Here is a 55,690-nt window from a genome sequence, read left to right as displayed (position 1 = left end):
TTGTGCCAGCTGAAATCGCGGTCAGCCGCGGAGCTTGAGTCCGGCGCGGACCTCTGCGGGCACCGACTGATAGACGGTCGGCGGCCGGATGCCGAGCCGCGCGCGGACGGCGTCCAGCGGCTGTTCGAACAGGGCTTCATAGTCCAGTCCGGGCAGCCAGCGGGCGGCCTTGCCGTTGCGCCAGGCCTGCCAGACGGCGCGCCGCGCCGGCACCGACCGCGCCTCGCGCTGGATCTCCCGCGCCGCGCCCCAGCCGATGAAGGCGAAGCCGAGGTTCCGGGTCTGGCCGTAAGAGAATGACACGACGCAGGCCTCGCCGAGGGCGTCCGTCTCATAGCCGGTGAGGACGTGCCAGATGTCGTGGATGTCGCGCAGGCGGCGCGAGTACCAGACGACCGGGTGCGGGGCGTCGATGAAGGGCACCACCTCGCGCTCGACCTCGGCCAGGCCGTCGGCGGTGAAGCCGCGGGCCTCGCGGAAGGCCCGGTAGTGCGCCCCGACCGTGCCGGGCCCGAACCGCGCCAGCCAGACGGGATCGTCCAGCTTGTGGGCCAGTTCCTCGCGCAGGAAGGCCTGGCGCCCGCCTTCCATGGTGGACAGCATCCGCTGGTAGCCTCGCGAGACCGACCGGCCGCTGAGGGCCTGCATGATGCGGAACACCTGTACGGTGTCCTCCTTGTCGCGGATCAGTCGGCGAAACGCCTTCAGCGCCGCCAGCGGGCGCAGCCGCTCGGAGCGGACCTTGCGGAAATCATCGGTGGCGGCGGCGGTCATGGTCATGGCGGGATCCGGGAGGATGGCGCAGTGTAGCGAAAGCGGCGTCCCGGGGGAACGGGACGACGTAGCTTGGGTGAACGTCGATAATATTGCTTGAAGGCCCCGTAATGCCGTCTCCCCCTTCTGCGGCGCCGACCCCCCGGCTTCAGTCCCTCGCCCTGGCCTGGCCGCCCCATGAACTGCGCCAGGAGGACGTCGCCGCCAACGGGGCCGAGATGTTCGCCACCACCCACGGCGGCTTCGAACGGCTGGCCCCGATCTATCGCAACGCCCGGATCGAGACGCGGCACTCCTGCGTGCCGATCGAGTGGTATCTGAAGCCGCACAGCTTCTCCGAGCGCAACGATCTGTTCCTCGAGAACGCGGTCACGGTGCTGGCCGAGGCCGCGGACAAGGCGCTGGATCAGGCCGGGCTGGAGGCGGGCGACATCGACGCCATCGTCGTGGTCTGCACGACCGGCATCGCGACGCCGGCCCTCGACGCGCGGCTGATGCAGGTGATGCCCTTCCGGCCGGACGTGCGGCGGCTGCCGATCTTCGGACTGGGCTGCGCCGGCGGGGTCGTGGGACTGGCGCGGGCGGCGGATCTGGCGCGGGCGCGGCCTGACGAACGGTTGCTGTTGCTGGTGGTCGAACTCTGCGCCCTCACCTTCCGGGCGCAGGACCGGTCCAAGAGCAATCTGGTCGCCACGGCCCTGTTCGGCGACGGCGCGGCGGCGGCCGTGATCAGCTGCCGCGACGACGCGACGGGACCCGCCCTGGGCGCCAGCCGCGAACACACCTGGCCCGACAGTCTCGACGTCATGGGCTGGGACGTGGCCGACGACGGGCTCAAGGTCGTATTCAGCCGCGACATCCCGGCCCTCGTCCAGAATGACTTCAGGCCCGTGGCGATCGACTTCCTGACGAGCCAGGGCCTGACCACGGCCGACGTGGGCGGCTTCGTCTGCCACCCCGGCGGGGCCAAGGTCATTGACGCCCTGGAGGCGTGTTTCGACCTGCCCGAGGGCGCCCTGACCCACACGCGGGACGTCCTGCGCGACCACGGCAATATGAGCGCGGCCACGGTGCTGTTCGTGCTCAGGGCCATGCTGGACGACGGGACGAAGGGGCCGCTGCTGCTGACGACCCTGGGGCCTGGCTTCACGGCCGGACTGATGCTGGTGCATGCGTGATGTGGCTGTGGCTGGTGCTCGGCCTGGTCGCGGCGCAGCGGCTGTGGGAGCTGTGGCTGGCGGATCGCAATACGAAACGGTTGCTGGCCGAAGGCGCGATCGAGGTCGGCGCGGGCCACTATCCGCTGTTCGTGATCCTGCACGCCAGCTGGCTGGCGGCGATCGCGACCGTCACGCCGTGGTCGACGGTCCCCGATCCCCGCTGGCTGGCGCTGTATGTCGTCCTGCAGGCCGGCCGGCTGTGGGTGATCGCGACGCTCGGGCCGTTCTGGACCACGCGCATCATCACCCTGGCCGGCGCGCCCCTGGAGACCCGCGGCCCCTACCGCTTCCTCCGCCATCCCAACTATGTGGTCGCCTCGCTGGAAATCCTCGTCCTGCCGCTGGCGTTCGGCCAGGTCTGGATCGCACTGGTCTGGAGCCTGGCCAACGCGCTACTGGTCGGCTGGCGCATCCGGGTGGAGGATCGCGCCTTGCAGGACCGCCGCGGCCGATGCTGAAAAAACGCTCCGTCTCCCTGTCCGGCCATGCGACCTCGGTGGCGCTCGAGCCCGCCTTCTGGACCGTGCTGGACGCGATCGCGGCCACCGCGGGCCTGTCGCAGGCCGGCCTGATGAAGCGGATCGACGAGCGGCGGGGACGCACGCCCCTCGCCTCGGCCTGCCGGCTCCTGGCGCTGGCCTGGGCGGGCGGGGATCGGTCTTTCGCCGAACAGGAGTCTCCCGATTGACAGCCGCCGGGGTTGGCGCATCCTTCTTCCCGGAGGCGTCGTCATGGCCAATGAAAAACTGATCCCCGCCGCGGTCATCGGAGGCCTGCTGGCCCTCGGCATGCTGGGCGGCGGCGCCCTCATCGGACAGGGGATCGTCAACGCGCGGGTCGGCGACCGGGCTGTCAGCGTCCGCGGCCTGGCCGAGCGCAATGTGAAGGCGGATCTGGCCGTCCTGCCGCTGCGCTTCACGGCGTCCGGCGACGTGCTGTCCGAGGTGCAGGGCCGCATCGACGGCGATCTGTCGATCGTACGGACCTTCCTGACCGCCCAGGGCTACCCGGCCGACGCCGTGTCGCTGGGCCGGCTTGAGGTCGCGGATACGCGGTCGCGCGAATACGCCAACCAGACCGGCGGGCCGCGCTTCATCCTCGCCCAGACGGTGATCGTGCGGACGACCGACGTGGACCGGGTCCAGGCCACCACCCGCGCCCTCAACGATCTCGTGCGGCAGGGCGTGGTGTTGCAGGACTTCACCGGCCCCACCTATGTCTTCACGAAGCTGAATTCGGTTCGCCCGGCCATGATCGCCGAGGCGACAGCCGCCGCCCGCACCGGCGCCGAGCGGTTCGCCCAGGATTCAGGCGCGCCGCTGGGGCCGATCCGGCAGGCGACCCAGGGGTCGTTCGAAATCCTCGCCCGCGACGAGATCGGCGACGAAAGCCAGTCCCCGGACAAGAAGGTCCGGGTCGTGACAACCATCAGCTACCGTCTGCGCTGACGGATCAGTTTTCCGGCACGCGTTCCGGGCCCGGGACGGTCGGCGGTTCAACCGAGGGCATGTCGGGCAGGTCCGGAACCTTGGGCGCGTCCGGCAGGGTGGGCCGCGGCAGGTCGACATCGATGTCGACGTTGGTGTCCTTCGTTCCGCTGGCGCCGCCTTGCGAGAAGACGACGAAGGCGATGACGAGCACCACAACGACGAGGCCGCCGACCAGCAGGCCGATCCAGCTGCTGCCGCCGCCGCTGCGCGCGGGGGGATTGTTGATGGTGGTGTGATGAACCTCGGTCCGCGGCGTGGGTTCGACGGGCGGCGGAATGTTGGGATCTGTCATCGGTCAGTTCGCGCTCGGCACGGCCGGGGCCGAGACTTCGGGCAGGTTGACGTCGACGTTGACGTCCTTCGTCTCGGGGGCGCCGCCGCGGGCGAAGACGAAATAGGCCACGATGGCGAGGACGACGACGATGCCGCCGACGATGAAGGCCAGGCCGGCGTTGCCGCCGCCGCTTCCGGTGTTGTTGATGTTGTCGGCCATGGAAGACCCCTTCCCTGATTGCTGATGCAGCCGGAACGACGGTCACGCTTGGCGGTTCCGCGACCGGAGGCGCACGCCGACGCTGACATATGGCTCCGTGCCCCTTATGTTCCGCCGATGAGTCTGCCTGACGCCCCCGCCCCCCGCATTTCCGACCTGGCCCGTTCGCGCGGCCCCAATGGCGTGGAGCCGTCGGCGCCCGACTATCTGGCCGGGCTCAATCCCGAACAGCGCGAGGCGGTCGAGACCGTCGACGGCCCGGTGCTGGTGCTGGCCGGGGCCGGCACGGGCAAGACGCGGGTGTTGACCACCCGGCTGGCGCATATCCTGGCCACCGGTCGGGCCCGGCCGTGGGAGCTGCTGGTCGTCACCTTCACCAACAAGGCCGCGCGCGAGATGCGCGAGCGGATCACCCATCTGATCGGCCCCTCGGCCGAGGGACTGCGCTGGCTGGGCACCTTTCACAGCGTCGCGGCCCAGATCCTGCGCCGGCACGCCGAACTGGTCGGGCTCAAGTCGACCTTCACCATCCTGGACACGGACGATCAGGAACGGGTCTGCAAACAGCTGCTGGAGGCCGCCAACCTCGACACCAAGCGCTGGACGCCRCGTTCGCTSAGCGGCCTGATCGACCACTGGAAGAACCGCGGCTGGACGCCGGACAAGCTGCCGCCGTCCGAGGATTTCGCCAACGGCAAGGGCCACAGCCTGTACGCGGCCTATCAGGCGNCTTGGGCGGTCAGGGCGGCGGTGCGGGTGGTCTCGAAGGCACCGACGATCAGGAGCGGGTCTGCAAACAGCTGCTGGAGGCCGCCAACCTCGACACCAAGCGCTGGACGCCACGTTCGCTCAGCGGCCTGATCGACCACTGGAAGAACCGCGGCTGGACGCCCGACAAGCTGCCGCCGTCCGAGGATTTCGCCAACGGCAAGGGCCATGCGTTGTACGCGGCCTATCAGGCGCGTCTGGTCAGCCTGAACGCCTGCGACTTCGGCGATCTGTTGCTGCACAATCTGACCATCCTGTCCCAGCATGCGGATATCGCGGAGGAATATCGCCGTCGGTTCCGCTACATCCTGGTCGACGAATACCAGGACACCAACGTCGCCCAGTATCTGTGGCTGCGGCTGTTGACCTCCTCGACCGGCAACGTCTGCTGCGTCGGGGACGACGATCAGTCGATCTACGGCTGGCGCGGGGCCGAGGTGGACAACATCCTGCGCTTCGAACGCGACTTTCCCGGAGCCAAGGTCGTAAGACTGGAGCGCAACTATCGGTCTACGCAACACATTCTCGGCGCCGCGTCCGGCCTGATCGCCGCCAATCGCGACCGCTTGGGCAAGACCCTGTGGACCGAGGATCTGAGCGGCGACAAGGTCCGGGTGCGCGGCGTGTGGGACGGCGAGGCCGAGGCCCGGCTGATCGCTGACGAGATCGAGACCGCCCGCCGCGCCGGCGTCCCCTACAGGGACATGGCCGTGCTGGTCCGGGCCTCGTTCCAGATGCGCGCGTTCGAGGAGCGGTTCGTGCTTCTTGCCGTGCCCTACACGGTCATCGGCGGGCCGCGCTTCTTCGAACGGGCGGAAATTCGCGACGCCCACGCCTATCTGCGGCTGATCCTGTCCGAGGACGACGACCTGGCCTTCGAGCGGATCGTCAATGTGCCCAAGCGCGGCATCGGCGACACCAGCGTGCAGAAGGTGCTGCAGATCGCCCGGCTGTCGGGCGTGTCGGCCATGGCGGCGGTCCGCGACCTGATCACTTCGGACGAGCTTCAGGCGCGGACGCGGACGGCGCTCAGCAACTTCGTGCGCGACATCGACCGCTGGCGGGCCCTGGCCCAGACCACGACCCACTGGGAGCTGACCGAGGCCGTGCTCGAGGAGAGCGGCTACACCGACATGCAGAAGGCCGATCGCGCCACCGGCCAGACGCGTCTGGACAACCTCAAGGAGCTGACGCAATCCATGCAGCAGTTCGAGACCCTGCCCGCCTATCTGGAGCACGTCTCGCTGGTCATGGACCTCGACCGGGGCGGTTCCGACGACGCGGTGCAGATCATGACCCTGCACGGGGCCAAGGGGCTGGAGTTCCCGCTGGTCTTCCTGCCGGGGTGGGAGGAAGGGGTCTTCCCGAGCCAGCGCAGCATCGACGAGAAGGGCGAAAAGGGTCTCGAGGAGGAACGCCGCCTCGCCTACGTCGGCGTCACCCGGGCCAAGTCGGACGCGCGCATCAGCTTCGCCGCCAACCGGCTGGTCTACGGCCGCTGGACCTCGCAGCTGCCCAGCCGCTTCGTCGACGAACTGCCCATGGCCCATGTCGAGGCCGAGAGCGACACCGGCTATTATGGCGTCACCCCCGGCATGAAGGACGCGAAGAGCCGCTGGGACGACATGCCCACCTTCGGCAGCGGCTATTCCTCGCCGGGCTGGAAGCGGGCGCAGTCGTTCACGGCCGGGCGGGCTCCGGCGGCGAAACCGGCGCGGCATACGCTGATCGAGGGCGACGGGCGGCTGTTGGCCACGGCGGACCCGAAGGCCGGCGGGAATTGGTCGAAGGGCGAACGGGTGTTTCACCAGAAGTTCGGCTACGGCCTGATCACCGGCATCGAGGGCAACAAATTGCTGGTCGCGTTCGAGAAGGCCGGGGAGAAGAAGGTGATCGACAGCTTCGTGGAGAAGGTCTGACCGGTCGACCGGAGTGCGGACCGGCGGCGGGCCTAACCCGCCCCAACCCTTCGTTAAGCCTGACGCCCGACTCTGCACGCGTGCGCGAATCCCGTCCAGACACGGTCCTGATCGAGCCCGCCCCCAGCCTGTGGGAACGGGTGATCTGCATCGGCCTCATCGCCATGCTGACCGGCGCCCTGATCGGGCCCGTGTTCGCGCCGCTGCAGGAAGAGACGCCGGTGCTGCGTCTGGTGTGGCTGCCCGCCTATGCGGCCATCTTCGGCATGGCGGCGTATCGGATCGACCGGATGTGGCGGGCCTGGCCGGCGATGCTGGCCATGCTGTCCGTCGTCGGCCTGGCCTTCGCCTCGAAATACTGGTCGATCGACTATGAGACGACCAGCCGGCGGGTCCTCGCCCTGGCCATCAGCGGCGTGTTCGCCCTGTATCTGGGCGCGGTGTTCCGGGGTCCTCACCTGCCGCGGCTGCTGATGCACGCCGCCCTGGTGATGGCGGTGGGCAGTCTGGCGATGGTCTTCGCCTTCCCCTCGATCGGCGTGCATCAGGCCGATAACGCCGGCCTGTGGCGCGGCCTCTGGTACGAGAAGAACCAGATGGGGGCGGTGATGGTGATCGGGGCGACGGCCGCCGCCGCCTGCCTGGCCTCGCCCGACCCGCGCCGGCTGCTGCCCGCCCTCACCCTCGGCCTGGCCTCGATGCTGGTGCTGGCCACCCAGTCCAAGACCTCGCTCCTGTGCCTGATCGTCGGCCTCGGCCTCGTCGGCGGTTTCTGTTCGCTGAAGCGCGGCGGCGCGGCGTTCAGCGTCGTGGCGATCTGGGTCGCCGTCGTGGTGGCAGGACTGGGCATATGGACGTGGGAAACCCATTCGGTCGCGGTGCTGGAGGCGCTGGGCAAGGACCCGTCGCTGACCGGCCGGACCGAGATCTGGGACAGCCTGATGCGCAAGGTCGCCGACCGGCCATGGACCGGATACGGCTACGGCGCCTTCTGGGGACGCGTGGGGGAATCGGTCCCCGCCGACTGGGTGCGCAAGGAGACCGGCTGGACCGTGCCCAGCGCCCACAACGGCTGGATCGACCTGCTGGTGCAACTCGGCTGGCCCGGGGCGGTGCTGGTCGGCGTGCTGATGGCCGCGACGGCCCTGATCGCCGTTCTGCGCTCCATGGGATCGGGCGTGCGCGAGGGCTGGTGGGGGCTGGGCTTCCTGGCCGCCTTCTTCGTGCTGAGCCTGTCGGAAAGCATCCTGGTGCAACACCAGAGCCTGCCCTGGGTGCTGTTCCTGGCGGTCCTGACCCGCGCCGTCCTGCCCTCGCCCGCCCCGGTCGCCGTTCCGCTTGTGGAGAAGCGGCGCGGGGCCTACCAGACCGGCTCCCGAATCGCCGCACAGTATCCGCATGGGCCAGTCCGATCCCGCACCGTCGTTTCTCGATGACCTCTTTGGAGGGCCGCCTGCCGGCGCGCCCGATCCCGACCCCGCGCCCGCCAATGATCCGGCCTTGACGCCCCAGGCCGCCGCGCCGAAGCCGAACCCCGAGCCGGTCAGCGCCCCCACGCCCGCCCCGTCCGCTCCGCCGGTCGCCGGCAACTATTCGGCCTCCTCCATCGAGGTGCTGGAAGGCCTTGAGCCCGTCCGCAAACGCCCCGGCATGTATATCGGCGGCACCGACGAGCGGGCCCTGCACCACCTGTTCGCCGAGGTCCTCGACAACGCCATGGACGAGGCGGTGGCCCGCCACGCCAGGCTGATCACCGTCGATCTGGACGCCGAGGGCTGGCTGGCCGTTCGGGACGACGGCCGCGGAATTCCCGTCGATCCCCACCCCAAACATCCAGGCAAGTCGGCGCTGGAAGTGGTCATGACCGTCCTCCACTCGGGCGGCAAGTTCTCGGGAAAAGCCTATGAAACCTCAGGCGGTTTGCATGGCGTCGGTGTCAGCGTCGTCAATGCGCTGAGCGAACAGCTGGACGTCACCGTCTGGCGCGACGGCCATGAGTGGAAACAGTCGTTCAGCCGCGGCCTGCCGCTCGGCTCCATCGTTCAGGGTCTGCCCTCGAAGAAGAAGGGCACCCTGATCCGGTTCAAGCCGGACGAGGAAATCTTCGGCGTCGGCGCGGCCTTCAAGCCGGCGCGGCTGTTCCGCATGGCCCGGTCCAAGGCCTATCTGTTCCGCGGCGTCGAGATACGCTGGACCTGCGCCGCCGAACGCATCACCGACCACACCCCGACCGAGGCGGTGTTCCACTTCCCCAACGGCCTGGCCGACGCCCTGGCCGAGCGGATCGGCGATCTGGAGACGGTCACCCCGGCCTTCTCGGGCCGCGTCGAGCGCAAGGGCGAGGCCGGCGCCGTCGAATGGGCCGTGACCTGGTCCCCGATCGGCTTCGGCGAGGCCGACGGCTTCGTCTCCTCCTACTGCAACACCGTCTCGACCCCGGATGGCGGCACGCACGAGGCCGGCTTCCGCGCCGCCCTGGTCAAGGGCCTCAAGGCCTATGGCGAACTGACCAACGAGAAGCGCGCCGGCCTGATCACGGCCGAGGACGTGATCGCCAACGCCGGGGCCATGATCTCGGTCTTCATCCGCAATCCCGAGTTCCAGGGTCAGACCAAGGACCGCCTCTCCTCCCCCGACGGCCAGCGTCTGGTCGAGCAGCTGATGCGAGATCCGCTGGACCACTGGCTGACGGAAAGTCCTAAACAAGCCAACACCTTGCTGGGCTTTGTTATCGAGCGGGCCGAGGATCGGCTGAAGCGGCGCAAGGACAAGGAGGTCCAGCGGGCCCAGGCCACGCGCAAGCTGCGCCTGCCCGGCAAGCTGTCGGACTGCTCGCGCCAGTCGGCCAACGGCACCGAGCTGTTCATCGTCGAGGGCGACTCGGCCGGCGGCTCGGCCAAACAGGCCCGCGACCGCACGACCCAGGCCATCCTGCCCCTGCGCGGCAAGATCCTGAACGTCGCCTCGGCCACGGCCGACAAGCTGCGCGCCAACATCGAACTGTCGGATCTGGCGCTGGCGCTGGCGCTGGGCGTCCAGCCCGGCAGCCGGTTCAACATCGACGACCTGCGCTACGAGCGGATCGTCATCATGACCGACGCCGACGTGGACGGGGCGCACATCGCGGCGCTGCTGATCACCTTCTTCTACCGCTCGATGCCCGAGACGATCCGTCAGGGCCGGCTGTTCATGGCCCTGCCCCCGCTCTACCGGATCAGCGCGGGTCCTCTGAGCGAGTACGCCCGCGACGACGCCCACCGCGACGAGCTGATCGCCACGGTGTTCAAGGGCAAGAAGGTCGAGATCGGCCGGTTCAAGGGCCTGGGCGAGATGATGGCTTCCCAGCTCAAGGAAACCACCATGGACCCGAAGAAGCGCACCCTCGCGCGGGTCACGGTGCCGGAGTCCGAGGACGAGATCGAGGACCTCGTCGAACGCCTGATGGGCCGCAAGCCCGAGGCCCGCTTCCAGTTCATCCAGGAAAACGCGCGGTTCGCGGTGGCCGACCTGGACGTCTAGATCAGGGACAGGTCGTCGGGGCCCCGTAGCGGCTGACCTGACCGTGGGCGGCGTCGCCCATCAGGTGCAGCATGGTCATCCGGTCGTATTCGCATTCCGGCATGTCGGCCGCCTCGGCGAAACCCAGCGCCCGCGCGATCAGGGGCACGGTGTTGCTATGGCCGACAATTAGGACGACGGCGTCCTCCGGCAGGGCGCGGACCCGTTCGGCGATCGCGGCGACGTGAGCGGCCGCGCCGCCCTCCAGGCCGACCGGCTCTACAGTCGCGGAATGGAACGCGGCCGTCGGCGCGGCGGTCAGGCGGGTGCGCTGCAGCGGGCTGGTGAAGATATGGTCCGGATGAGCGCCGGCGAGCGCGGCCGAAAGCGCGGCGGCCCTCGCCTGCCCGGCCTCTGACAGGACGGGATCGGCGCTGGTGTCGGCCTTTTCGGCGTGCCGCACCAGATACACGGTCTGGGCCATGGCCGAGCTGGCCGTGAGCAGCGTCAGGGCGACGGCGAGCAGGATGCGTTGCATGATCTCAAATCCCGATTTCGTTGGAGACTGGCTGCCCGGCGACCGCCTGTCGAGACCGAAGTCGCCGGGCGCCCGGACGGGCTTCAGTGCACTTTCCACTCGCCCGGCTGCGCAAACGCGGGCTCGCCGCTGACTTCGGCGTAGACCGAGCTGAGATCCTCGAAGACCCGGTTCCAGGCGAAGCGTTCGACGGTCCGCACGCGGGCGGCCGCGCCCAGCGCCTCTATGTCGCGGGCGAACAGGGCCTCGATGGCCGCCGCGTAGTGAACGGGATCGGCGCTCTTCGCCAGCTGACCGACGGTGTCGTCGACCGTTTCCTTGACCCCGCCGGCGTTGACCCCGACGACCGGGCGGCCGCAGGCCATGGCCTCCAGCACGATCAGGCCGAACGGCTCCTTGTCATTGGCGTGAACGAAGGCGTCGCAGGAGGCGATGATCCGGGCCACGGCCTTCGGGTTGGCTTCATAAGGCAGGGAGATGACCCGCTCCTCCGCCGGCATGCCCGCGCCGGCGCCGACCAGGATGAGGTGGTAGGGATCGCCCAGCGCCTGGACGGCCTCGATGAGGACGTCGATGTTCTTTTCGCGCGCCGGACGGCCGGCGAAACACAGCAGCCGCGCCGACGCCGGGAGACCCAGCTTCTTCAGCAGCCAGTCGCGGTCGCCGCGGTCGGGACGGAAGGTGTCGATCTCCACGCCCAGCGGCCGGATGACGATGTTGCCGACGCCGGCCTCCTCAAGCCGGCGGGCGATAAAGCGGCTTGGCGAGATGACCTTGTCGAACTGGCCGAACAGCCGGGCCCAGCGCTTTTCCACCGGCTTCTTGGCCCATTCGCCGAAGTGGAGGGCAGCGAGGCCCGCCGGGTCGGAATGGCAGAAGCCGACGACCGGGCAACCGGCCCGCTGGCCCGCTTCGAGGGCCCCCTGTCCCGGCGTATACGGGTCGCCGGCCTCGATAATCGAGGGGTTCAGCGACGCCACCCAGGCCCCCCAGCGCCGCACCGAGGTCGGCCAGCGGTAGCCGTCGCCGAACGGCAGCTTGGTGGCGTGCAGTTGAACAATGCCGTCGTCGCCTGCCTTGTGGTGCGCGCCCGGCACGACCAGCGAATGGGCGACGCCCGGACGGTTGGCCTCGAGCCAGGCCTTCTTGGACAGGAGATAGCGTTTCACCCCGCCCGAACGCGGGGCGTACAGCATGGTCGTATCGACCAGCCGCGGCCGGCCGTCGTCGCCGGCGGCCTTGGTGGCCTTCAGGGTTTCGGAGACTTCCTCGTCCCATCCGGGGATCAGGCGCAGTTCGCCTTCCTGCACTTCCAGCCCGGCCAGGCTCATGAGTTCGCGCTCCGCCTCACTGATACTGGCTGCCCCAACGCGCGCGACCCGCTTCTGGATGCGGCGGGCCTTGCGGACCTTCGACATATGCGACTTGACCATCAGCGGCCCCTAGCGCCGCTCGCGGCCAAGCTCAAGCGTCGTCCGCTTGCGGAGAGTCTTCGGACGGGGTCACCCCCCGCCGATGAAGCGCCTCACGCAGCAGGGTTTCAACCTGGGCGTTGACCGAGCGCAGTTCGGCGGCGGCCAATCGCTCGACCGCCGCCATCACGCCGGGAGAGGCGCGCATAAGAAAGGGCTTCCTCGGGCGCGCCATGCCCTAGCCGTACAGGGTGCCGGTGTTGATCACGGGCTGGGCCTCGCGATCGGCGCACAGGACGACCAGCAGGTTGGACACCATGGCGGCCTTGCGCTCCTCGTCCAGATGGACGACGCCGCGCTCGCTGAGGTCCGTCAGGGCGTTCTCGACCATGGCGACCGCGCCCCGGACGATCAGGCGCCGGGCCGACAGTATGGCCTCGGCCTGCTGGCGACGCAGCATGACGCCGGCGATCTCCGGCGAATAGGCAAGGTGCGCGAGGCGCGCCTCGTCGATCGCGAGGCCCGCGGCGTGCAGCCGGGTGCCCAGTTCGTCACGCAACCGGCCAGCCACATCCTCCGCGTCGGCGCGAAGCGTCAGTTCTGAGTCCTGGCCTTCCTCGCCATGGTCATAGGCGTAGTGCGAGGCGATATCGCGCAGGGCCGTGTCGACCTGGATGGCGACGAAGGCCTGGTAGTCGTCGACGTCGAACAGCGCCTGGGCGGAATCCTCGACGCGCCAGACCACGTTTGCGGCGATCTCGATCGGATTGCCGCGTCTGTCGTTCACCTTGAGCTTGTCGGAGGTGAGGTTGCGGACGCGCAGGCTGATCTTCTTGCGGCTGTACCAGGGCAGGACCCAGCGCAGGCCGGTCCTGCGGTCGGTGCCGCGATAGTCGCCGAAGAGGAGGATCGCCATGCCTTCGTTCGGCTGCAGCGAATAGAGGCCGCAGATCAGCAGCAGGCCGATGACCGCGGCGACGATGCCGGCCACGACCCGCCAGGCGGTGTCGGGGTCCTGGGCGACGCTGACCGGCCCGAGAATCAACAGGACCAGGCCGATCAACAGCATGACGATGCCATTGGCCGTCGCCGCGGGGCGTTCGGTCGATCTGGAATGCGTGGTGGCGGTCATGGGTCCCTCCCTGAAGCAATATGAAAATGATATCACTTTGATGCCACAATGTGCAATAGCTGCGCTTGATCAGCGGCCCTGGCGTCCGGCAACGGCCTTGCATTCGCCTCAAATTCGAGAAACTTGAGGCAGGCTGGCTTGGTCCCTGTTAGAGGATCGCCCGCGTCTCTGGCGTATCGTCCACAGGGGTTTCTACCGAATGCGTATTCTACTCGCGACCGCGGTTGCGATCGCTCCCCTGATGGCGGCTTCCGGCGCGATGGCCGNTGTTAGAGGATCGCCCGCGTCTCTGGCGTATCGTCCACAGGGGTTTCTACCGAATGCGTATTCTACTCGCGACCGCGGTTGCGATCGCTCCCCTGATGGCGGCTTCCGGCGCGATGGCCGAGGTSGTGATYTCGACCGTCCGTACGACGCCGATCGCCACGTCGAACGCGACCGGTACGGGCCCCGACGATATCCGCATCGCCAGCGGCGGCGCCGTCAACGTCGCGTCGGGCGCGGCGGTGACAATCGACGTCAGCGAAAACTTCACCCTCGACTCGGGCGGGGGGATCAACATGACCCCGGCGGCCGACGGAGCGACCGGGCTTCTGGTCAATCCCGGGGTGACGTCCAATGTGACGATCAACGGCTCCATCGCCCTCATCGACACCATCGACACCTATCCGGACACCGACAGCGACGGGGACATCGACGGTCCCTGGGCGACGGGAAGCGGCCGCTATGGCGTCCGGTACGCGGCGGGCGCGCCCGTCACCGGCGATCTGGTCGTCGGCTCGACCGGCGTCATCAGCGTGGACGGGAACAACTCGTACGGGATCTCGATCGAGTCCGGACTGAGCGGAAAACTCCAGACCCAGGGCACGATCCGGGTGTTCGGAGACAATTCGGTCGCCATCCGCACGCAGGGCCCGATCAACGGCCCAGTGACCCTGTTGGGGACGATCAGCGCTCGCGGGGCAAACACCTCCGCCATTTCAATCGGCGGCGACGTGGGCGGCCGTGTGTCCCTCCAGGGCGAGATCAGCGCTTCCGGCTATCGTTATACGACGCTGGGGAACGACACGTTCGAAGGCAAGCTGGACGCCGATGACAAGCTGCAGGGGGGCGCGGCCGTAATCATCGCCGGCAACGTCGCCGGCGGAGTCATCGTTGATCGCGCGCCCGTGGACGCCGATACCGCCAATGCGGACGAGGACGGCGACGGCATTCCCGACGTCAACGAGACCCAAGGCACGATCAACAGCTATGGCGCGGCGCCGGCGATCCAGGTCGGGTCCGTGACCCGGTCGATCACGCTCGGAGCGGTGGGGACGGGCGACAACCAATTCGGCTTCATCAACCGCGGAACGGTCAACGGCCAGGGCGTCTACGCCGGCGTAGACGCCAACGCCATCGTGTTCGGCGGCAACCCCGGCCAGACGGTCACTATCACGGGCGGCGTCCGAAACGAGGGCACGGTGGCGGCTCTCGCCTCCGACGCCAACGCCACCGCGATCCGGCTCGGCACGGGAACCACGGCGCCCCAGATCTTCAACTCCGGCGCAATCACCGGCGGCGTCGCCAGCGAACTGGCGTCCGCGACGGCCACGGCGATCCGGATCGACGCCGGCGCCTCGGTCTCGAGCTTCGTCAACAATGGCTCGATCCTGGCCTCGGCCGGCGGCGGTACGGCGACCGTCACAGGCGTTCTGGACCTGAGCGGCAGCCTCACCTCCATCAACAACACCCGGTCGATCCAGGCGACGCTCAATCCGAATGCGGCCGGCGATCCGCTGACGGGCACGACGACGGCCATCGACGTGAGCGCGAACACGACCGGCGTGACCCTGATCCAGACCGGCGTCGCCGCCACGGCGACCGCGGCGAACCCGGACACCGATGGCGACGGCGTGCCCGATGGCAATGAACCGATCATCGCGGGTGCGATCAAGCTGGGATCGGGAGCGGACACGGTCGACATCAGGAACGGCCTGGTCCTGGGCGACATCGCATTCGGCGCCGGCGCCGACCGTCTGTCGATCTCCGGGGGCGGCGTCGTGCGCGGCGCTCTCGCCGACGCGGGCGGCGATCTCGCCATCGACGTCTCCAACGGCACGCTCGACGCGCGCCAGGTGACGCGGACGAACATCACCAGCCTGAACGTCGGCGCGGACGGCGACCTGATCGTGACCATCGATCCGGCGAACAGCACCGCGGGCGGGTTCAATGTCGCGGGAACGGCCACCCTGGCTAACGGCGCCGGCCTTGGCGTTCGCTTCACCTCGCTTCTGGCGGCGCCCAACCGGTTCACCCTGATCGACGCCGCAACGCTGAATTTCGGTGCGATCGATCTGGATTCGATCGAGTCCAATTCCCCGTATCTCTATGTGGTCGAGGCGGGCGCCAATGTCCCCGCCGGCGAGGTGTTCGTCGATGTCCGTCAGCGGACCGCGGCCGAAGCCGAGCTGATTCCGGTCGAAGCCGCATTCTACGACGCCTTCTATGCCGCGATCGGCGACGCCGATGCGCTGAGCATCCGCAACGCCTTCCTGGCCCAGGCCGGCCGCGAGGAGTTCATCAACCTGTACGAACAGCTGCTGCCCGACCATTCGGGCGGTCCGCTGGTTTCCCTGGCCTCCGGCGTCGACGCCGTGACGCGGGCCCTGACCGGCCGCAACGCCTCGGCCGCGCCGGGCGAGACCAGCGCCTGGGTGCAGGAGATCAATTTCTACGCCGACAAGGACAAGACCGACACCTACGGCTTCCGTTCCGAGGGCTTCGGCGTCGCTGGCGGCATCGAGCGGGGCAGCGGTCTGGGCAATATCGGCATCTCGGCGGCCTTCACCTCGTCGGACCTCGAGGATCCCGAGGCCGAGGCTGAGGAAGTGCTGTCGGCGAACCTGCTGGAACTGGGCCTCTACTGGCGGGCCCAGGGCCAGTACTGGACGACCTGGGCGCGCGCCGCCGCCGGCTATGCGACCTTCAACTCGGAGCGCCGTTTCGTCGGGGCTGGCCTGAACCTGTCAAATGAATCGGACTGGAACGGATTCACCCTCGCCGCGGCCGGCGGCGCTTCCTACGAGCGCTCCTATGGACGCTTCAGCATCCGCCCCGAGATCTATGCCGAGTATTTCTCGCTCAGCGAGGACGGCCACGTCGAAGAGGGCGGGGGCGATGGCTTCGATCTGGAGATCGACGATCGCGAAGGACATCTGTTCTCGGCGACGGCCGCCGTCAATCTCGGCATGGGGATGGGCGAAAACAGCTGGCTGCGGCCGGAGCTGCGCGTCGGCTGGCGTCAGAACATCTCGGTTGATCCGGGCGAGACCATCGCCCGCTTCCGCTCCGGCGGGCCGGACTTCACCCTGGCCGGCGGTTCGATCGAAGGGGGCGGGCCCATCGTCGGCTTCCGCCTGAACGTGGGCAATGAACTGGGCATGCTGTCCATCAGCGCCGACGCCGAGATGATCGAGGACTATGTCCGCTATATGCTGTTCCTGCGGGCCAGCTTCCGGTTCTAGGCCGGCGAAAGGGATCGGGCGGCTAGCTCAGCTGGTCAGAGCACCTCGTTTACACCGAGGGGGTCGGGGGTTCGAACCCCTCGCCGCCCACCATTCCGCCGATATCAGGAGGCCCAGATGACGACCCTGTTCAAACGCTCCGTCGCCCTTGCCCTCGTCGTCGGCGCGTCGGTGGGGCTGCAAGGCTGTCTTGTCGGCGCCGTGGTCGGGACCGGGGCCGCCGTGGTCGGAGCCGGCGCGGCCGTGGTCGGCGCGGGCGTCGACGCCGTCACCACCTCCGACGAGGAGACGAAGGCCAGGCGGGAGCGTGAACAGCGCGAATACGAACGCGAACAGCGCCGCTGCGAGCAGCGCCAGCGGCAGGGCCGCGACTGCTGACCTAGAGGGTCAGCACGCAGCGTTCGTGAATGGTCGGCCGCGCCACCTGGATGCGGCACAAACCCGGCCACTCGGGTTTGAGGCGGCGGGCGAACCACAGGCAAAGGTTCTCCAGGCTCGGCAGCTCCAGGCCCGGCTTCTCGTTCAGCATGCCGTGATCCAGTTCTTCGGCCGCGGCCTTCAGGGCGCGGTCCAGCGCGCCGAGGTCGGCGACCCAGCCATGCTCAGCGTCCAGCACTTCCGAACGGACGGTCGCCTCGACCGTGAAGGAATGGCCGTGGATGCGGCGATAGATGCTGCCCTCCGGCTCGTGCGGGAAATGATGGGCCGCGTCGAAGGTGGCCGTCTTGGTGATCTCGAAAACGCTCATCTTACGCCGATGTATTTGTGGGTCTGGACGCTGAGCCGCCACTTCGGGTGGGTCAGGCAATAGTCGATGGCCGCCGCCGTATTGGCCGCCTGGTCGGGGCCGTCCATGGGCTGCAACCAGAAGCGTTCGAACGGCAGATGCTCGAACCGGTCCGGCATCGCCTTCGGCTGCGGATAGACCAGCTTCAGCTCCTGCCCCGAGGTCTGGACCACGGGCGCGTCGGCCTTGGGGCTGACGCAGATCCAGTCGATCCCGGCCGGCGCGGGAAGCGTGCCGTTGGACTCGATGGCGACCTCGAAGCCGCGGACATGCAGGGCGTCGATCAGGGCCGGGTCCAGCTGCAGCAGGGGCTCGCCGCCTGTGCAGACGACCAGCCGGGGGTCCCCCGCCCTGCCCCGCCACATCGACTGGACATGGTCGGCCAGGGCGTCGGCGCTGGCGAATTTTCCGCCGCCGTCGCCATCCGTTCCGACGAAGTCGGTGTCGCAGAAGGTGCAGACCGCCGTCGCCCGGTCGCGCTCGAGCCCGTTCCACAGATTGCAGCCGGCGAAGCGCAGGAAGACGGCCGGCCGCCCGGCCTGGCCGCCCTCGCCCTGCACCGTCAGAAAGACTTCCTTGGCGGAATAGGTCATGCGGCCGCCCATTCCGCATGGCCCGCCGCCCGCAGTTCGCAGGCCGGGCAGTCGCCGCAGCCATAGCCCCAGGGATGGCGGTGCGCACGATCGCCGCGATAGCAGGTGTGCGACGCCTCGACGATCAGCTCCACGAGCGCCGGGCCGCCGATACGGTCGGCCAGAGCCCAGGTTTCGGCCTTGGTCAGGGTCATCAGCGGCGTGTCGATCACGACCGGCCTGTCGAGCCCCAGACTGAGCGCCGCCGCCATGGCGTCGATCGTGTCGCGGCGGCAGTCAGGATAGCCGGAGAAATCCGTCTCGCACATTCCGCCGACCAGAACCTCGAGGTTCCGCCGGTCCGCCAGGGCGGCCGCGCAGGTCAGGAACACCAGGTTCCGCCCCGGCACGAAGGTGCTGGGCAGGCCCCGTGCGTCCATCTCGATCGCCCGGTCCGTCGTCAGGGCGCTCTCGGATATTCGTCCATAGCCGGTCAGGTCCACGACATGGTCGGGGCCCAGACGGGCGGCCCACCGCGGCAGGACCGCCAGCATGCCTTCGCGCACCTTCAGGCGCGCCTCCATCTCGACCGCGTGGCGCTGGCCGTAGTCGAAACCCACGGTCTCGACGCGCGAAAACCGCTCCAGCGCCCAGGCCAGGCAGGTGGCGCTGTCCTGCCCGCCCGAGAACAGNTCGACGGCATGGCGCTGGCCGTAGTCGAAACCCACGGTCTCGACGCGCGAAAACCGCTCCAGCGCCCAGGCCAGGCAGGTGGCGCTGTCCTGCCCGCCCGAGAACAGGACGAGGGCCGTTTTTTCGCTGGCGGGGCCGGAATCGCTCATGACAAACCTGCGGTCGGCCTGTCGGCCGCGCGCATAAACAAGGGGGATGGGCCGCCATCGTGGCGGGGCGGGCCTTCTACACCAGCCGCGGATACAGAGCAAAGACGGCCCGGAAATGACGGTTTCCGCTCTTAACTCTTCGGCAAAAGCTTGTCGGCCACTGTCTGCCGGTGACAGTGGAGTTGTGGCCGGACATGCCGACCATTGAAGTCTTGACCGAGCGCGCCGAGGCAGTGTCGCCCGAGACGCCCGGCAGCGCTGTCTTCTCGCGCTTCGAGCGTGAACCCGACACCCTGGTGATCGCCGTCGTCGAAGGCGGTCGGCCGGTCGGCCTGATCGAACGCAACGCCTTCCTGCTGAAGATCGCCGCCCCCTTCGGACACGCGCTCTACGCCGGACGGCCGGTGCAGCACCTGATGGACGCCGAGCCCGCCGTGGTCGAGGCGGGCGTCAGCATCGACACCTTCTGCGACATCCTGTTGAAGAGCGGCCCCGGCGCCCTGATGCGCGGCTTCATCGTCACGCGGCAGGGCCGGTATCACGGCGTCGGCACGGCGGTGTCCCTGCTCCGGGCGGTCAATGACCTGCAGCGGAGCCAGAATGCGGAACTGGCCGAACAAACCCGGGTCCTCAGCGACACCCGCAACCAGGCGCTCGCCTCGGCCCGCGCCAAGAGCCAGTTCCTCGCCATCATGAGCCACGAACTGCGCACGCCGATGAACGGCGTGCTGGCCGTGGCCGACCTGTTGCGGCGCCAGCCGCTGAACGCCCAGGCCCAGGCGCACGTCACCACCATCGTGGATTCCTCCGAGACCCTGCTTCGCATCCTGCAGGACGCCCTGGATCTCTCGCGCGCCGAAGCCGGGGAATTGGAGCTGCATCCGGAACCGACGCCCCTGCGCGCCCTGATGGACGACATCCAGGCCCTGTGGACGCCCCGGGCGTCGCAGGACAATGTCACCCTGATGGTGAGCTATGAGGGCGACACCGAGCTGGCCGGCCTTGTTGACGGGGTCCGGCTGAAGCAGGTCTTCAACAATCTGGTCAGCAACGCGCTGAAGTTCGCGCGCAACGGTGTCGTCGAGGCCCGGCTGAAAGCCGTGGCCTCGGGCACCCGCATCCGGCTGGAAGCGCGGGTTCGCGATGACGGTCCCGGCGTGGACGCCGATCGCGTGGACGAGATCTTCGCCCCGTTCGTCCATGGATCCGGCCCCGACGGCGCCGGTCTCGGCCTCGCCATCTGCCGTCAGATCGTCGATCGGATGGGCGGACGCATCTGGGCGGAAAACAATCCCGGCCACGGCGCGACCTTCGCCTTTGACATCGAGGTCGGGCGCAGCGAGGTCGAGGCCGCCGCCCCGTCCAACGTCGAGAGCATCGGCGACGGTGAACTCCTGACCAATCCCCACGTCCTGATCGTGGACGACAACGCCACAAACCGCGTGGTGGCCCAGGCGCTTTGCGAGATGTTCGGCTGCACCTCCGAAACGGCCGAGGACGGCGTCGAGGCCTTGGAGGCCGTGCAGGAACGCCGTTTCGATCTGGTCCTGATGGACATCAAGATGCCCCGCATGGACGGAGTCCAGGCCACCCTGGCGATCCGCGCCCTGGAGGGTCCGGTCAGCGCCCTGCCGATCGTGGCCCTGACGGCCAACGCCGATCCGGACGACGCGCGGAAATATGTGGAAATCGGCATGGCCGCCGTGGTCGAGAAGCCGATCAAGCCGGAACGCCTGCGCATGGCCATGAACCTGGCTCTGGAACAGGCCGCCGCCGCATCCCGGTCCGCCCCCGGACCGGGCGCGGCGAAGCGATCCGCCGCCTAACCGGAATCCGCCGCGCCGGCCTCGTCATCCTCCTCCTCATAGCCAACAAGCCGCAGCGCCCTCGCCGGCTGGTCGTTGAGCTCGCACCAGCGCAACAGGCCTTCCTCGCGGCCATGGGTGATCCACACCTCTTCGGGCTTCAGCTCGGTGAAGGTCGCAACCAGTTCGGGCCAGTCGGCGTGATCCGACAACACCAGCGGCAGCTCCACCCCGCGCTGGCGCGCGCGGGCCCGGACCAGCATCCAGCCCGAGGCGAAGGCCAGGACCGGGTCGGCGAACCGGCGGGCCCACCGGTCCTGGGTCGCCGACGGCGGCGCGATCACCACCTCGCCCCCGAGGGCGTTGGCCTTCAGCCCCGTGGCCGGCAGGATCGGCCCCAGATCGACGCCCTCCCGCTCGTACAGGCGATTCAGGCGCTCCAGCGCGCCGTGAACATGGATCGGCCGCTCCCACCCCGCCTCCCGCAACAGCCGGATGACCCGCTGGGCCTTGCCCAGGGCATAGGCGCCGACCAGATGCGCCCGTTCGGGAAACTGGCCCAGGGACTGGACCAGCCGGCCGATCTCCTCGCCGTCGGGCGGATGGGTGAACACCGGCAGGCCGAAGGTGGCTTCCGAGATGAAGACGTTGCACGGGACCGGCTCGAACGGCGCGCAGGTCGGGTCGCGGCGGCGCTTGTAGTCGCCGGAGACGACCATGGTGATCCCCTTCCAGCGGATCACGGCCTGGGCTGAACCCAGGACGTGACCGGCGGGCGCCATGCCGATCTCGACGCCCCTGTGCGAGGCCGTATCGCCGTAGCCCACGCCCTGCCGATGCGTGGCGAAGGCCTCGCCATACCGTTCAGCCATGATGGCGAGGGTCTGCGGCGTCGCCAGCACCGTTCCGTGCCCCGAACGGGCGTGATCGGCATGGCCATGGGTGATCACGGCGCGATCCACCGGCTGGACCGGATCGACGTAGAAGTCGCCGGGCGGGCAATACAGACCCGCGGGCGTCGGCCGCAGCAGGTCTTCGAACCGGATCATGGAGGGCATATGGCGGTCATGGCGCATCTGACAACGCGCTCGACGGACTTGCGCTCATTCCGTACCCGACCCAGAAGCGGAGCATGACGTCCTCGATCCTCGACATCCTGCCCCAGCTGGCCGGCGGCGCCGCCCACACCCACGCCCTCGGCTTCGTCTACGACGGCGTGGACGGGGACCGCGTCCGCATCCGCGTGCCGTGGCGCGAGGACCTCGTCGGCGATCCCGAAACCGGCGTGCTGTCCGGCGGACTGGTCACCACCCTGCTGGATCATGTGGGAGGCCTGGCGACCTGGGTCGCGCTGGGACGGTTCGAGACCATCGCAACCCTGGACCTGCGGGTCGACTACATGCGCGCGGCCGAGACGCGCCGGGACCTGATCGCCGAGGCGCGCTGCTATCGCCTGACCCGGTCGGTCGCCTTCGTCCGCGCCTGGGCCTTCGAGGACAGGGCCGAGGATCCCGTCGCGGCGGGCCAGAGCGCCTATATGCTGGGTTCGGGCGGCGGCCGGGGCGCGGGCGTCAATCTCCGTCCCGCGGGGGAGGCGCCGCAATGAGCGATCTTCTCGACCGCCTCCCCTATGCGCGGTTTCTCGGCCTGGTCACCGAGGCCGAGGGCGACAGCCTGACCGTCACCATGCCCTTCGCCGAACGGCTGATCGGCAATCCGATCCTGCCGGCGCTTCACGGCGGCGCCACCGCCGCCCTGCTGGAACTGACGGCGGTCGCCCAGGTGGCTGCCCTCTATCCGCGGCTGCGCCTGCCCCGCCCCATCAATGTCAGCGTGGCGTATCTGCGGTCGGGCCGGCCTGTCGACGTCCACGCCAGCGCCCGAATCAGCCGCGCCGGGCGTCGCGTCGCGCACGTGCTGGCCGAGGCCTGGCAGGACGACCGCGCCCAGCCCATCGCCGCCCTGACTGCACACTTCCTACTTGCGGTAGACGACCTGTAGTTGTCTTCTAACGGGCCGCATGTTCGGCTTCCTTCGGTGACGTTTCGGTCACCGGAGGAAGATCATGACCAGACAATCCATCGGCGAAAGCCTGGCCGCCCGGCTGTATGCGGCCGAAACGGCCATCGACCTCGCGCTCATTGAAACGGCGACCCTGGCGGCGATGCTGCCGGCGGCCCGCGCCGACGCCTACCTCTCCGCGGTCACGGGCCAGCGGGCCTTCGACGGCGCCGCCGGGGCCGTCAGCGCCCTGTCGGCCGCTCGCTCCCACATGGTCCAGACCCATACCGCCCTCGCCGCCCTGGCGCGCAAGCTGGGCCTCGACGCCCTCGCCGTTGGGCCCATCGACAAGCCGGGCGACACGCCCCCGGTCGGCGGCGGAGGTGGAGACGGCGGTGGCGTTCAACCCGAAATGGTTAACAATGTGATAGCAGACGTGATGAACAAACCTCTACCGTACATAGCGGAACCATGTTAATAGCTTGTTCACCAGTTTACTCCGTGGGAGAGCTTTCCGTGACCAAGACCGAAGTTATCGCCAGCGTCGCCGGCGATCTTTATGCGACTGAACAAGCCATCGACGCCGCCATCGCGCGGGCCACGACCTTGGTGCAGTCGATGATCGGAGGCCGCACGGCGCTTAACATCTCGCCGGTCGTCGGCGCAGAGTCGCAAGCCCGGGCGCTGGAAGCGATCGCCGCCTTGGGCGTCGCACGCCAGGCCATGATCGCCTGCCATGAGGAACTCGGCAAGGATCACCGGCGCATGGGCTACGGCATCTACGCCGAAGAACCCCAGGACAAGGGTCAGGGCCCGAGGCCAGCGACCATCGGCGAACACCGGCTGCGCGCGGTTTAACTTAACGTAATGTAAGCCGCCGGACATTTCCCCGGCGGCGGGCTTCAGGCATTATCGCCCCCATGCTTTGCGGCATGGGGGCGATTCTGTGTTTGAGACTATTTATTCGCAAGTCCTCACAGGGTTCCTCGTCCTCGTCGTGGGATTTGCGCTGGTCAAGGGCGACGAAACCGAGCGGATAGGCGGCGCGGCCTATGCGCTTGTCATCATCGCCGGCGTCATGACCTCGGACAACAGCAGCTTCAGCCTCTCGCGATGGAGCGCCTTTGCCCTTGACGTGGTGCTGCTGGCCACCTTCCTCGGCCTGGGTTGGCAAAGTCGCCGATCCTGGCCCATGTGGGCCGGCGCTTTTCAGGCCTTGATCGTCACCGGCCACATTATGGTGCTGGCCAATCTCCGCCCCCCGGGCGACGCCTTCGCCGCCGTTAACAACATGGCCAACTACGCACTGCTGATATCCTTGGCCGTGGGGACCTTCTGGGCATGGCAGGAACGACGCGCAGCCGGACTGAAGGCCTGAGCCGCGCGCGTGCGGCCCGTCAGCAAAGGCGAAGCGATTGTTTGACACCCTCTATTCCCAGATCGGGGCGGCGATCTCTGTGGCGGTCGTCGCCTTCGCTTTCCTGAAGGGCGACGAGCCCGAGCGCGTCGGCGCCGGGGCCTATGCGCTGGGCCTGCTCGCCTCGCTGCTGCTGCAGTTTGACGGCGAACTGTCCGGCCCGCAGTGGGGCCTGTTCGCGATAGACGCCGTCATGCTGGGCGTCTATGCGGCCCTCGCCTGGAAAAGCCGGCGGTCATGGCCGGTCTGGGCCAGCGCCCTGCAGGCCCTGATCGTCATGAGCCACCTCCTGATCCTCATCGATCTGCGCCCGCCGCTTGCGGCCTTCTACGCCGTGATCAACCTGGCCAGCTACGGGATTCTGCTGGCGATGGCGGTCGGGACCTTCTGGTCCTGGCGGGACCGGCGCGCCGCCGGACTGGAATAGATTGCCCGCCCCGCGGCCCAGGTAGATATTCCTATCCACCCCTGTAGACTTCATCCGAATCGGCCCCGTCCGGCCCCGGTGAGGCGCCATGCCCCTGTCACATGTCCAGCTGTGGAAGGCGATCGACGGCCTGGCCCGGCGCGAAGGCCTCAGCGCGTCGGGCCTGGCGCTGCGGGCCGGCCTGGATGCGACCAGCCTCAATCCCTCCAAACGGTTTGGCCCCGGGGATCCGCCCCGCCCGCGCTGGCCCTCGACCGAGAGCCTGACGCGCATCCTCCAGGCCACCGGCGTGTCGCTCGGCGATTTCGCGGCGCTGGCCCTGGACGCCCCCGACCGGCCCGCGACCGCCCCCCTGCTCGGCATGGCCCGGGCGGGCGAGGACGGCTTTTTCGACGATGCGGGCCTGCCGACCGGCGATGGCTGGGAAGAGACTGACCTGCCGCGGCCGAAAGACACCCTGTTCAGCCTCCGCATCAACGGGGATTCCATGGCTCCCCTGTACCGCGAGGGCGACCGGGTGCTGGTCGATCGCGACACGACACGGGTGCGCAAGGGCGACCGCGTCGTGGTCCGGACCGCGTCGGGAGAAACCCTGGCCAAGGAGCTGGCGGCGATCACGGCGCGGTCAGTGACCCTGTCGTCGATCAATCCCGCCTATGAGCCCCGCACCCTGCCGCGCGCCGACATCCTCTGGATGGGCCGCGTGCTGTGGGTCAGCCAGTAGGCCGGTCCCCCGCTCGGAACGCCACGACGGAACAAGACCGCGCTCCCGGCCGGCGCCGGCGACGGCGGCTGAACGAAAAAGGCCGCCCCTTTCGGGACGGCCTTCCGCTTCGTTCGTGTCGGATCGCGCCTAGTAGGCGGTGACGTAGTTGGCGTTCACCCACCCGCCGCCGGCGATCTGGACCCATTCGCCCTGCGAGCCGATGGCGGCGAAGGGCTGGCCGGCGCGCAGCGAGCCCGCCTGGCGATAGTTGGTGCCGGGGCCCGAACGGATGCGCAGGTTCGAGGTGGCGCGGTACTGGGCGCCGCTGCTGGCCGTGGATGCAGCCCGGGCGCGCTGCTGGTTGCAGCCGATGTAGGAACCGGCGGCGGCGCCGGCGCCCGCGCCGGCCACGGCGCCGAGGGTGCGTTCATTGGACGAAATCCGGCTGCCGGCGAGGCCGCCGATGACCGCGCCGATCAGGGCGCCGGTGCGCTGACGTCCGCCGGGCGCGTCGCAGTTGGTGATGCCGTTGGCCTGCTGGGCCATCGAAACGGTCGGGACCGCGGTCACCAGCGCAGCCAGGGCGGCGGCGGTAGCCAGGGTGGTGTTCATGAACTTCGACATGGTCTCTCCAATTCATCGAGGTTGGTCGATGACAGGCACAATGCGCCACGCCGGATGAAGGCTCCCGGAGCCTCGCCGTTATATTCGGTTCATTTAGGTTGCCGGCCTTCCCGGGCGACGCGTGGCGGGTCGGCTACGACGCCAGCTCGCCGTTCGCGCCCGCCTCGATCAGCCGGGTCGTCTGCGGCAGGCCGTAGATCGCGGCGAACGAACCGAACCGCGGTCCCTGGGACGCGCCCAGCAGCACCTCGTACAGCGCCCCGAACCACCCACGCAGCGGCTCGAACGCATGCGCCTTGCCCACGGCGTAGACCTCGCCCTGGATCAGTTCGCCGTCGGTCGTGTCGGCCGGCAGGGCCCTCAGCCGCCCCGCCAGGTCGAGCAGCGCCGCCTTCTCCCGGTCGTCCGGCAGGCGGTACGACTTCGTCGGCTTCACGAAGTCCTCGTAATAGTTCAGCGCCCGCTCCATCAGCTGGTCCAGCAGCGGCTCGGTCTGCGGCGTCGCCTCGGGCAGGTATTTGGCGAAATAGGCCCACAGCTGGTCCTTGTCGGACGCATTGGCCACGCCGACCAGGTTCAGCAGCAGGGCGAAGGACACCGGCGAGGTGTGTTCCGGCGGCGCGCCCGAATGGATCGACCAGACGGCGTTGTCGATCCGCTTCGCCGGTTCCTGCGTCTTCCAGGCCTCGATCGCCGCCAGATAGTCGTCGATCGCCCGCGGGATGACGTTGAAGTGCAGGCTCTTGGCCGATTTCGGCGACTGGAACATGTACCAGCTCAGCGACTCCGGCGTGCCGTACCGCAGCCACTGCTCCATCGTCAGGCCGTTGCCCTTGGACTTGGAGATCTTCCGGCCCTCGACGTCGAGGAAGAGCTCGTAGTTGAAGCCCTCGGGCGGCGTGCCGCCCAGGGCGCGGCAGACCTTCGAGCTCTCGCGCACGCTCTCGATCAGGTCCTTGCCCGACATTTCATAGTCGACGTCCATCGCGGTCCAGCGCATCGCCCAGTCAGGCTTCCATTGCAGCTTCACATGGCCGCCCGTGACCGGGACCTCGGTGCGGCCGCCGGCGGGGTCGTCGAATGTGATGGTCCCCTTCTCCACGTCCCGCTCCAGGGTCGGGACCTGCAGGACGTGGCCCGTAAGGGGGCTGACCGGCAGGAAGGGCGAATAGGTCGCGCGGCGCTCCTCGCCCAGGGTCGGCAGCATGATCGCCTGCACCGCCTCGAACCGCTCCAGAAGGGTCAGCAGCGTCGCATCGAACCGGCCGGACCGGTACTGCTCGGTCGAGGACAGGAATTCGTAGTCGAAGCCGAAGCCGTCGAGGAAGGCGCGCAGGCGGGCGTTGTTGTGGGCGCCGAAGCTGTCGTGGGTCCCGAACGGGTCGCGCACCACGGTCAGCGGCTTGTGCAGGTCCTCGGCCAGCATCTCCGGGTTGGGAATGCCCTCCGGCACCTTCCTCAGCCCGTCCATGTCGTCGCTGAACGCGATCAGCCGGGTCTGCCAGTGATCGCCGGTCAGGGCGCGGAAGGCGTTGCGGACCATGGTCGTGCGCGCCACCTCGCCGAAGGTCCCCATGTGCGGCAGGCCCGACGGACCGTAGCCGGTCTCGAAGATCACCGGCTTCTGCAGAGCCTCGAAGGTCGCCAGCGCCTCGTCCGCCTTGCCGGCGTCGATCAGCAGCTTCGCCGTATTGCGCTCGGCGTCCGACAGCCGCTTCTTCAGCACATGGGCCAGAAGATTGCGGGCCTGTTCGAACGGCCAGGACCTGGCTTCGCGCGCGAGGGTTTCGAGGTTCTGCAGCATGGGCGGGGTTTGGCCTGTCAGAGGCCACGGGTCAACGATAGGCTCGATCGCGAAGAAGGCGTCCCGGGGGTGTCCGGAGCCCGAACTGGAGAAAGACTGAGGCGTCTGTTGCAACCGCCTCGGTGTCGGACGGTTGTCTCAGTCCCGGCCCGGAGAGCCCCATGACCGACCAACTGACGTTCAGCCTCGACGAAGCCATCAAGGCCCAGCGCGCCCTGCGTGAGGCGCTCGACCTCGGCGAGGAGCGCTTCGAGGTCTCCGAATTCGTCGAGATGATCAGCGACGAGATCGAGCAGATGCGCGACGCCGGCAAGACCAATGACGACATCGCGGCCATCGTCACGGAGGCCACCGGCCACCGCATGGACCCGTCCGACCTGGATCGCCATTACATCGCACCCGAAGACCGTCACGGCGGCCAGGATCGGTAGGAGCCGACCGGTCGTGGGACTCAGCCCGCGGCGGAGGGCTCCCCGACCAGGGCTTCGCGCCAGCCGCAGCCGCCCCAATAGGCGACCTTTCCCAGCAGTTCCGCCATGTCGACGGGCTTGGCGACCAGATCGTCCATGCCTGCCTCGACATAGGTCTCGACCTGGCCGGCGAGGGTGTTGGCGGTCACGGCGATGATCGGCACCGCGCCCGCCTCGCCGCCGAGGGCGCGGATGTGACGGGCTGCCTCCACCCCGTCCATGACCGGCATCTGGATGTCCATCAACACGACATCCCAGTCACCGGCCGCGGCGGCCGTCAGCCCGAGGGACCCGTTCTCCGCCGTCTCGCAAACCATACCCTGCCCGGACAGCATGGCGGTCAGCAGCATGAGATTGGTCTGGTTGTCGTCGACGCAGAGCACCCGAAGCGGCTTGCCGCCGCCGGGCCCGGCCATCGCTTCGGGATCCGGGGCCGCCGGAAGCTGCACCTCCGTCCCGACAGGCGCGGCGGCCGGATCGCCGTGCTGCTCCGACAGGTCGATCATCTGGTTGACGACCGTCAGCAGCTTCTGGCCCGCCTGATGGATCCGCCGGGCCTGTTCGCCCTGCGCCGGGGCCAGACCGGCGCCGGACAGCAGTTCGGAGAAGCCGATCACCGCGTTCAGCGGCGTCCGCAGCTCATGCGACATGTCGGTGAGGAATTTCTGGCGAGCCTCGGCCATGGCCGTCTTCTGCTCCGCCGTGGCCTGCGCGCCTTCGGCCTCGACGCGGGCGGTGACGTCCTGCTCGTTGAGAAGCACCCCCAGGGCGCCCGTCACCGGATCGGACACCGGGCGGGCATCCACCTCGTGCCAGCGGCGCCCCGCCGTGGTCTCGACCTCGCACAGGCGGCTCGCCACCTTGCCGGTCCGGACCTGGTCCAGGAACCAGCGGCCCCGGTCGGGATCCACGAAGCGCGGCGCCAGCCCGGCGTCGCCGGGGCCGTAGGCGGCGTAGGCCGCCGGGTTGGAGAACAGGATGGCGCCCGCGTCGTCCAGCAGGGTGATCAACGCCGACGTATGCCGCAGGGCCTCGACCGCCCGGGCTTCCTCGGCCTCGACGTCGAGCGGAGCGGCCTCGAACAGCAGGACGGCGCGACCGTCCTCCATCCGGAAGGTCGAGATCGTCGCCTGCACGGTCACGGGCCGACCATTGGGGTAGAAGGTCCAGCGTTCGCTGAGCTCGCTGCCGTCCGCGGTGGCCTCCCTGAGACGGTCGGTGCGGGCCCGGACCGCGGGCGACAGGTTGGAGAAGTCGCGCGCCAGCAGCTCGTCCAGGGTTTCCGCGCCCCACAGCCTCAAGGCCGGGGCGTTGGCGTAGACCCCGCGCGCGCTGACCGGATCGTACATCCAGACCGGACGGCGCAGCCGGTCCCAGCCGCGCACCGCCGATGACAAATCCGAATTGGCCTCAGGGCTCATGCCCGGGTGATAGCGGGATCACCTGAAGCAACGTTTAACCGCCTTGACCCCGCCCCTGCCCCATGGCCTTTGCCCCGCCTGATGAAGACCGCCGATTTCGACTTCGACCTGCCGGACGACCGGATTGCGCTCCGCCCCGCCGAGCCGCGCGATTCCGCCCGCCTGCTGGTGGTGCGGAACGGCGCGCTCGAAGACCGGATCGTCCGCGACCTGCCGGACTTCCTGCGGCCCGGCGACGCCCTGGTGTTCAACGATACGCGGGTGATCCCGGCGCGGTTGTCGGGCGTGCGGGAGCGCATCGGACCCGAGGGCGAGACCCTGACCGTCGCGGTCGAGGCCACCCTGCATCATCGCGACGCCCCCGACGTCTGGTCCGCCTTCATGAAACCCGGCAAGCGCATCAAGGCGGGGGATCGCATCCGCTTCGGCGCCCAGGCCGACGGCGGCTGTCTGCTCGGCCGCCTCGACGCCACCGTGACCGGCAAGGGCGAGGACGGCCTGGTCACCCTGCGCTTCGACCTCGACGGCCCGTTCCTCGACGAGGCCATCCGCGACGTCGGGGTCATGCCCCTGCCCCCCTATATCGCGGCCAAGCGGGCCGAGGACGATCGCGACCGGTCGGACTACCAGACCATGTTCGCCCATTGGGACGGTTCGGTCGCCGCCCCGACGGCGGGACTGCATTTCACGCCGGCGCTGATGGCGGCGGTCGAGGCGAAGGGGGTCTCGACCCATGCCGTCACCCTGCACGTCGGGGCCGGCACCTTCCTGCCGGTCAAGGCCGACGACACGGCGGACCACAGGATGCATTCCGAGTGGGGCGAGGTTTCCGTCGCCACCGCCGCCGCCCTCAACGCCGTACGCGCCGCCGGCGGGCGCATCGTCTGCGTCGGCACCACCTCCCTGCGTTTGCTGGAGAGCGCCACGACGCCCGAGGGCGAGGTCCGGCCCTTCCATGGCGACACGGCCATCTTCATCACCCCCGGCTACCGCTTCCGCGCCGCCGACGTCCTCCTGACCAATTTCCACCTGCCGAAATCGACCCTGTTCATGCTGGTCTCGGCCTTCGCCGGGCTGGAGACCATGAAGGCGGCCTATGCCCATGCGGTGCAGGACGGTTACCGCTTCTATTCCTACGGAGACGGGTCCCTGCTGTTCCGGAACGACGCGTAACTCTATATTCCGCTCATCCCGGCGAAAGCCGGGACCCCGTTCTTCGGGCGATCGGTCCAACCGGTTTCGCCTCCCCGTCAATCCCGACCATCGTGCTCAACGACAGCACTGGGTCCCGGCTTTCGCCGGGATGAGCGGAGCAAGCTTTGCCCTTTCCGTTTCATATCCAGAACACCGAAGGCCGCGCCCGCACCGGCGTGCTGAGGACGCCGCGCGGCGACATCCGCACGCCCGCCTTCATGCCCGTCGGCACCGCCGCCACGGTCAAGGCCATGACCGTCGACCAGGTCGCGCAGACCGGCGCCGACATCATCCTGGGCAACACCTATCACCTGATGCTCCGTCCCGGCCCCGAGCGGATGGAGCGGCTGGGCGGGCTGCACAAATTCATGGGCTGGAACAGGCCGATCCTCACGGACAGCGGCGGCTTCCAGGTCATGTCCCTGGCCGGCATCTCGAAGGTGAAGGAGGACGCCGTCACCTTCGCCAGCCACATCGACGGCTCGAAACACGTGTTGAGCCCCGAACGTTCGATCGAAATCCAGGCCGACCGCATCGGCGCGGACATCTCCATGCAGCTGGACCAGTGCGTCGCCTGGCCCGCCGAGGAGCCTGCCGCCCGCGCCGCCATGGAGCTGTCCGCCCGCTGGGGCGCGCGCTCGAAGGCCGCCTTCGGGACCCGCGAAACCCAGGCCCTGTTCGGCATCCAGCAGGGCTCGACGTTCGAAAACCTGCGTCGCGAATCCTCCGAGCGGCTGCGGGAGACCGGCTTCGACGGCTACGCCATCGGCGGCCTCGCCGTCGGCGAGGGCCATCAGGCGATGTGCGAGGTTCTGGACTACGCGCCCGACATGCTGCCCGCCGACCGGCCCCGCTATCTCATGGGCGTCGGCAAGCCGGTCGATCTGGTCGAGGCCGTGTGGCGCGGCGTCGACATGTTCGATTGCGTCCTGCCCACCCGCGCCGGCCGCCACGGTCAGGCTTGGACGTGGGACGGGCCGATCAACCTCAAGAACGCCCGCTTCGCCGAGGACCAGGACCCGCTGGACCCGGCCCTCGCCTGCCCCGGTTCATCTCAATATTCAAAAGCTTACCTGCATCACCTGATCCGCGCTGACGAGATTCTCGGCAAGGTGCTGCTGAGCTGGCACAACATCGCCTTCTTCCAGGCCCTGATGGCGGCGATGCGGGCGGCGATCGCCGAGGGCCGGTTCGAGGCCTTCCGGCGCGACTTCCACGCCCGGCACACATCGAACGGCTAGCGCTGGCTGCGGCCCCTCGGCCGGAACCAGGCAGGTGCGGCGGGGGGCGGGCAATTGCGCTGCATCCCCGTGCCCTTCAGGAAGGCGCGGCGCATTCGCCCCGCCTGGATCGCTGACTGCACGTGTCGGCTGTGCTGCTCCGCGCCCGACAGCCGGCGGATCCAGCTGCGGCCCGGGATGAAGTCCGTCGTGGCGTCCCGTATGCCGTCCAGCGCCGCCGCCGCCGCCGCATCCGCCGCGCGCTCGCTCAGGAAGGAGCCGTCCGCGGGCGGAGGCTCGTCGGTGTCGGGCCCCAGGGCCTCGTTCAGGCGCGCGATCTCGGCGCCGATGGTCGCGCACTGGTTCAGATTGCGCAGGTCGTAGGGATTGGCCTCGGCCTGCAGAAGGACGGTCGGAATGGCCTGCCGCCTCAGATTCAGATCATCGAGCGGCGCGGTCGCCGCGGCGCCCAGTCCCGCTCCGAACTGGCGCGCGCCGCCCATGGCGGAATTGCCGGCCTGGCACCCGGCGAGGGCGGTCGCAGCGACAAGAATGAGCGAGGTCCGGCGCATGGCCTCTTCAACCACGCCCCACGCGGCGGGGAAAGCCGCCTCATCGCCGATCAGGCTGGCCAGAACAGCGCTTCACCCCGGCGAAAATCCGGCTAGGGTCCGTCCCATGATCGAGTTGCTCAAAACCTGGTTCGCGCAGCAGCGATGCAAGCACGATTTCAAGTACAGCCGCACCAGACCGGGCTCCCTGGTCTGCAAGAAATGCCGTGCCCGCCGGCCAAAGCCCCGCTGACCGCCGCGACGGACCGGCGCGAGCGCTGCGGCCCGGGGTAGCAAAAAAGGGGTGGTACGTCCTCTCGGGCTCGAACCGAGGACCCTCTGATTAAAAGTCAGATGCTCTAACCAACTGAGCTAAGGACGCACACCTGCAGGATCGCGCTCGCGACCCGGCGACGCGCCTTCTCTTGCAATCCGGCGTCCGGGTCAAGCGCCGGGTCGACGGATTGAGGACGTCGGGCTAGGCATCGGTCATGAAACCCTTGTCCGGCCTGCGCATCCTCGAGTTTGACGGCCTGGGTCCCGTGACCTTCGCCGGCATGGTTCTGGCCGACCTGGGCGCCGATGTTCTGCGCCTGACCCGCGGCGCAAGCGCCGGCGCGCCGGTCTTCGCCGACGTGGGCGGCGGAATTCTGCATCGCGGACGGTCGTCCCTGGCCGTCAATCTGAAGGATGCCGGCGACCGGACACGCGTCCTGGACCTGATCGCCGCGGCGGACGGCCTGATCGAGGGTTTCCGGCCGGGCGTCATGGAACGGCTGGGGCTCGGCCCCGAGGACTGCGCCGCGCGCAATCCGCGGCTGGTCTACGGCCGCGTCACCGGCTGGGGGCAGACGGGCCCCAAGGCCGGCGAGGTGGGGCACGACATCAACTATATCGCCCTCAGCGGGACGCTCCACGCGATGGGCGAGCCTGACCGGCCGCCCCGGCCGCCGCTGAACCTGATCGGCGACTACGGCGGCGGCGCCATGATGCTGGTCACGGGGGTCCTCGCGGGCCTGATCGAAGCGCGGCGTACAGGCGCGGGTCGGGTTGTGGACGCGGCCATGACGGACGGCTCGGCCCTGCTGATGAGCCTGTTCCATGCGCTCGGGGCCCGCGGCCTCTGGAGCGACGCGCGCGGGGCGAATCTGCTGGATGGCGGCGCGCCCTTCTATCGCTGTTTCGCCTGCCGCGACGGCCGCTTCGTCGCCGTGGGAGCTCTGGAACCGCAGTTCTACAGCGCCCTGCTGACCGGCCTCGGTCTCGGCGAAGCCGAGGCGCCTCAGTACGACACGGCGAAATGGCCGGCGCTGCACGCGCGACTGGAAGCGGTTTTCGCGACACGGGACCGCGACGACTGGGCCGCCCGGTTCGAAGGAACCGACGCCTGCGTCACGCCCGTGCTGTCGCTCGCGGAGGCCCCAGGCCATCCGCATAACGCGGCCCGGAACACCTTCGTCGGGTCGGGCGGGATCCAGCCCGCCCCGGCCCCGCGATTCGGCGGCTCGGAGCCTCGTCCGGAGCCCGAGGGCGCCGCAATGACGTTCGACGGGGCTCTGGCGCGCTGGCGCTGAGACGCCGTCCATGCGCCGGATCGCAAATTCGTCCCGATCACGCTCTGGCGTGGTGACCATCCGCCCGTTCAGGGTTATGGAACGGGCGAACCGGTCGCGCGTTGGAAGGCCGATCCGGGGGAGACGCCATCCATGAAACGACTGATTGCCTGTCTGGTCCTGTCCAGCGCCCTCGCCGCCGCGGCCTGCGACGATCCGCGCGAGTCGAACGAANCCGCCGCCGAGGACGCGGGCGTCCCCGTCGCAGAGCCCAGCGCCGTAGACACCCCTCCCGCGGACTCGACCACGGTTCCGCCCGAGAAGCGGTCTTCGGAAGAGTCGGTCAAACCCGAGAGCGAAACCCTCTTCTACTGATCTGTCCGTTGATCGGCGGCGGTCGACCGCCCTGACGAAAGTTCCAGTTTGACGCCAAGGCACGCCCTGTTTCTCGTCAGCACGGCGGGTCTCGCTCTTCTCGCGTCCACCGCCCATGCAGACCCGCGCGCACAGATTCGCGGCGAGATGGACGCGGAGCTTCGCGAACAGCTGGTCCGCGCCGTCGGCGAGGTCGATGCGCCGCCTTCCAACCGGTTCGAGGCCCGCCGCCGCGCCCGCGGCGCCATGGAGGCCGCCGAAGCCCTGCTGAGGTCCGAAGGCTACTACCAACCCGTGCTGGAAGATGCGGTCGAGGGCGAGGAAAGCCCGGTCGCCATCGTCAACGTTACGCCCGGGCGGCGGTTCGTGCTGACAGACCCCCGGGTGCAATGGACCGCCCCCGCGCCGGACGCCCTGTCCGAAGCCGCCGCGCTCGACGAGATCAGCGTCAAACCGGACCAGGCCGGACGCGCGAGCGACGTTCTCGCCGCCGAGGGCCGTGTCGTCGCAACCCTGACCCGCCGGGGATATGCCGACGCGGCGGCCGAGCCCCGCCGTGTCGTCGTCGACCATGCGACCTTCACCGTCCAGCCCAACTACCGGATATCGTCCGGCGCCCTTGTGCGTCTGGACGGCGTGCGGCTGGAGACGCGCGGGCCGACCAATCCCGCCTGGGTGACCGGCCTGGCGCCCTGGACCGAAGGCGACGTCTACGATCCGGATGATGTCGCGGAACTGGAGCGCCGGCTGCTCGAGACGGGCGTCTACGACGGCGTGGGCGTGGCCCTCGCGCCGCGCGAGCAGGGTCTGACCAATGGCTACCGGCCGGTCGTCGTCACCCTGACCGACCGGCCACGCCGGATTCTCGAGGCGGGCGCGACCTTCTCGACGGCCGAGGGGTCGGGCCTCGATCTGATCTGGACCTGGCACAACCGTTTCGGACGCGCCGACACCGTGGTCTGGCAGGCCCGCGCGGCCGATGTCGACAGCCGGCTGGGCGTCAACCTCAGCCTGCCGCACTGGCGGCGTCCGGGCGAGACGCTGAGGCTCTCCGCCGCCGTCCTGAACGAGGACACGGACGCCTATCGCCGCACGGCCCTCGCCGTGGCCGCCGACCTTCAGCAGCGCCTCGGCAAGACGTCCTGGATCAGCTACGGCGTCGGCCTGGACGCGGGCAAATACGATGAGAACCGGTTCGATCCGGTCACGCAATTGCCGATCAATTTCGACCGTGACCTGGTCATACTGACCGGACGGGCGAGCGCCTATCTGGACCGGTCGAACGACCCGCTCGATCCGACGACGGGCTGGCGGCTGTCGGCCTGGGCGCAGCCGACCGCGGTGTCGGGCGAGGATACGATCATCTTTCTGCGGAGCGAGGCCCAGGTCACCGCCTATCTGCCGCTTCAGGATGGCGCGAAGACCGTCCTGGCCGGCCGCGCCCGCCTCGGCTCCATTGTCGGCGGCGCGGAACTGACGATACCGTCTGACCGGCTGTTCTATTCGGGCGGCGGCGGTTCGGTGCGCGGCTTCGAATACCAGGGCGTCGGGCCGCGTCTGCCCGACAACACGCCCCGCGGGGGGTTGAGTCTCGTCGAGGCCTCGGTCGAGATCCGCCGCGACGTCTGGCGCAGCTTCCAGGTCGTGGGCTTCGTCGACGCCGGCGCGATCGGGTTCCAGGAGACGCCCGATTTCGGCAACCTGCGGTACGGCGCCGGCTTCGGGGTCCGGTACAAGCTGCCCTTCGGGCCGATCCGGGCCGACATCGCCTTCCCGCTGGATCGCCGGGACGGCGACGCTGATTTCCAGGTCTACGTCAGCATCGGACAGGCGTTTTGACCGGCGCCCCGCCGCCCGTGGAACCGCCCGACACGCCCGCCGAAGCGGCGAAGAAGAAGCGCACCCGGCTGCAGGCCATCGCCTTCTTCGGCGGCATGGCCGCGGCGATTCTCGCCGCCATCCTGCTCGTCGGTCTGGTGGGCGGGCGGATGTATCTCCTGTCCGGCCCGGGACGGGAACTGGTGACCAGTTTCGTCGCCGGCAAGAAACTGGGTCGCTATGGCCGGATCAATGTCGAGGGCGTGCGCGGCGACCTGTTCGACGATTTCACCATCGACCGCGTCACCGTCACCGACGCGAAGGGCGTCTGGCTGGAGGCGCGCAAGGTCCATATCGACTGGGACTGGTGGCCGCTCATGGCCCGCGAGTTCCACGCCACCAACGTCGAGGCCGAGGTCATCCGCCTGATCCGCCGGCCCGAGGTCGAGCCCACGACCACGCCCCCGGGGCCTCAACCCCTTTCGGTGGACATCGACCGCTTCTCCGCCGACGTCGAACTGCTGGAGGGCTTCAGCCGCGAATACGGCCGCTGGCGGCTGTCGGGCGAAGCCGACGCGCCGCGCAAGGGTCCGAAGAAGGCGATCGTGAACGCCGCCAGCAACAGCCGGCCCGGCGACTATCTGCGCGTCAACGCCACGCTCGGGGCGACCATCGCCGATCTGCGCCTTAACCTGCGCGCCGAAGAGGCCCGGGGCGGCCCTCTCGCCGGAGCCTTGGGCTATTCGCCCGACCGCCCGTTCTTCGCGACGGCGATCGTCAACGGCTCGGTCGTCGACGCCCTGGTGCGGACGGGCGACTTCGTGCCGCTGGTGATCAAGGGACGGTACGGGAAGGATCGGACCCGGATCGCCGGCTTCGCCGACTTCTCCGGATCGGACCTGCTGGCGCCGTTCGCGCAGCGGATCGGCCGCACGGCCCGGTTCGGTTTCGCCACCTCGAGCGACAGCGACGACGACGGCCTGCATGGCGTCGGCTGGCGGCTGATCGCGGACAACCTCAACGCCAGCGCCAGCGGGGACGTAAGGCTCAGCGATCGTAGCAGCCCCGACGGGATCGCTGTCGAGGTCTCGACACCGTCCCTGTCGCGGCTCGTCGGCCACAGCGCCGCGGGCCCCTCGGCGTACAAGGGCGTGTTCAGGGGCTCCCCCTCGGACTGGACCCTGACCGGGTCGGCGGACCTGCTCGGGGTCGAGGTTTCAAGCTATCGGGCGCAACGGGTCCGCGGCCCCCTGAATGCGCGCATGCGTGCGGGACGGCTGGATCTGGACGGCGATCTCCGCGCCGCCGGGGGATCGAGCGCCGGGATCGTCGGCGGTCTTCTGGGCGGCCAGCCGCGCATCACGTTTGAAGCCGCCCGGCTGGCGGACGGCGCCATCCTGCTGGAACGGGTGCAGGCGACCGGTCAGGCCCTGACCCTCTCCGGCTCGGGCGGACGCAGCCTGACGGGCGGCCTCGGGTTCCGGGGCCGGGCCGAGATCACCGATGTCTCCCGCCTTCGCAAGGGCGCGCGCGGCGCGTTCGGAGGTCCGATCACGGCCTCGATGACGCGCGCGGGCCAGCCATGGCGAATCACCTTCGATGCCCGCGGCCGCCGGCTGGCGACCGGAATGGCGGAGCTGGACCGCCTCCTCGGGCCCGTCCCGCGGCTCCAGGCGACCGGCGCCCTCAACGGCGGACGGATCGAGGTCGAGCGGGCGCTGCTGACCGGCGCCCAGGGCACCGCCGGCGCGCGCGGCCTCATCGAGGGCGACGGGCGGCTAAGGCTGGCCCTGAACTGGAATGCGCAGGGACCCTTCGGGGTCGGCCCTGTCGCCATTGACGGAGCCATGACGGGCGACGGCGCCCTGACCGGAACCCTGGCCCGACCGCGCGCGGATCTGACGGCCCGGTTCGGCAGGCTGAGCGCGGGGGCGCTGGTTTTGACCGACGCAGACATGGTGCTGAGTTTCCGGCGCGGCGCGGACGCCTCGGACGGACGCATCGCCCTGACCGCCGGATCCAACTACGGGCCGGCGCGGGCCAGCGGAAACTTCTTCCTCGGGGGCGACCGCATCCGGCTGACGGACGTGGATCTGGACGCGGGCGGCGTCACGGCCCAGGGCGCGATCGCCCTGTCCAACAGCTTCCCGTCCAGCGCCGACCTGACGTTCACCGCCCGGCCCGGCGCCTTCCTGGCCTCCGGAACCGCCGACGGCCGGGTTCGCCTGACCGACGGCGCCGGCGCCGAGACGGCGATCCTGGATGTGACCGGCCGCAATGTTCGCCTGACGGGATCGACCTGGACGATCCGGACGCTCGACCTGAACGGCCGCGGGACCCTGTCACGCCTGCCCTTCACACTGAAGACGGACATCGGCGGCGCGACCCCCGTGTCGTTTGATGGAACCGGGGTCTATTCCCGGAACGGGGGCGCACAGTCGGTGGTGCTGGAAGGATCCGGCCGGGTCCGCGAGATCGCCTTCACCACGCGCAATCCCGCTGTCGTCGCCCTGTCTGGCGACGGACGCGTCGTGCGGGTCGATCTCGGCATCGGCGGGGGCGTGCTGCTCGGCGAACTCCGTCAGGACTCCCGGGCGTCCATCATCGAAGCCAATCTGACCAGCGTCGATCTGGGAACCGTGGTCCGCGACATGCGGGGATCCGTGACGGGCCAGCTGTCGTTGCGGGGAGCCGGGGACGACCTGTCGGGCTCGGCCAACCTCGCGCTGCGGGAGATTCGCAGCATCGACGCGCCGCGCGGTCTGGCGGTCGACGGCACGCTGAATGCGATTCTGGTCAACGACAGCCTGCGCGTTCAGGCCCAGGCCAACGACGGCGACGCGGTCCGGGCCACGGCGGACGTCACCCTGCCTGTGGAGGCCTCGGCCGTGCCCCTGCGTCTGGCCATCGTGCGGACGCGGGAAATGTCCGGCGACATCTCCATCCAGGGTCAGATCCAGCCGATCTGGGACCTGCTCGCCGGCGGCGAACGGTCCCTGACCGGGCAGGTGGACGCCCGCGCGAGCCTGGCGGGTTCGCTGGCCGCCCCGCGGATCAACGGACGGCTCGACCTGCAACAGGGGACGTTCCGCGACAGCGCCACCGGCGTGCGGCTGGAAAACGTCACCCTCGCCAGCCGGTTCGACGACACCACGGGCCTGGTCGAAGCCTTCAGCGCCGTGGACGGGGCCGGCGGCTCGGTGACGGGCAACGGCCGCATCGGGCTGCGCCAGGGTTCCGGATCCAGCTTCCAGCTGCTGCTGAACCGGTTCCGCATCATCGACAACGACATCGCCGAAGCCCGGGCGTCCGGCCCCCTGACGGTGACGCGCGGCCAGGACGGCAACATCACCCTGACCGGCGAGATGGACATCGACGAGGCGCGCATCGAGGCCAATCCGCCGGGTTCGAACGGCATCGTCCGCATGGAGGTGATCGAGATCAACAAGCCCGGCGGCGATGTCCCCGAGGAAGAACAGAACCGCCAGCGCGGCCTGCAGTTCGGACTCAACATCGGTCTGCGCTCCCCGGGCGGGGACGTGCGCGTCGTCGGCCGCGGCCTGAACGTGGAGATGAACGTCAACGCCCGCGTCACCGGCACCATCAGCCGGCCGATCCTCAGCGGCACGGCGCGGGTCGTGCGCGGCGACTACGACTTCGCCGGCAAGCGTTTCGTGTTCGACGAGCGCGGAACCGTCAGTCTGTCGACCAACCCCGAACTCATCCGGCTGGACCTGACGGCCACCCGCGACGACCCGGCGCTGACCGCCACGATCCGCGTCACGGGCACCGCCGCCCGGCCCGAGATCGCCCTGACCTCGACCCCCGCCCTGCCGCAGGACGAAATCCTGTCACAGGTGCTGTTCGGACGCTCCGCCTCGCAGCTGTCGGCGTTCGAGGCGGCGCAGCTGGCGGCCGGCGTCGCGGCCCTGGCCGGCGGCGGCGGCTTCGACGTGATCGGCAACCTGCGGGAGCTCGCGGGCCTGGATCGCCTCTCGTTCGGCGGCGAGGCGTCCGGCCTGACCGTCGCCGGCGGCCGCTACATCAATGACAATGTCTATGTGGAGATCATCGGCGGCGGCGAGAACGGCGCGGCCGTGAACGTCGAATGGCAGGTGCGTCGCAACCTGACCATCAGCTCGAAATTCGGGGGACAGGGCGAGGCCAGCCTGTCGATCCGCTGGCGCCGCCAGTCCCGGCAGCCGGGCGCCGGTCGCGAGGACCCGCGCCCGAACCGCTAGGGACTAGTAGGTCTGGGCGGCGGCGAAGCGCAGCTTGTCCAGCTTTTGCGCCCCGCGAATGCCGGCGACGTGCAGGACCATCTGGACGACCAGGATCACCAGTCCGCCCCAGGTCTGCCATGCCGGAGGGGCGACGGCGGCGGAGGTCTCGGGCTGACCCACGCCGAAAGCGGCCATCAAGCCCGTGATCAGGCCGAAGGCCACCAGAATGGCGAAGATGATCGGGATCACGATGTTGGGCTTGAACCACTGCACCAGCCCGATAATCAGCTGGATGACGACCAGGCCGATCGACAGCCCCAGGAGTCCTTGCGCCATCATGGCGGCCATGCCCGCGGTTTCAGGATTCTGGGCGGTGGCCTGGGCGACCGCGGCGTCCATCAGCGCCTGCCCCGCCGTCATCAGATAGACAATCCCGATCACGCCCCAGAGGACGCCGAGAAAAATGGCGATGGCGCTGGCCCTTGCCGCAGCGATCGCTTCGCCCTCGGTCGTGATCGGCGTCGTCGGATTGGATGCCCGGATCCAGTCAGTCATATGGTGTTCCTCCCTCGATGGTGGGGCAGCCTAGCGCGTGCGTCCGGCGGTGGAAACGGGCTAGCGCTCGCCTTCACCTTTGCCGTCCGCCCGGCTAGGGTCCGCCGGCATGCGAATTCACCCCTCCGACCAGCTCGTGCTCGACCATGTCGCGGCGCGCGAAGCCGCCATCGTCGGTCGCGCGATCGACTGGTCCGGCGTCAATTCGGGCAGTCGTAACGCCGAAGGTCTGGCCCGGATGCTGGAGAGGCTGGAGACCGAGGCCCGGCGTCTGCCCGCCGAGGTCCGGCGAATAGCCACGCAGGACTCCGCCTCCGTCGGCGACGACGGCGCGGTGCGGACCGAGGCCCACGCCGACGCCCTGAAGATCACCGCCCGGCCCGATGCGCCGATCCAGGTCGTGCTGACCGGCCACTATGACACCGTCTTCCCCGCCGACAGCGGCTTCCAGACCGTCTCCACCCGGCCGGACGGCGCGCTGAACGGTCCCGGCCTCGCCGACATGAAGGGCGGGATCAGCGTCATGCTGGCCGCCCTGGAAGCCTTCGAGACCCATCCCGACCGCGAACGCGTCGGCTGGACTGTGCTGCTGTCGCCCGACGAGGAGATCGGCTCCCCCGCCTCGGCGCCCCTGCTGGCGGCGCTGGGCGCGCGCGGCCACATCGGCATGACCTATGAGCCCGCCCTCGCCGACGGAACCCTGGCCGGGGCGCGCAAGGGCAGCGGCAACTACCATCTGATCGTCAGCGGCAGGGCCGCCCACGCCGGCCGCGCCTTCCACGAGGGCGCCAACGCCGTCGCCGGGGCGGCCATCCTCGCCGCCCGCCTGCACGCCCTGAACGGCCTTCGCGACGGCGTCACCGTCAATGTCGCGAAGATCTCAGGCGGCGGAGCCCTGAACGTGGTGGCCGACAACGCCGTCGTCCGCTTCAACGTCCGCGTCCCTGACAGGGCGGCCTCGGACTGGATCGAGGCCGCGGTGCGCGAGATCGCCGCCCACGCCCCCTTCCCCGGCCTGACCCTCGACCTGCACGGCGGCATGACCCGCGCGCCCAAGCCGATGGACGCGTCCCAGACGGCCCTGTTCGAGGCGGTGCGCGACACCGGCGCCCTGCTGGGCCAGACCGTGGCGTGGAAGCCCTCCGGCGGCGTCTGCGAGGGCAACAACCTGCACGCCGCCGGCCTGCCCAATGTCGACACCCTCGGCGTCCTCGGCGGCGACATCCATTCGGACCAGGAGTTCGCCTGGCCCGCCAGCTTCGTCGAACGCGCCCGGCTCAGCGCCCTGATCCTGTGCAAGATCGCCTCGGGCGAGATCGATGCGCTGAAACTCAAGTCCCTGCGTCTGGAGACGATGTAACCCCCATGCTCGTCGTCCGACCCGCCGCGCCCGCCGACCTCGACCACCTGCTGGAACTCGCCATCCTCAGCGGCCCCGGCTTCACCAGCCTGCCCGAGGATCCCGACCAGCTGGCCGAACGCCTGGACCTCAGCCGCGACAGCTTCTCGGGCGATCTCGCGCCGCAGGAACGCTGGTACACCCTGATGCTCGAGGAGTCGGAGACCGGCGACGTCGACGGCATCGGCTCGGTCAAGGCCGCCGTCGGCCTCCACCGGCCGTTCTTCTCGTTCCGGGTGGTGACCAACACCCAGTCGTCGCCTTCGCTGGGCGTCCGCCTGGAGCAGAAGACCCTCGTCCTGGTCAACGAATGCACCGGCTGGACCGAGGTCGGCTCCCTCTTCCTCAAGGCCGACCGGCGCAAGGGCGGCGCCGGCCGTCTGCTCAGCCAGTCGCGCTACATGCTGATCGGCGCCCAGCCCGAACTGTTCAACGAAAACGTCCTGGCCGAGCTGCGCGGCGTCTTCACCCCCGACGGCGCCTGCCCCTTCTGGGACCATGTGGCGCACAAATTCTTCCCGATGGATTTCGACGAGGCCGACCGCATGACGGGCTCGACCGACAAGCAGTTCATCGTCGACCTCGCTCCGCGCCACCCGATCTACATCGACCTGCTGCCCGAGCCGGCGCGCGCCGTGATCGGCAAGGTCCATCCGCAGGGCGTGCCCGCCATGGCCCTGCTGGAGAGCGAGGGCTTCCGGCCCAACGGCCTGATCGACATCTTCGACGCCGGCCCCACGGTCGCCTGCGGCCGGGACAACATCCGCACCGTCCGAGACGCCCGCCGCCTGACCGTGGTCGTTGCCGCCGAGGTCGACGCCGAATTGCCGGCGCTGATCTCGACCGACAGCGTCTCCGACTTCCGCGCCGTCCGCCAGCGCGCCCATATCGAGGGCGACGTCGCCACCCTGACCGCCGAAACCGCCGACGCCCTCAGGGTCGGCGCCGGCGACACGGTGCGGGTCAAGGCCTGAGCCCCATGACCATGCCCCCGTTCAAATCCATCGACCCCGCCACCGGCGAAACCGTCTGGGAAGGCCCCGCCGCCTCGCCCGCCGAGGTCCAGGCCGCCGCCGACCGCGCCCGCGCCGCCTTCCCCGACTGGGCCGACCGCCCGCGTCAGGACCGCATCGACGCCGTCAAACGCTATCAGGCCGTGCTCCGGGACCGCGCCCCGCGAATGGCCGAGGCCATCAGCCGCGAAACCGGCAAGGCCCTGTGGGAGACCACGGCCGAGCTCGGCGCCATGGCGGGCAAGGTCGACATCTCGATCCGCGCCTATGACGAACGCACCGGGGAGCGCACGGCGGAGACCGGCTTCGGCCACGCGACGCTGCGCCACCGCCCCCACGGCGTGGCGGCGGTGCTGGGGCCCTTCAACTTCCCCGGCCACCTGCCCAACGGCCATATCGTCCCGGCCCTGCTGGCCGGCGACACCGTGGTGTTCAAGCCGTCTGAGGAGACGCCCCTGATCGGCCAGCTGATGGCCGAGGCCTTTGTCGAGGCGGATCTGCCGACGGGCGTGATCAATGTCGTCCAGGGCGGGCGCGACACGGGCGCCGCCCTGCTGGACAGCGGCATCGACGCCCTGATGTTCACCGGCTCGGGCGCGGCCGGCGCCCATTTCCGGCGCAAATTCGCCGACGATCCGCATGTGATCCTCGCCCTCGAGTTGGGCGGCAACAATCCGCTGGTGGTCTGGGACGCCGCCGACGCCGAGGCCGTGGCCGGCATCGTCGTCCAGTCGGCCTTCGTCACCACCGGCCAGCGCTGCTCCTGCGCCCGTCGCCTGATCGTTCCAGAGGGCCCGCAGGGCGACGCCATCGTCGAGGCCGTCGCCGCCTTCGTCGACCGGCTGATCCTCGCGCCGTGGAATTCGACCCCCGAACCCTACGCCGGCCCCCTGATCTCGCAGAAGGCCGCCGAGGCGGCGCTGCAGGCGCTGCAGGACCGTATCGCCATGGGCGCCAGGGTCATCCGCGCCTCCGGTCCCGTCGACAACCTGCCCGGCGCCTTCGTGAAGCCCGCCATCATCGACGTCACCGGCGTGGCCGTCCCGGACGAGGAGATGTTCGCCCCCTTCCTGTCCGTGACCCGCGTCGGCAGCTTCGACGCCGCCATCGCCGAGGCCAACGCCACCCGCTACGGCCTGTCCGCCGGCCTGGTCAGCGACGACCCCGCCAACTGGGACCGGTTCATCCGCCGCATCCGCGCCGGCGTCGTCAATTTCAACCGCCCGACGACCGGCGCGGCCGGCGACATGCCCTTCGGCGGCCTCGGCGCCAGCGGCAATCACCGGCCCAGCGCCTGGTATGCGGCCGACTACTGCGCCTATCCGGTGGCCAGCTTCGAGGCTGGCGCGGTCAGGAACATCGAAAGCGAGATCAAGGGGCTGCGCCCGTGATCATGCACCGCGCCTCTCCCTCCCCTTCATGGGGAGGGTCGTCGGCGCGAAGCGGCGACGGGGTGGGGTGCGTCGGTCCGCGCTCCGGCGCCTTCGAGCCCCACCCGGATCGCTGCGCGATCGTCCCTCCCCATGAAGGGGAGGGAGAGCCGTGACTTCCGCCGTCGAAGCCAATGCCGACGGCCTGATCGGGCCGACCCACTCCTACGCCGGCCTCTCGCCCGGCAACCTCGCGTCCAGCCTCAACGCCGGCGAGGCCTCCAACCCCCGCGCCGCCGTCCTGCAGGGGCTGGACAAGATGAAGCGGCTGGCCGACCTCGGCCTGCCGCAATACGTCCTGCCGCCGCACGAGCGGCCCGAGATCCCCTTCCTGCGCAGCCTCGGCTTCACCGGCTCCGACGCCGCCGTGCTGGAAGCCGCCTGGAAGACCGCGCCCTCCTTCGCCGCCGCCGCCTGTTCGGCCTCGCCGATGTGGGCCGCCAACGCCGCCACGGTGACGCCGTCCGCCGACGCCGCCGACGGCCGGGTGCATTTCACCCCCGCAAACCTGGTCACCAACCTACACCGCTCGCTGGAGCACCGGCAGACGAAGCGGGCGCTGGACGCCCTCTTCCCCGACCCCGACCGTTTCGCCGTCCATGACGCCCTGACCTCGGTCGCCCACCTCGCCGACGAGGGCGCCGCCAACCACGTCCGCCTGTGCGCCGACCACGGCGAGCCCGGCGTCAACCTGCTGGTCTGGGGCCGCGAAGCGTTCGAGCCCTGGTCCGGCGCCTTCCCGGCCCGCCAGACCCGCGAGGCCTCGGAAGCCGTCGCTCGGCGGCACGGCGCTTCCGGCGTCGTCCTCGCCCGCCAGTCGAGGGCCGCCATCGCCGGCGGCACCTTCCACAATGACGTGGTCTGCGTCGGGGCGCTGGAGACCCTGTTCTTCCACGAGCTGGCCTTCGAGGACACGGAGGCCACCAAAGCGGCCGTCCGCGCCGCCGCCGGCGGCCTGTTCGAGCCGATCTTCGTCGAGGTCGGGACCGCCGACCTGCCCCTGACGGACGCCATCTCCAGCTATCTGTTCAACTCCATGCTGGTGCGGATTCCGGGTGAGGATCGCCTGACCCTGATCTGCCCCACCGAGACGCGCGACAACCCGCGCAGCCACGCCGTCGCCGAGCGGCTGGCCGCCTCCAACGGCCCCATCGGCCGGGTCGAATACGTCGACGTGCGCCAGTCGATGCGCAACGGCGGCGGCCCCGCCTGCCTGCGCCTGCGCGTGGTCCTGACCGAGGCCGAACAGGCGGCCGCCAATCCCGCCATGCGGTTGACCGACGCCCTGCACGCCCGGCTGTCGAGCTGGGGCGAGGCCCACTACCGGGACCGCCTGACCCCGGCCGACCTGGCCGATCCGGCCCTGCTGGACGAGAGCCGGAGGGCGCTGGACGAACTGACCGGCCTGCTCGGCCTCGGGGGCGGCTTCTATCCGTTCCAGCGGGGCTGAGCCGTGGTCGCCTTCACCCATCGGATCGCGACCGAGGCCGACATACCGGCGCTGGTGGCCCTGATGGACCGGTCGATCGCCGGCCCCTTGGCCGCCTTCCTGACGCCTGACCAGATCGCCGCCAGCCGCCAGCTGATGGGGATCGACAGCCAGCTGATCGCCGACCGCACCTATGTCATCGTCGAGGCTGACGGCGTTCCGGCCGGCTGCGGCGGCTGGAGCGGGCGGATCACCGAATACGGCGGCGACCACACCCCCGGCCGAGTCCCCGCGCCCCTGACGCCGGGCGTCGACGCGGCCCGCATCCGCGCCATGTACACCGCGCCCGAGTTCGTCCGGCGCGGCGTCGGTCGCCGGATCCTCGGCCTGAGCGAGGCCGCCGCCCGCGCCGCGGGCTACGACCGCGCCGAATTGGTCGCCACCCTCGGCGGCGAGCCTCTCTACCGCGCCGCCGGCTATGCCGAGATCGAGCGCTTCGAGGACGACCGCGGTGGCGCGCCCGTGCCTCTGGTGCGGATGGGCAAACCGCTCTAGCCCTTCTCCCATGACGCCGAGGGGGATTGGATGACCGAAGCAGCGATGACCCCCGCCCGCCGCCTGCGCAACATCATCGGCGGTTCGGCCGGCAACCTGGTCGAATGGTTCGACTGGTACGCTTATGCCGCCTTCACCCTGTATTTCGCCCCCGTCTTCTTCCCCGAGGGCGACAGCACCGCCCAGCTGCTCAGCGCGGCGGCCGTCTTCGCCGTCGGCTTCCTGATGCGGCCGGTCGGGGCCTGGGTCATGGGGGTCTATTCCGACCGCCGCGGCCGCAAGGCGGGGCTGACCCTGTCCGTGACCCTGATGTGCACCGGCAGCCTGATCATCGCCTGCACCCCGGGCTACGCCGCCATCGGCATCGCCGCCCCGGCCCTGCTGCTGTTCGCCCGCCTGCTGCAGGGGCTCAGCGTCGGCGGCGAATACGGCTCGTCGGCCACCTATCTGTCGGAGATGGCCACGGCGAAGCACCGCGGCTTCTGGTCCAGCTTCCAGTACGTCACCCTGATCTCGGGCCAGCTCCTGGCCCTGCTGCTCCTGATCGTGCTGCAGAAAACGATGAGCGAGGCCGATCTGGCGGCTTGGGGCTGGCGCATCCCCTTCTTCGTCGGCGCGGGGCTGGCGGTGGTCGTCTTCTGGCTGCGGCGACGGCTGGACGAGACCTCGGCCTTCATCGCCTCGGACGCCGGCGAAGCGCCGAAATCCAGCGCCCTGCTGCTGATCCTCAAACATCCCAAGGAGGCGCTGATGGTCCTCGGCCTGACCGCCGGCGGGACCGTCGCCTTCTACACCTACACCACCTATCTGCAGAAATTCCTCGTCAACACGACCGGCTTTTCGAAGACGACCGCGACCGAGGTCAGCGCCGCGGCGCTGTTCGTCTTCATGCTGCTGCAGCCCGCCGTCGGCGCCCTGTCGGACCGGATCGGACGACGCCCCGTGATGATCGCCTTCGGCGTCATGGGCGTGCTGTTCACCGTGCCGATCATGACGGCCCTGTCCGGGGTCGAGAGTCCCTTCGTCGCCTTCCTGCTGGCGATGGCGGCTCTGATCATCGTCAGCGGCTACACCTCGATCAACGCCGTGGTGAAGGCCGAGCTGTTCCCGGCCCATATCCGCGCCCTCGGCGTCGCCCTGCCCTATGCGATCGCCAACGCCCTGTTCGGCGGCACGGCGGAATACGCCGCCCTGTGGTTCAAGGGCGAAGGCATGGAGAGCGCCTTCTTCTGGTACGTCACCGGCCTGATCGGCGTGTCGCTACTGACCTATATCCGGATGCGGGACACCGGCCGCAACAGCCTGATCACCCACGATCAGGCGGCGAACCGCCCGCCCCGCGCCGCATAGGCCTGGGTGCCGCGGGTGAAGACCCGGTCGGTCGGCAGGACGGCCTCGATGGCGATGGCGTCGGCGCCCTTCAGCCGGTCGTAGATCGGGCCGAAATCCTTCAGCGTCTCGGCCTTCAGCTGCTCGATGGAATCGATGACGAAATAGACCTGCTGGAAGTCGTCGATCCGGTACAGGGTCCGCATCACCCGCTCGAGGTCGAAGCCCAGCCGGTTGGGCGACGGGTCCTCCAGCGAGAAGACGCTCTCGGTCGCCGACGACACGATCCCGGCGCCGTAGATGCGCAGGCCGCCCGCGTCCTGCATCAGGCCGAACTCGACCGTGTACCAGTACAGCCGCGCCAGATTCTGCAGCATGCCCAGCGACGCGGCCCGCTGCCCGCCCTTGCCATAGGCCTCCATATAGGCGGCGAAGTCGGGGTCGGTCAGCATCGGCACATGGCCGAAGACGTCGTGGAAGATGTCCGGCTCCTGCAGATAGTCCAGCTGGTCCGGCTTGCGGATGAACTGACCCGAGGGGAAGCGGCGGTTGGCCAGGTGGTCGAAGAACACCTCGTCCGGCACCAGTCCCGGCACGCAGACCACGGTCCAGCCGGTCAGGGCCTGGAGCTTGGGGTTCATGACCGCGAAATCGGGGATGCCGCCGGTGTTCAGGTCCAGCGCGGTCAGCCCCTTGAGGAAGACGTCGGCGGCGCGGCCGGGCAGGATCTTCATCTGCCGGGCGTAGAGGGTGTCCCAGGTCCGGTGCTCGACCTCGGTGTAGGACGCCCATTCCTGCGGAATGGTCCAGTCGGCGGCCGCGCCCTCGGGCGGCTTGTCGAACACATGCTCGAAGTCTGACATGGACGGCTCCTGCGACCTGCGGGCTCTGACTGGCCCTTGCCTGGCAATCTAGGCCTCCGGCGACGCGCGCGCCAGCCGGTCTCAGTGGATGGCGTGGGACAGCGGCGCGTGCCGACCCTGGGCGTCGACGGTGAACCAGCGGCGCTCGGCGTCCTCGGTCAGGGCCGACAGTTCGGGATCGTGCTCCAGCGCGGCCTCTGCGGCATAGGCGATGAAGCCGCCGTCCGGCCCGATGGCGAGGACCTGATAATAGGGCTGGTCCGGCGCCGTCTCGCCCGTTTCGGCGGGATCGCCGGCGTAGCTGGGGTCGATGTCGATCACGACGCCGCGGAAGGCGGCGTCCCGATGGCGGACGATCTGGCCGAGGCCGAATTTCGCGACGGATTGACGGGTCATGGCCGCAGAATGCCCGACCCAACCTGAGCCTTATCGACCCCCTCCCGTTCATTTTCGCGTCACATGGTTGGCGCGGACGGTTCGCCGGTCCTAAGGTGCCGGGGACGGGCGCCGTATCGGACCGCCCACCTTGAAAGTTCGGCCCATGCCGGAGACCGACGGCGCGCCCCGGCGCGACGAGCGGTCCCAGCTCCCGAGGCCCGATCGGCAGCGCGCCCGGAGCGGCGCCGTCGGCGGCCCCGGGGCGTCAGGTCGCGAGGCGCCCGTGTATGGCGCGCTCGATCTGGGGACCAACAACTGCCGGCTGCTGATCGCAAAGCCGGCCCGCGACGGCTTCCGTGTCGTCGATTCCTTCAGCCGCATCGTCCGCCTGGGCGAAGGTCTGTCCCGCACGGGGCGGCTCGACGACGGAGCCATGGACCGGGCCTATGAAGCCCTCGCCTTGTGCGGCGAGCGAATCGCCAGGAAGGGCGTCGACTCCGCCCGGCTGATGGCCGTCGCGACCCAGGCCTGCCGCCAGGCCGACAACGGCGAGGCCTTCATCGAGCGCGTCCGCCTGGGCACCGGACTCAAGCTCCGGATCATCGACCCGGTCGAGGAGGCCCGGCTGGCGGTCGAAGGCTGTCTCAACCTGTTCGACCCGTCGGCCGAGGCCGTCCTGGTCGTCGACGTCGGCGGCGGATCGACCGAGCTCAGCTGGCTGAAACGGCGGAGCCGGGGAGATTTCGGGCTTGAGGGGTGGATGTCGGCGCCCGTCGGTGTGGTGACCCTGGCCGAACGTCACCCCGAGCCCGAGGCGGGGCTGGACCACTGGTACGAAGCCATGGTCGCGGACATGGGCGACGCCCTCGCCGCCGCGCCGGTCAGCCCGGCCCTGCGCGACATCTTCACCGGCGGACGCGGCCACATGATCGGCACCTCGGGCGCCATCACCAGCCTCGCCGGAATCCACCTCGGTTTGCGCCGGTACCAGCGCAACCTCGTCGACGGCCTGTGGATGACCAGCGGCGACTGCGAAAGGGCGGCCGAAAAGCTGATGGCCATGGGGCCGGCGGGTCGGGCCGCGGAATCCTGCATCGGACCGGATCGCGCCGACCTCGTCCTGGCCGGCGCCGCCATCATGGAGGCGGTTCAGCGGGCGTGGCCGTCCGAACGCGTCCGGGTCGCGGACCGGGGCCTGCGCGAAGGCCTGCTGCTGCAACAGATGCGCGCCGCCCGGCCTCCGACCCGACGCCGTCGCCGCGGACGCGGACCGAACGGCGCCGTCCGGAGCGAACCGTCTAGTTGACCACCTGAACCGGCAGGACGACGTCGCAGACCGAGAAGTCCGCGCCCCGCGCCGCCCGGGTCTCCTCGACCAGCGCCCGGAAGCGCGGCGAAGCCGTCGCCAGCACCTGCACCGAGGGTCGTTCAGCCTCGGGGATGTCGGCGGCGATCCGCACGCGGGTCATCCGATCCGGCTGGGCCTGGGTCATCATGCCGTTGTCGCCGTCGCCGACCTGGAGCGATCGCACCACGTCCAGACCCGACACCGTCACGCCCCAGATGGTGTACCGCTTGTCCAGCGCCGGATAGGCCTGGCGCATGAGGAAGAACTGACTGTTGGCCGTGTCATTGCCCTCGTCCCGGGCCATGCCGGCGACGCCGGGGCAGTACAGCCCCCAGGCGTGGACCTTGCCGTCGGCGGTCAGGGCGAAGGCGGAATCGGGCTGGGTCTGGACCGGCAGCGAATGGAAGAAGCCGACCCGCGCCCCGGCCGGCTCGGCCACCGCGGCGAACGGCATCGTCGCCTCGCGGCGGAAGGTGAATTCGGCCTTCAGATCGGGATAGGGGCTCTGGCCCTCGCCATTGCCGAGGGGGTCGCCGGTCTGGGCCATGAACCAGTCGATCACCCGGTGCCACAGGACGCCGTCGTAGAAGCCCCGGCGCGCCAGCAGCCTGATCCGCTCGACGTGCAGCGGCGCCACCTCCGGCGTCAGTTCGACGAGGATGCGGCCCTTGGTCGTGTCGATGACCAGCAGGTTCTCGGCCGGCGCGGTCCGCCACTCGGGCGCCGCGATCGTCGTTTCCGGAGTAGGCGGCGGCGGCGGGGCCGGCGTGCCGCCCGCATCCTGGGCGTTCGCCCCGCCGGCCGTCATCACGGCCAGGGCCACAAAACCGAGAAACTGTCGCATCGCCTTCCCCCTCATTTCAGATCAGCCGCCGGTCACTTCAGCGGGCGGCTGCACGTCGCAGACTGTGAAGCGCGCGCCCAGTTCGGCCCGTTTCTGCTCCACCAGGGCCGCGAACGCCGCACTGCGCGGCGTCATCACGCGTACGGCCGGACGTTGCCCCTCCGGCAGCGCCGACGCCGTGCGGACGCGCGTCATGGCGTCCGGATCGGCGACCTGGCCGTTTTCGGCCTCGCTCCCCGCCTTCAGCGCCTTGACTACGTCCAGCCCCGCCAGGACGCGGCCGAAAGGCGTATAGAGGCCGTTCAGGTTCTCGTTCACGCCGGTCATGAGGAAGAACTGGCTGTTGGCGCTGTTCGGGTCCTGATTGCGGGCCATGCCGGCGACGCCGGGGCAGAACAGGGCCTGGGCCGCGGCCCTGAAGTCGGCGGTGACCATCATCTGGGCGTCCGGCTGGGTGAAGATCGGCATCGAACCGGCCACGCCCATCTGCCCGGTCGGGGCGGCGACCAGATTGACGAACCCCTGGTCCCGTCCGCGCCGGAACTGGAATTCCCCCGGAACGTCCGGCAGCTCGCTGCCGCCGGCGCCGGTGCCCAGGGGGTCGCCGGTCTGGGCCATGAAGCCGGGCAGGACGCGATGGAATTTCAGCCCGTCGTAGAAGCCCTGATCGGCCAGGGTCCGGACCCGTTCCACGGACAGCGGCGCGACCACGGGATCCAGCTCGACCAGGATTCGGCCCCTGGCGGTGTCGATGACCAGAAGGTTTTCCGCCGCCACGGGGCGCCATTCGGCGGCGGAGGCCTGGGCCGCCGCGGGCTGGCCGGCGGCGAACAGGGCCATCGAAAACACGCCGATGGTTGCGATCCTGAAGTTCATWCTATCCCTTGACCTTGTCCCGGACCGCCTTGGCGACGGCSGGGCTGACGAAACTGTCGATCGCGCCGTCCAGACGGGCGATCTCCTTGACCAGCCGCGAGGCGATCGCCTGRTGCCGCGGGTCGGCCATCAGGAAGACCGTCTCGATGTCGGCATTGAGGCGCTGGTTCATCGCCGTCATCTGGAATTCGTATTCGAAGTCGGCSACGGCGCGCAGRCCSCGCACGATGATGCTGGCGTCCAGYTCCTCGGCGAAATGCATCAGCAGGSTGGAAAAGGCCCGCACCTCGACCTTGCCGCCCAGATGGGCGACCTCGGCGCGGACCATCTCGACGCGTTCGTCGGTCGTGAACAGCGGACCCTTGTCGTCGTTGCGGGCCACCCCGATGACCAGCYTGTCGACCAGCTTCACCGCMCGGCCGATGATGTCCATATGCCCGTTGGTCACGGGATCGAACGTGCCCGGATACAGGCCGATGCGCATGCAGTCCTCCCCGCTTTCCAGAGGTTTAGCAGCCGCCGCCGTCACAGCCTAGATCGGTTGCACCGGGTTCGACGCCCACGCCGCCTTAAGCCGGTCGATCATCGCGCCCGGAGTCGCGAAGGCCCGATCGCCGATCGACGCGACGGCGCAGGCCGGGGTGGCGCTGTTGCAGATGAAGGCGCCGTCGAAGCCGGCGAGATCATCCACCTGGACCGGAGTGATCCTGCCCGTCAGGCCGGACTGGCCGAGACCTCTCTGCACCAGCGCCTGTGCGACGCCCGCCAGCATCGGCGCCTGAGGCCAGATCACTTCGTCGTCGCGGATAAAACCTATATTCCAGAGGCTTCCCTCTGAAAGCTGGCCTTCAGTATTCACGAACAACGCGTCATCAAAGCCCGCGACCCGGGCGATCCGGCGCGCGCGGATCAGGCCGAACGTGGCCACATGCTTCAGATGCGGGGCCTCGCGGGCATAGGTTTGCACCTGCAGGCGCACGCTGTCCGCCAGCGGCGGAGGCGGCGGCGACGCTGCGATCATGACCTTTGGCCGGCCGCTCCAGTCCGGCGTCCGCGGCCCGATCTCCGGCGAGAACAGACTGACCCGCAGCCAGCAGGCCTCGCGCCCCGCCACGGCCGTCCGCATCAGGTCGCGCAGGCGCGCCTCGCCGACCGGTTCGCCGAACAGCTCGACCGCCTCGGCCTCGAGCCGCGCCAGATGCAGGTCAAGCCCCCGCGCGCCGCCCTCCTCCACCCGGAACGAGGTGTAGGCGCCATAGTTGACCAGCGCCACATGGGTCAGGTCGTCCGGGGTGGCGGGTTGACCGTCCACCGACAGCTCAGCGAGGGACATCAGATACTCCGCTCATCCCGGCGAAAGCCGGGACCCAGTGCCTTGGGCGATCCGGCGCCGCCGGGTTTCGCTGAGATCGATCCCATGCAGCCTGCCTCGCGAAAGGACCGGGTCCCGGCTTTCGCCGGGATGAGCGGCTTTAAAACTCAGCCTTCGGTTTCTGCGCCGTCCGCCTCATCCTCGACCGCGCCGTCCTCGCCCCCGCCGCTGTCCGGCAGGCGTTCGACCGACACGACCCGCTCGCCCTCGGCGGTGCGGAAGATGGTCACGCCCTGGCTGGAGCGGCCCACGATGCGGACCTGCCCCACCGGGGTGCGGATCATCTGTCCGCCCGAGGTGACCAGCAGCAGTTCGTCGCCGTCCTCGACCGGGAATGAGGCCGCCAGACGCGTGCCCGCGCGGCCGCCCAGGCCGTGGGCCGTCAGCCCCTGCCCGCCCCGGCCCGTGCGCCGGTATTCATAGGCCGAGGATCGCTTGCCGAAGCCGGTGTCGGTGACGGTCAGGATGAACTGCTCGGCGGCGCCCAGTTCGGCGATACGCTCGACGCTCAGGGCCGCGGCGTCGGCGGAACCTTCGCCGCCCTCGTCGTCAGCCTCGACCGTCGGCGCGTCCTCGTCGCCCTCGCCCGTCGCCCGGCGCATGGCCGAGGCGTGTTTGACATAGGCGGCCCGCTCGTCCGGCGTCGCGTCGACGCGGCCCAGCACGGCCATGGAGATGACCTCGTCGCCCTTCTGCAGGCGCACGCCGCGCACGCCGGTCGAATCCCGGCCCTTGAACACGCGCACGTCGTCCGCCTTGAACCGGATGGCCCGGCCCAGGGCGGTCGTCAGCATGACGTCGTCCTCGGCCGTGCACAGGGCCACGCCCACCATGTGGTCGCCGTCCTCCAGCTTCATCGCGATCTTGCCGGCCCGGTTGACGGTGGCGAAGTCGCTCAGCTTGTTGCGGCGCACGTCGCCCGACCGGGTCGCGAACATGATATCGAGGTTGCCCCACTCCGCCTCGTCCTCGGGCAGCGGCAGGACGTTCATGATCGAATCGCCCGGCTCGATCGGCAGCAGGTTGACGAAGGCCTTGCCGCGCGACTGCGGATTGCCCAGCGGCAGCCGCCAGGTCTTCAGCTTGTAGGCCTTGCCGTTGGTGGCGAAGAACAGCACCGGCGTGTGGGTCGAGGCCGAGAACACGCCGACGACGGCGTCGTCCTCCTTCATCGCCACGCCGCTGCGGCCCTTGCCGCCGCGATGCTGGGTCCGATAGGCGTTCAGCGCCACCCGCTTGACGTAGCCGCCGTGGGTGACCGTCACGACCATGTCCTCGCGTGGGATCAGGTCCTCGTCCTCAAGCTCGAAATCGCCCTCGCCTATGATGGTGCGGCGCGGAACGGCGAACTCTTCCCGGACCAGCAGCAGATCCTCGCGGATCACCGCCAGGATGTTGGCGCGGTCGCTCAGCAGGGTCAGATGGCCCTGGATGGTGTCGGCCAGGCCGCGCGCCTCTCCGAAGATGTCGTCGCGGCCCAGGCCGGTCAGGCGGCTCAGGGTCAGGCCSAGGATGGCSCGCGCCTGTTCGTCSGTCAGGTTCAGCTTGTCGCCGTCGACCAGCATGGAGCGCGGRTCGGCGATMAGYTCGATCAGGGCGATCATGTCGCCCACSGGCCAGSYCTTGGCCTGCAGCCGCTCRCGCGCCTCGGCCGGATCGGCCGAGCTGCGGATGATGTGGATGACCTCGTCGATATTGGCCACGGCCACGGCCAGRCCGACCAGCACRTGRCCGCGGTC

At 69.5% G+C, this 55,690-nt stretch carries 53 protein-coding genes, 2 tRNA genes and 2 pseudogenes; 32 read left to right on the top strand and 25 right to left on the bottom strand.

Features of this window, described 5'->3' with window-relative positions:
• Positions 1 to 21 precede the first annotated feature (21 nt).
• On the bottom strand, positions 22 to 780 hold the full coding sequence (locus ASD25_RS04405) for a Coq4 family protein (RefSeq protein ID WP_055830545.1): 759 nt from the start codon (positions 778 to 780) through the stop codon (positions 22 to 24).
• A gap of 104 nt (positions 781 to 884) precedes the next feature.
• Between ASD25_RS04405 and ASD25_RS04400 the strand changes: the two genes are divergently transcribed.
• The 4 genes from ASD25_RS04400 to ASD25_RS04385 are packed head-to-tail and all read left to right on the top strand — an operon-like array spanning position 885 to position 3,442.
• Positions 885 to 1,952, top strand: coding sequence for a type III polyketide synthase (locus ASD25_RS04400; protein WP_055830547.1), 1,068 nt, complete (start codon positions 885 to 887; stop codon positions 1,950 to 1,952).
• Entirely contained in the window at positions 1,952 to 2,452 is a 501-nt protein-coding gene (locus ASD25_RS04395; RefSeq protein WP_055830549.1) for an isoprenylcysteine carboxyl methyltransferase family protein, read from the top strand. The genes ASD25_RS04400 and ASD25_RS04395 overlap by 1 nt, the downstream gene beginning before the upstream one ends.
• Complete coding sequence (locus ASD25_RS04390) at positions 2,446 to 2,682, top strand: ribbon-helix-helix domain-containing protein (protein WP_055830551.1); 237 nt, start codon at positions 2,446 to 2,448, stop codon at positions 2,680 to 2,682. The genes ASD25_RS04395 and ASD25_RS04390 overlap by 7 nt, the downstream gene beginning before the upstream one ends.
• Before the next feature lie 43 nt (positions 2,683 to 2,725).
• Positions 2,726 to 3,442: an SIMPL domain-containing protein gene (locus ASD25_RS04385; RefSeq protein ID WP_055830553.1), complete on the top strand. Its 717-nt coding sequence runs from the start codon at positions 2,726 to 2,728 to the stop codon at positions 3,440 to 3,442.
• Between the two features lie 4 nt (positions 3,443 to 3,446).
• Here the strand turns inward: ASD25_RS04385 and ASD25_RS04380 are convergent, their stop codons facing one another.
• Entirely contained in the window at positions 3,447 to 3,776 is a 330-nt protein-coding gene (locus tag ASD25_RS04380) for a hypothetical protein (protein ID WP_235561757.1), read from the bottom strand.
• A gap of 3 nt (positions 3,777 to 3,779) precedes the next feature.
• Complete coding sequence (locus tag ASD25_RS04375; RefSeq protein WP_055830555.1) at positions 3,780 to 3,977, bottom strand: hypothetical protein; 198 nt, start codon at positions 3,975 to 3,977, stop codon at positions 3,780 to 3,782.
• 117 nt (positions 3,978 to 4,094) lie between these two features.
• Here ASD25_RS04375 and ASD25_RS04370 point away from each other — a divergent pair.
• The 4 genes and pseudogenes from ASD25_RS04370 to ASD25_RS04355 form a co-directional block, all read left to right on the top strand.
• Positions 4,095 to 4,706 (top strand): annotated as a pseudogene (locus tag ASD25_RS04370) (ATP-dependent helicase); the annotation flags it as partial.
• Position 4,707: 1 nt separating this feature from the next.
• The coding region (locus ASD25_RS04365) for an ATP-dependent helicase (RefSeq protein ID WP_156389185.1) at positions 4,708 to 6,664 on the top strand (1,957 nt) is incomplete at its 5' end.
• An 80-nt stretch (positions 6,665 to 6,744) separates the two neighbouring features.
• Positions 6,745 to 8,100: an O-antigen ligase gene (locus ASD25_RS04360; protein WP_055830558.1), complete on the top strand. Its 1,356-nt coding sequence runs from the start codon at positions 6,745 to 6,747 to the stop codon at positions 8,098 to 8,100.
• Entirely contained in the window at positions 8,063 to 10,183 is a 2,121-nt protein-coding gene (locus ASD25_RS04355) for a DNA topoisomerase IV subunit B (protein WP_082572189.1), read from the top strand. Before ASD25_RS04360 ends, ASD25_RS04355 begins: the two co-directional genes overlap by 38 nt.
• Before the next feature lies 1 nt (position 10,184).
• On the opposite strand, the gene ASD25_RS04350 is transcribed toward ASD25_RS04355, so the two are convergent.
• The 4 genes from ASD25_RS04350 to ASD25_RS04335 form a co-directional block, all read right to left on the bottom strand.
• Positions 10,185 to 10,700, bottom strand: a complete 516-nt coding sequence (locus tag ASD25_RS04350) for a histidine phosphatase family protein (protein ID WP_055830562.1) — start codon at positions 10,698 to 10,700, stop codon at positions 10,185 to 10,187.
• Positions 10,701 to 10,783: 83 nt separating this feature from the next.
• Entirely contained in the window at positions 10,784 to 12,031 is a 1,248-nt protein-coding gene (locus tag ASD25_RS04345) for a glycosyltransferase (RefSeq protein WP_082560126.1), read from the bottom strand.
• 133 nt (positions 12,032 to 12,164) lie between these two features.
• Positions 12,165 to 12,320 (bottom strand): hypothetical protein, encoded by a 156-nt coding sequence (locus tag ASD25_RS04340; protein ID WP_235561758.1) that lies wholly within the window; start codon positions 12,318 to 12,320, stop codon positions 12,165 to 12,167.
• 30 nt (positions 12,321 to 12,350) lie between these two features.
• On the bottom strand, positions 12,351 to 13,244 hold the full coding sequence (locus ASD25_RS04335; protein WP_055830566.1) for an SPFH domain-containing protein: 894 nt from the start codon (positions 13,242 to 13,244) through the stop codon (positions 12,351 to 12,353).
• A 320-nt stretch (positions 13,245 to 13,564) separates the two neighbouring features.
• Between ASD25_RS04335 and ASD25_RS04330 the strand changes: the two genes are divergently transcribed.
• The 3 genes from ASD25_RS04330 (at position 13,565) to ASD25_RS04320 (ending at position 17,128) form a co-directional block, all read left to right on the top strand.
• The gene (locus tag ASD25_RS04330) at positions 13,565 to 16,750 is read left to right on the top strand and encodes an autotransporter outer membrane beta-barrel domain-containing protein (protein ID WP_055830569.1); all 3,186 of its coding nucleotides are present in this window, start codon (positions 13,565 to 13,567) and stop codon (positions 16,748 to 16,750) included.
• A 16-nt stretch (positions 16,751 to 16,766) separates the two neighbouring features.
• Positions 16,767 to 16,843: transfer RNA gene (locus tag ASD25_RS04325), tRNA-Val, on the top strand.
• Positions 16,844 to 16,867: 24 nt separating this feature from the next.
• Positions 16,868 to 17,128, top strand: a complete 261-nt coding sequence (locus ASD25_RS04320; RefSeq protein WP_055830571.1) for a hypothetical protein — start codon at positions 16,868 to 16,870, stop codon at positions 17,126 to 17,128.
• 1 nt (position 17,129) lies between these two features.
• On the opposite strand, the gene ASD25_RS04315 is transcribed toward ASD25_RS04320, so the two are convergent.
• The 4 genes and pseudogenes from ASD25_RS04315 to ASD25_RS32795 form a co-directional block, all read right to left on the bottom strand.
• On the bottom strand, positions 17,130 to 17,498 hold the full coding sequence (locus tag ASD25_RS04315; protein ID WP_055830573.1) for a 6-carboxytetrahydropterin synthase: 369 nt from the start codon (positions 17,496 to 17,498) through the stop codon (positions 17,130 to 17,132).
• Entirely contained in the window at positions 17,495 to 18,130 is a 636-nt protein-coding gene (queE, locus tag ASD25_RS04310; RefSeq protein ID WP_055830727.1) for a 7-carboxy-7-deazaguanine synthase, read from the bottom strand. Before queE ends, ASD25_RS04315 begins: the two co-directional genes overlap by 4 nt.
• Positions 18,127 to 18,801 (bottom strand): annotated as a pseudogene (gene queC, locus ASD25_RS04305) (7-cyano-7-deazaguanine synthase QueC); the annotation flags it as partial. The gene queE and the pseudogene queC, both read right to left, overlap by 4 nt.
• Before the next feature lies 1 nt (position 18,802).
• On the bottom strand, positions 18,803 to 18,951 hold a 149-nt coding region (locus tag ASD25_RS32795; protein ID WP_255356140.1), incomplete at its 3' end, for a 7-cyano-7-deazaguanine synthase.
• Positions 18,952 to 19,145: 194 nt separating this feature from the next.
• On the opposite strand from ASD25_RS32795, the gene ASD25_RS04300 reads away from it, so the two are divergent.
• Entirely contained in the window at positions 19,146 to 20,777 is a 1,632-nt protein-coding gene (locus tag ASD25_RS04300; RefSeq protein WP_055830729.1) for a response regulator, read from the top strand.
• Here ASD25_RS04300 and ASD25_RS04295 read toward each other — a convergent pair.
• A complete protein-coding gene (locus tag ASD25_RS04295) occupies positions 20,774 to 21,805 on the bottom strand; it encodes a ligase-associated DNA damage response exonuclease (RefSeq protein WP_055830733.1) in 1,032 nt (343 codons plus the stop codon). The genes ASD25_RS04300 and ASD25_RS04295 overlap by 4 nt on opposite strands.
• 83 nt (positions 21,806 to 21,888) lie before the next feature.
• Here ASD25_RS04295 and ASD25_RS04290 point away from each other — a divergent pair, with 83 nt between their 5' ends.
• The 7 genes from ASD25_RS04290 (at position 21,889) to ASD25_RS04260 (ending at position 25,325) form a co-directional block, all read left to right on the top strand.
• Positions 21,889 to 22,362: a PaaI family thioesterase gene (locus ASD25_RS04290; protein ID WP_055830577.1), complete on the top strand. Its 474-nt coding sequence runs from the start codon at positions 21,889 to 21,891 to the stop codon at positions 22,360 to 22,362.
• Positions 22,359 to 22,757 (top strand): PaaI family thioesterase, encoded by a 399-nt coding sequence (locus tag ASD25_RS04285; protein WP_055830579.1) that lies wholly within the window; start codon positions 22,359 to 22,361, stop codon positions 22,755 to 22,757. Before ASD25_RS04290 ends, ASD25_RS04285 begins: the two co-directional genes overlap by 4 nt.
• Positions 22,758 to 22,821: 64 nt before the next feature.
• Positions 22,822 to 23,235 (top strand): hypothetical protein, encoded by a 414-nt coding sequence (locus ASD25_RS04280; RefSeq protein WP_055830581.1) that lies wholly within the window; start codon positions 22,822 to 22,824, stop codon positions 23,233 to 23,235.
• A 38-nt stretch (positions 23,236 to 23,273) separates the two neighbouring features.
• A complete protein-coding gene (locus tag ASD25_RS04275; RefSeq protein ID WP_055830583.1) occupies positions 23,274 to 23,615 on the top strand; it encodes a hypothetical protein in 342 nt (113 codons plus the stop codon).
• Positions 23,616 to 23,703: 88 nt separating this feature from the next.
• Positions 23,704 to 24,135 (top strand): hypothetical protein, encoded by a 432-nt coding sequence (locus ASD25_RS04270; RefSeq protein WP_156389184.1) that lies wholly within the window; start codon positions 23,704 to 23,706, stop codon positions 24,133 to 24,135.
• A gap of 37 nt (positions 24,136 to 24,172) precedes the next feature.
• Positions 24,173 to 24,601 carry a hypothetical protein gene (locus ASD25_RS04265; protein WP_055830587.1) on the top strand — a complete coding sequence of 143 codons (429 nt, stop codon included), beginning with the start codon at positions 24,173 to 24,175 and terminating at the stop codon, positions 24,599 to 24,601.
• An 88-nt stretch (positions 24,602 to 24,689) separates the two neighbouring features.
• Positions 24,690 to 25,325 (top strand): helix-turn-helix transcriptional regulator, encoded by a 636-nt coding sequence (locus ASD25_RS04260; RefSeq protein WP_055830589.1) that lies wholly within the window; start codon positions 24,690 to 24,692, stop codon positions 25,323 to 25,325.
• Positions 25,326 to 25,454: 129 nt separating this feature from the next.
• Here ASD25_RS04260 and ASD25_RS04255 read toward each other — a convergent pair whose 3' ends face one another.
• Positions 25,455 to 25,931, bottom strand: coding sequence for an SH3 domain-containing protein (locus ASD25_RS04255; RefSeq protein ID WP_055830592.1), 477 nt, complete (start codon positions 25,929 to 25,931; stop codon positions 25,455 to 25,457).
• Between the two features lie 133 nt (positions 25,932 to 26,064).
• Positions 26,065 to 27,735 (bottom strand): lysine--tRNA ligase, encoded by a 1,671-nt coding sequence (locus tag ASD25_RS04250; protein WP_055830593.1) that lies wholly within the window; start codon positions 27,733 to 27,735, stop codon positions 26,065 to 26,067.
• Positions 27,736 to 27,896: 161 nt separating this feature from the next.
• Between ASD25_RS04250 and ASD25_RS04245 the strand changes: the two genes are divergently transcribed.
• Entirely contained in the window at positions 27,897 to 28,166 is a 270-nt protein-coding gene (locus ASD25_RS04245) for a hypothetical protein (protein ID WP_055830595.1), read from the top strand.
• A gap of 20 nt (positions 28,167 to 28,186) precedes the next feature.
• Here the strand turns inward: ASD25_RS04245 and ASD25_RS04240 are convergent, their stop codons facing one another.
• Positions 28,187 to 29,626, bottom strand: coding sequence for a response regulator (locus ASD25_RS04240; RefSeq protein WP_055830597.1), 1,440 nt, complete (start codon positions 29,624 to 29,626; stop codon positions 28,187 to 28,189).
• Between the two features lie 81 nt (positions 29,627 to 29,707).
• On the opposite strand from ASD25_RS04240, the gene queA reads away from it, so the two are divergent.
• Positions 29,708 to 30,799: a tRNA preQ1(34) S-adenosylmethionine ribosyltransferase-isomerase QueA gene (gene queA, locus ASD25_RS04235; RefSeq protein ID WP_055830599.1), complete on the top strand. Its 1,092-nt coding sequence runs from the start codon at positions 29,708 to 29,710 to the stop codon at positions 30,797 to 30,799.
• Positions 30,800 to 30,945: 146 nt separating this feature from the next.
• On the top strand, positions 30,946 to 32,061 hold the full coding sequence (gene tgt / locus ASD25_RS04230; protein WP_055830601.1) for a tRNA guanosine(34) transglycosylase Tgt: 1,116 nt from the start codon (positions 30,946 to 30,948) through the stop codon (positions 32,059 to 32,061).
• Here the strand turns inward: tgt and ASD25_RS04225 are convergent.
• Positions 32,058 to 32,612, bottom strand: a complete 555-nt coding sequence (locus tag ASD25_RS04225) for a hypothetical protein (protein ID WP_055830602.1) — start codon at positions 32,610 to 32,612, stop codon at positions 32,058 to 32,060. The two genes, tgt and ASD25_RS04225, sit on opposite strands and share 4 nt — an antisense overlap.
• A 284-nt stretch (positions 32,613 to 32,896) precedes the next feature.
• Positions 32,897 to 32,973: transfer RNA gene (locus ASD25_RS04220), tRNA-Lys, on the bottom strand.
• 109 nt (positions 32,974 to 33,082) lie between these two features.
• On the opposite strand from ASD25_RS04220, the gene ASD25_RS04215 reads away from it, so the two are divergent.
• The 3 genes from ASD25_RS04215 (at position 33,083) to ASD25_RS04200 (ending at position 40,578) form a co-directional block, all read left to right on the top strand.
• Positions 33,083 to 34,165 (top strand): CaiB/BaiF CoA-transferase family protein, encoded by a 1,083-nt coding sequence (locus ASD25_RS04215; RefSeq protein WP_055830604.1) that lies wholly within the window; start codon positions 33,083 to 33,085, stop codon positions 34,163 to 34,165.
• A 402-nt stretch (positions 34,166 to 34,567) separates the two neighbouring features.
• Positions 34,568 to 36,358: an autotransporter assembly complex family protein gene (locus ASD25_RS04205; protein WP_055830608.1), complete on the top strand. Its 1,791-nt coding sequence runs from the start codon at positions 34,568 to 34,570 to the stop codon at positions 36,356 to 36,358.
• Positions 36,355 to 40,578 carry a translocation/assembly module TamB domain-containing protein gene (locus ASD25_RS04200; protein WP_055830610.1) on the top strand — a complete coding sequence of 1,408 codons (4,224 nt, stop codon included), beginning with the start codon at positions 36,355 to 36,357 and terminating at the stop codon, positions 40,576 to 40,578. Before ASD25_RS04205 ends, ASD25_RS04200 begins: the two co-directional genes overlap by 4 nt.
• Before the next feature lie 3 nt (positions 40,579 to 40,581).
• Here ASD25_RS04200 and ASD25_RS04195 read toward each other — a convergent pair whose 3' ends face one another.
• Positions 40,582 to 41,115, bottom strand: a complete 534-nt coding sequence (locus ASD25_RS04195) for a hypothetical protein (protein WP_055830612.1) — start codon at positions 41,113 to 41,115, stop codon at positions 40,582 to 40,584.
• 109 nt (positions 41,116 to 41,224) lie between these two features.
• On the opposite strand from ASD25_RS04195, the gene ASD25_RS04190 reads away from it, so the two are divergent.
• The 6 genes from ASD25_RS04190 (at position 41,225) to ASD25_RS04165 (ending at position 48,291) form a co-directional block, all read left to right on the top strand.
• Positions 41,225 to 42,475 carry a hydrolase gene (locus ASD25_RS04190; protein ID WP_055830734.1) on the top strand — a complete coding sequence of 417 codons (1,251 nt, stop codon included), beginning with the start codon at positions 41,225 to 41,227 and terminating at the stop codon, positions 42,473 to 42,475.
• A gap of 5 nt (positions 42,476 to 42,480) precedes the next feature.
• Complete coding sequence (locus ASD25_RS04185) at positions 42,481 to 43,488, top strand: arginine N-succinyltransferase (protein WP_055830614.1); 1,008 nt, start codon at positions 42,481 to 42,483, stop codon at positions 43,486 to 43,488.
• 11 nt (positions 43,489 to 43,499) lie between these two features.
• Positions 43,500 to 44,918 (top strand): succinylglutamate-semialdehyde dehydrogenase, encoded by a 1,419-nt coding sequence (gene astD, locus ASD25_RS04180; protein ID WP_055830735.1) that lies wholly within the window; start codon positions 43,500 to 43,502, stop codon positions 44,916 to 44,918.
• A gap of 151 nt (positions 44,919 to 45,069) precedes the next feature.
• Positions 45,070 to 46,407: an N-succinylarginine dihydrolase gene (gene astB, locus ASD25_RS04175; RefSeq protein ID WP_055830617.1), complete on the top strand. Its 1,338-nt coding sequence runs from the start codon at positions 45,070 to 45,072 to the stop codon at positions 46,405 to 46,407.
• 3 nt (positions 46,408 to 46,410) lie between these two features.
• Complete coding sequence (locus ASD25_RS04170; protein WP_055830619.1) at positions 46,411 to 46,941, top strand: GNAT family N-acetyltransferase; 531 nt, start codon at positions 46,411 to 46,413, stop codon at positions 46,939 to 46,941.
• A gap of 30 nt (positions 46,942 to 46,971) precedes the next feature.
• Positions 46,972 to 48,291: an MFS transporter gene (locus ASD25_RS04165; protein WP_055830621.1), complete on the top strand. Its 1,320-nt coding sequence runs from the start codon at positions 46,972 to 46,974 to the stop codon at positions 48,289 to 48,291.
• Here ASD25_RS04165 and phhA read toward each other — a convergent pair.
• A complete protein-coding gene (gene phhA, locus ASD25_RS04160) occupies positions 48,258 to 49,133 on the bottom strand; it encodes a phenylalanine 4-monooxygenase (RefSeq protein ID WP_055830623.1) in 876 nt (291 codons plus the stop codon). The genes ASD25_RS04165 and phhA overlap by 34 nt on opposite strands.
• Positions 49,134 to 49,214: 81 nt before the next feature.
• Positions 49,215 to 49,529, bottom strand: coding sequence for a heat shock protein HspQ (hspQ, locus tag ASD25_RS04155; RefSeq protein ID WP_055830625.1), 315 nt, complete (start codon positions 49,527 to 49,529; stop codon positions 49,215 to 49,217).
• Between the two features lie 145 nt (positions 49,530 to 49,674).
• Here hspQ and ASD25_RS04150 point away from each other — a divergent pair, with 145 nt between their 5' ends.
• Positions 49,675 to 50,817: a Ppx/GppA phosphatase family protein gene (locus tag ASD25_RS04150; RefSeq protein ID WP_055830628.1), complete on the top strand. Its 1,143-nt coding sequence runs from the start codon at positions 49,675 to 49,677 to the stop codon at positions 50,815 to 50,817.
• Here ASD25_RS04150 and ASD25_RS04145 read toward each other — a convergent pair.
• From ASD25_RS04145 to ASD25_RS04125, 5 genes are all read right to left on the bottom strand, one after another.
• Positions 50,810 to 51,703 carry a peptidylprolyl isomerase gene (locus ASD25_RS04145; RefSeq protein WP_055830630.1) on the bottom strand — a complete coding sequence of 298 codons (894 nt, stop codon included), beginning with the start codon at positions 51,701 to 51,703 and terminating at the stop codon, positions 50,810 to 50,812. The two genes, ASD25_RS04150 and ASD25_RS04145, sit on opposite strands and share 8 nt — an antisense overlap.
• Positions 51,704 to 51,724: 21 nt before the next feature.
• The gene (locus ASD25_RS04140) at positions 51,725 to 52,579 is read right to left on the bottom strand and encodes a peptidylprolyl isomerase (protein WP_055830632.1); all 855 of its coding nucleotides are present in this window, start codon (positions 52,577 to 52,579) and stop codon (positions 51,725 to 51,727) included.
• Position 52,580: 1 nt separating this feature from the next.
• Complete coding sequence (coaD, locus tag ASD25_RS04135; RefSeq protein WP_056615018.1) at positions 52,581 to 53,063, bottom strand: pantetheine-phosphate adenylyltransferase; 483 nt, start codon at positions 53,061 to 53,063, stop codon at positions 52,581 to 52,583.
• Between the two features lie 48 nt (positions 53,064 to 53,111).
• On the bottom strand, positions 53,112 to 53,912 hold the full coding sequence (locus ASD25_RS04130) for an aminotransferase class IV (RefSeq protein ID WP_055830636.1): 801 nt from the start codon (positions 53,910 to 53,912) through the stop codon (positions 53,112 to 53,114).
• A 146-nt stretch (positions 53,913 to 54,058) separates the two neighbouring features.
• Positions 54,059 to 55,690, bottom strand: a 1,632-nt coding sequence (locus ASD25_RS04125; protein ID WP_304439646.1) for a DNA gyrase C-terminal beta-propeller domain-containing protein, incomplete at its 5' end; no start/stop codon positions are given.

This window comes from Brevundimonas sp. Root1423, assembly GCF_001426805.1.
The sequence above is the reverse complement of the archived record's forward strand: the minus strand, read 5'-3'. Positions and strand labels throughout refer to the sequence as shown.

Bases quoted from the DNA above. Each gene is read 5' to 3' on its own strand.
- hspQ (WP_055830625.1), bottom strand. From the start codon at position 49,529: ATGACCCGTCAATCCGTCGCGAAATTCGGCCTCGGCCAGATCGTCCGC.
- queE (WP_055830727.1), bottom strand. From the start codon at position 18,130: ATGACCTATTCCGCCAAGGAAGTCTTTCTGACGGTGCAGGGCGAGGGC.
- ASD25_RS04395 (WP_055830549.1), top strand. From the start codon at position 1,952: ATGTGGCTGTGGCTGGTGCTCGGCCTGGTCGCGGCGCAGCGGCTGTGG.
- ASD25_RS04320 (WP_055830571.1), top strand. From the start codon at position 16,868: ATGACGACCCTGTTCAAACGCTCCGTCGCCCTTGCCCTCGTCGTCGGC.
- ASD25_RS04300 (WP_055830729.1), top strand. From the start codon at position 19,146: ATGCCGACCATTGAAGTCTTGACCGAGCGCGCCGAGGCAGTGTCGCCC.
- ASD25_RS04345 (WP_082560126.1), bottom strand. From the start codon at position 12,031: ATGAGCCTGGCCGGGCTGGAAGTGCAGGAAGGCGAACTGCGCCTGATC.
- ASD25_RS04290 (WP_055830577.1), top strand. From the start codon at position 21,889: ATGACGTCCTCGATCCTCGACATCCTGCCCCAGCTGGCCGGCGGCGCC.
- ASD25_RS04340 (WP_235561758.1), bottom strand. From the start codon at position 12,320: ATGCGCGCCTCTCCCGGCGTGATGGCGGCGGTCGAGCGATTGGCCGCC.
- ASD25_RS04240 (WP_055830597.1), bottom strand. From the start codon at position 29,626: ATGAGCCCTGAGGCCAATTCGGATTTGTCATCGGCGGTGCGCGGCTGG.
- ASD25_RS04225 (WP_055830602.1), bottom strand. From the start codon at position 32,612: ATGCGCCGGACCTCGCTCATTCTTGTCGCTGCGACCGCCCTCGCCGGG.
- ASD25_RS04215 (WP_055830604.1), top strand. From the start codon at position 33,083: ATGAAACCCTTGTCCGGCCTGCGCATCCTCGAGTTTGACGGCCTGGGT.
- ASD25_RS04280 (WP_055830581.1), top strand. From the start codon at position 22,822: ATGACCAGACAATCCATCGGCGAAAGCCTGGCCGCCCGGCTGTATGCG.
- ASD25_RS04150 (WP_055830628.1), top strand. From the start codon at position 49,675: ATGCCGGAGACCGACGGCGCGCCCCGGCGCGACGAGCGGTCCCAGCTC.
- ASD25_RS04165 (WP_055830621.1), top strand. From the start codon at position 46,972: ATGACCGAAGCAGCGATGACCCCCGCCCGCCGCCTGCGCAACATCATC.
- ASD25_RS04350 (WP_055830562.1), bottom strand. From the start codon at position 10,700: ATGCAACGCATCCTGCTCGCCGTCGCCCTGACGCTGCTCACGGCCAGC.
- ASD25_RS04385 (WP_055830553.1), top strand. From the start codon at position 2,726: ATGGCCAATGAAAAACTGATCCCCGCCGCGGTCATCGGAGGCCTGCTG.
- ASD25_RS04335 (WP_055830566.1), bottom strand. From the start codon at position 13,244: ATGACCGCCACCACGCATTCCAGATCGACCGAACGCCCCGCGGCGACG.
- queA (WP_055830599.1), top strand. From the start codon at position 29,708: ATGAAGACCGCCGATTTCGACTTCGACCTGCCGGACGACCGGATTGCG.
- ASD25_RS04375 (WP_055830555.1), bottom strand. From the start codon at position 3,977: ATGGCCGACAACATCAACAACACCGGAAGCGGCGGCGGCAACGCCGGC.
- ASD25_RS04390 (WP_055830551.1), top strand. From the start codon at position 2,446: ATGCTGAAAAAACGCTCCGTCTCCCTGTCCGGCCATGCGACCTCGGTG.
- ASD25_RS04380 (WP_235561757.1), bottom strand. From the start codon at position 3,776: ATGACAGATCCCAACATTCCGCCGCCCGTCGAACCCACGCCGCGGACC.
- ASD25_RS04315 (WP_055830573.1), bottom strand. From the start codon at position 17,498: ATGAGCGTTTTCGAGATCACCAAGACGGCCACCTTCGACGCGGCCCAT.
- ASD25_RS04255 (WP_055830592.1), bottom strand. From the start codon at position 25,931: ATGTCGAAGTTCATGAACACCACCCTGGCTACCGCCGCCGCCCTGGCT.
- ASD25_RS04250 (WP_055830593.1), bottom strand. From the start codon at position 27,735: ATGCTGCAGAACCTCGAAACCCTCGCGCGCGAAGCCAGGTCCTGGCCG.
- ASD25_RS04185 (WP_055830614.1), top strand. From the start codon at position 42,481: ATGCTCGTCGTCCGACCCGCCGCGCCCGCCGACCTCGACCACCTGCTG.
- ASD25_RS04285 (WP_055830579.1), top strand. From the start codon at position 22,359: ATGAGCGATCTTCTCGACCGCCTCCCCTATGCGCGGTTTCTCGGCCTG.
- ASD25_RS04140 (WP_055830632.1), bottom strand. From the start codon at position 52,579: ATGAACTTCAGGATCGCAACCATCGGCGTGTTTTCGATGGCCCTGTTC.
- ASD25_RS04405 (WP_055830545.1), bottom strand. From the start codon at position 780: ATGACCATGACCGCCGCCGCCACCGATGATTTCCGCAAGGTCCGCTCC.
- ASD25_RS04130 (WP_055830636.1), bottom strand. From the start codon at position 53,912: ATGTCCCTCGCTGAGCTGTCGGTGGACGGTCAACCCGCCACCCCGGAC.
- ASD25_RS04245 (WP_055830595.1), top strand. From the start codon at position 27,897: ATGACCGACCAACTGACGTTCAGCCTCGACGAAGCCATCAAGGCCCAG.
- ASD25_RS04260 (WP_055830589.1), top strand. From the start codon at position 24,690: ATGCCCCTGTCACATGTCCAGCTGTGGAAGGCGATCGACGGCCTGGCC.
- ASD25_RS04295 (WP_055830733.1), bottom strand. From the start codon at position 21,805: ATGATCCGGTTCGAAGACCTGCTGCGGCCGACGCCCGCGGGTCTGTAT.
- ASD25_RS04190 (WP_055830734.1), top strand. From the start codon at position 41,225: ATGCGAATTCACCCCTCCGACCAGCTCGTGCTCGACCATGTCGCGGCG.
- astD (WP_055830735.1), top strand. From the start codon at position 43,500: ATGCCCCCGTTCAAATCCATCGACCCCGCCACCGGCGAAACCGTCTGG.
- ASD25_RS04145 (WP_055830630.1), bottom strand. From the start codon at position 51,703: ATGCGACAGTTTCTCGGTTTTGTGGCCCTGGCCGTGATGACGGCCGGC.
- phhA (WP_055830623.1), bottom strand. From the start codon at position 49,133: ATGTCAGACTTCGAGCATGTGTTCGACAAGCCGCCCGAGGGCGCGGCC.
- ASD25_RS04400 (WP_055830547.1), top strand. From the start codon at position 885: ATGCCGTCTCCCCCTTCTGCGGCGCCGACCCCCCGGCTTCAGTCCCTC.
- ASD25_RS04195 (WP_055830612.1), bottom strand. From the start codon at position 41,115: ATGACTGACTGGATCCGGGCATCCAATCCGACGACGCCGATCACGACC.
- ASD25_RS04355 (WP_082572189.1), top strand. From the start codon at position 8,063: ATGGGCCAGTCCGATCCCGCACCGTCGTTTCTCGATGACCTCTTTGGA.